The 56,603-nt window shown below is 70.6% G+C and carries 57 protein-coding genes and 1 riboswitch (1 of these 58 running past the window's edge); of the genes, 16 read left to right on the top strand and 41 right to left on the bottom strand.

Annotation, left to right across the window (positions count from 1 at the left end):
- The 7 genes from SREC43747_RS0102120 to SREC43747_RS0102090 all read right to left on the bottom strand — a co-directional run.
- A protein-coding gene (locus tag SREC43747_RS0102120; RefSeq protein WP_029719510.1) for an ABC transporter ATP-binding protein crosses the window boundary here: on the bottom strand, positions 1–1,138 show its 5' portion. The gene continues 29 nt to the left of window position 1, outside the view; the window shows 1,138 of its 1,167 coding nt (coding positions 1–1,138); the start codon lies at positions 1,136–1,138; the stop codon falls past the left edge of the window.
- A 3-nt stretch (positions 1,139–1,141) separates the two neighbouring features.
- Positions 1,142–1,987, bottom strand: coding sequence for a carbohydrate ABC transporter permease (locus SREC43747_RS0102115; protein WP_029719509.1), 846 nt, complete (start codon positions 1,985–1,987; stop codon positions 1,142–1,144).
- Complete coding sequence (locus tag SREC43747_RS0102110) at positions 1,987–2,913, bottom strand: carbohydrate ABC transporter permease (RefSeq protein WP_029719508.1); 927 nt, start codon at positions 2,911–2,913, stop codon at positions 1,987–1,989. Before SREC43747_RS0102110 ends, SREC43747_RS0102115 begins: the two co-directional genes overlap by 1 nt.
- Complete coding sequence (locus SREC43747_RS0102105) at positions 2,913–4,193, bottom strand: ABC transporter substrate-binding protein (RefSeq protein ID WP_162832376.1); 1,281 nt, start codon at positions 4,191–4,193, stop codon at positions 2,913–2,915. Before SREC43747_RS0102105 ends, SREC43747_RS0102110 begins: the two co-directional genes overlap by 1 nt.
- Before the next feature lie 194 nt (positions 4,194–4,387).
- Positions 4,388–4,912 (bottom strand): general stress protein, encoded by a 525-nt coding sequence (locus SREC43747_RS0102100; protein ID WP_029719506.1) that lies wholly within the window; start codon positions 4,910–4,912, stop codon positions 4,388–4,390.
- 87 nt (positions 4,913–4,999) lie between these two features.
- The gene (locus SREC43747_RS0102095) at positions 5,000–8,392 is read right to left on the bottom strand and encodes a patatin-like protein (protein WP_037331180.1); all 3,393 of its coding nucleotides are present in this window, start codon (positions 8,390–8,392) and stop codon (positions 5,000–5,002) included.
- A gap of 159 nt (positions 8,393–8,551) precedes the next feature.
- Entirely contained in the window at positions 8,552–9,508 is a 957-nt protein-coding gene (locus SREC43747_RS0102090) for an HpcH/HpaI aldolase/citrate lyase family protein (RefSeq protein WP_408005226.1), read from the bottom strand.
- 132 nt (positions 9,509–9,640) lie between these two features.
- Here SREC43747_RS0102090 and SREC43747_RS0102085 point away from each other — a divergent pair, with 132 nt between their 5' ends.
- Positions 9,641–10,906: a magnesium transporter MgtE N-terminal domain-containing protein gene (locus SREC43747_RS0102085; protein WP_029719503.1), complete on the top strand. Its 1,266-nt coding sequence runs from the start codon at positions 9,641–9,643 to the stop codon at positions 10,904–10,906.
- Positions 10,907–10,924: 18 nt separating this feature from the next.
- Positions 10,925–11,434 (top strand): DUF1003 domain-containing protein, encoded by a 510-nt coding sequence (locus tag SREC43747_RS0102080; RefSeq protein ID WP_029719502.1) that lies wholly within the window; start codon positions 10,925–10,927, stop codon positions 11,432–11,434.
- Positions 11,435–11,500: 66 nt separating this feature from the next.
- On the opposite strand, the gene SREC43747_RS0102075 is transcribed toward SREC43747_RS0102080, so the two are convergent.
- Positions 11,501–11,917 (bottom strand): MarR family winged helix-turn-helix transcriptional regulator, encoded by a 417-nt coding sequence (locus SREC43747_RS0102075; protein ID WP_236622980.1) that lies wholly within the window; start codon positions 11,915–11,917, stop codon positions 11,501–11,503.
- A 235-nt stretch (positions 11,918–12,152) separates the two neighbouring features.
- Here SREC43747_RS0102075 and SREC43747_RS0102070 point away from each other — a divergent pair, with 235 nt between their 5' ends.
- A complete protein-coding gene (locus tag SREC43747_RS0102070; RefSeq protein WP_029719500.1) occupies positions 12,153–13,292 on the top strand; it encodes an Mrp/NBP35 family ATP-binding protein in 1,140 nt (379 codons plus the stop codon).
- A gap of 18 nt (positions 13,293–13,310) precedes the next feature.
- On the opposite strand, the gene SREC43747_RS0102065 is transcribed toward SREC43747_RS0102070, so the two are convergent.
- Positions 13,311–13,814, bottom strand: a complete 504-nt coding sequence (locus SREC43747_RS0102065; protein ID WP_236622979.1) for an O-methyltransferase — start codon at positions 13,812–13,814, stop codon at positions 13,311–13,313.
- Between the two features lie 337 nt (positions 13,815–14,151).
- Here SREC43747_RS0102065 and sigE point away from each other — a divergent pair, with 337 nt between their 5' ends.
- The 4 genes from sigE to SREC43747_RS0102045 all read left to right on the top strand — a co-directional run bounded on the left by sigE (position 14,152) and on the right by SREC43747_RS0102045 (position 17,692).
- Positions 14,152–14,748 carry an RNA polymerase sigma factor SigE gene (gene sigE / locus SREC43747_RS0102060; protein WP_029719498.1) on the top strand — a complete coding sequence of 199 codons (597 nt, stop codon included), beginning with the start codon at positions 14,152–14,154 and terminating at the stop codon, positions 14,746–14,748.
- Entirely contained in the window at positions 14,745–15,449 is a 705-nt protein-coding gene (locus SREC43747_RS0102055; protein ID WP_029719497.1) for a zf-HC2 domain-containing protein, read from the top strand. The genes sigE and SREC43747_RS0102055 overlap by 4 nt, the downstream gene beginning before the upstream one ends.
- Before the next feature lie 139 nt (positions 15,450–15,588).
- Positions 15,589–17,211 carry a trypsin-like peptidase domain-containing protein gene (locus tag SREC43747_RS0102050; protein ID WP_037331176.1) on the top strand — a complete coding sequence of 541 codons (1,623 nt, stop codon included), beginning with the start codon at positions 15,589–15,591 and terminating at the stop codon, positions 17,209–17,211.
- Positions 17,212–17,329: 118 nt separating this feature from the next.
- Positions 17,330–17,692, top strand: a complete 363-nt coding sequence (locus SREC43747_RS0102045; protein ID WP_029719495.1) for a sec-independent translocase — start codon at positions 17,330–17,332, stop codon at positions 17,690–17,692.
- Here SREC43747_RS0102045 and SREC43747_RS0102040 read toward each other — a convergent pair.
- From SREC43747_RS0102040 to SREC43747_RS20450, 3 genes are all read right to left on the bottom strand, one after another.
- Entirely contained in the window at positions 17,671–18,894 is a 1,224-nt protein-coding gene (locus SREC43747_RS0102040) for an MFS transporter (protein ID WP_029719494.1), read from the bottom strand. The genes SREC43747_RS0102045 and SREC43747_RS0102040 overlap by 22 nt on opposite strands.
- 98 nt (positions 18,895–18,992) lie before the next feature.
- Positions 18,993–20,486, bottom strand: coding sequence for a leucyl aminopeptidase family protein (locus SREC43747_RS0102035; protein ID WP_152528288.1), 1,494 nt, complete (start codon positions 20,484–20,486; stop codon positions 18,993–18,995).
- A 270-nt stretch (positions 20,487–20,756) separates the two neighbouring features.
- The gene (locus SREC43747_RS20450) at positions 20,757–20,924 is read right to left on the bottom strand and encodes a DUF3117 domain-containing protein (RefSeq protein ID WP_081722382.1); all 168 of its coding nucleotides are present in this window, start codon (positions 20,922–20,924) and stop codon (positions 20,757–20,759) included.
- A gap of 377 nt (positions 20,925–21,301) precedes the next feature.
- On the opposite strand from SREC43747_RS20450, the gene SREC43747_RS0102025 reads away from it, so the two are divergent.
- Positions 21,302–22,090: an enoyl-CoA hydratase gene (locus SREC43747_RS0102025; protein ID WP_029719492.1), complete on the top strand. Its 789-nt coding sequence runs from the start codon at positions 21,302–21,304 to the stop codon at positions 22,088–22,090.
- A 12-nt stretch (positions 22,091–22,102) separates the two neighbouring features.
- On the opposite strand, the gene SREC43747_RS0102020 is transcribed toward SREC43747_RS0102025, so the two are convergent.
- The 4 genes from SREC43747_RS0102020 to SREC43747_RS0102005 are packed head-to-tail and all read right to left on the bottom strand — an operon-like array spanning position 22,103 to position 23,873.
- Entirely contained in the window at positions 22,103–22,684 is a 582-nt protein-coding gene (locus tag SREC43747_RS0102020) for a DNA-3-methyladenine glycosylase I (RefSeq protein WP_029719491.1), read from the bottom strand.
- On the bottom strand, positions 22,677–23,126 hold the full coding sequence (locus SREC43747_RS0102015; protein ID WP_029719490.1) for an SRPBCC family protein: 450 nt from the start codon (positions 23,124–23,126) through the stop codon (positions 22,677–22,679). The genes SREC43747_RS0102020 and SREC43747_RS0102015 overlap by 8 nt, the downstream gene beginning before the upstream one ends.
- Position 23,127: 1 nt before the next feature.
- Positions 23,128–23,481, bottom strand: a complete 354-nt coding sequence (locus tag SREC43747_RS0102010; protein ID WP_029719489.1) for a DivIVA domain-containing protein — start codon at positions 23,479–23,481, stop codon at positions 23,128–23,130.
- Between the two features lie 59 nt (positions 23,482–23,540).
- Positions 23,541–23,873 (bottom strand): PadR family transcriptional regulator, encoded by a 333-nt coding sequence (locus tag SREC43747_RS0102005; RefSeq protein WP_029719488.1) that lies wholly within the window; start codon positions 23,871–23,873, stop codon positions 23,541–23,543.
- A gap of 217 nt (positions 23,874–24,090) precedes the next feature.
- Here SREC43747_RS0102005 and SREC43747_RS19540 point away from each other — a divergent pair, with 217 nt between their 5' ends.
- Positions 24,091–24,477 (top strand): hypothetical protein, encoded by a 387-nt coding sequence (locus SREC43747_RS19540; protein WP_051387585.1) that lies wholly within the window; start codon positions 24,091–24,093, stop codon positions 24,475–24,477.
- Between the two features lie 81 nt (positions 24,478–24,558).
- On the opposite strand, the gene folP is transcribed toward SREC43747_RS19540, so the two are convergent.
- From folP to SREC43747_RS0101985, 3 genes are all read right to left on the bottom strand, one after another.
- The gene (gene folP / locus SREC43747_RS0101995; protein ID WP_051387598.1) at positions 24,559–25,374 is read right to left on the bottom strand and encodes a dihydropteroate synthase; all 816 of its coding nucleotides are present in this window, start codon (positions 25,372–25,374) and stop codon (positions 24,559–24,561) included.
- A 77-nt stretch (positions 25,375–25,451) separates the two neighbouring features.
- Complete coding sequence (locus tag SREC43747_RS0101990; RefSeq protein ID WP_029719485.1) at positions 25,452–26,009, bottom strand: LOG family protein; 558 nt, start codon at positions 26,007–26,009, stop codon at positions 25,452–25,454.
- Positions 26,006–26,788 carry an LOG family protein gene (locus SREC43747_RS0101985; protein WP_029719484.1) on the bottom strand — a complete coding sequence of 261 codons (783 nt, stop codon included), beginning with the start codon at positions 26,786–26,788 and terminating at the stop codon, positions 26,006–26,008. Before SREC43747_RS0101985 ends, SREC43747_RS0101990 begins: the two co-directional genes overlap by 4 nt.
- Positions 26,789–27,003: 215 nt before the next feature.
- On the opposite strand from SREC43747_RS0101985, the gene SREC43747_RS0101980 reads away from it, so the two are divergent.
- On the top strand, positions 27,004–27,921 hold the full coding sequence (locus SREC43747_RS0101980) for a slipin family protein (protein ID WP_051387583.1): 918 nt from the start codon (positions 27,004–27,006) through the stop codon (positions 27,919–27,921).
- Here SREC43747_RS0101980 and dapE read toward each other — a convergent pair whose 3' ends face one another.
- Complete coding sequence (dapE, locus tag SREC43747_RS0101975; protein ID WP_029719482.1) at positions 27,922–29,001, bottom strand: succinyl-diaminopimelate desuccinylase; 1,080 nt, start codon at positions 28,999–29,001, stop codon at positions 27,922–27,924.
- A gap of 118 nt (positions 29,002–29,119) precedes the next feature.
- Between dapE and dapD the strand changes: the two genes are divergently transcribed.
- Both dapD and SREC43747_RS0101965 read left to right on the top strand, forming a co-directional pair.
- Entirely contained in the window at positions 29,120–30,109 is a 990-nt protein-coding gene (dapD, locus tag SREC43747_RS0101970; RefSeq protein ID WP_029719481.1) for a 2,3,4,5-tetrahydropyridine-2,6-dicarboxylate N-succinyltransferase, read from the top strand.
- 99 nt (positions 30,110–30,208) lie between these two features.
- Positions 30,209–31,114 (top strand): CHAD domain-containing protein, encoded by a 906-nt coding sequence (locus SREC43747_RS0101965; RefSeq protein ID WP_051387581.1) that lies wholly within the window; start codon positions 30,209–30,211, stop codon positions 31,112–31,114.
- 66 nt (positions 31,115–31,180) lie between these two features.
- Here the strand turns inward: SREC43747_RS0101965 and dapC are convergent, their stop codons facing one another.
- The 7 genes from dapC to typA form a co-directional block, all read right to left on the bottom strand.
- Positions 31,181–32,308, bottom strand: a complete 1,128-nt coding sequence (dapC, locus tag SREC43747_RS0101960; protein ID WP_051387580.1) for a succinyldiaminopimelate transaminase — start codon at positions 32,306–32,308, stop codon at positions 31,181–31,183.
- Positions 32,305–32,625, bottom strand: a complete 321-nt coding sequence (gene fdxA / locus SREC43747_RS0101955; protein WP_029719478.1) for a ferredoxin — start codon at positions 32,623–32,625, stop codon at positions 32,305–32,307. The genes dapC and fdxA overlap by 4 nt, the downstream gene beginning before the upstream one ends.
- A gap of 291 nt (positions 32,626–32,916) precedes the next feature.
- Positions 32,917–33,141, bottom strand: a complete 225-nt coding sequence (locus SREC43747_RS0101950; RefSeq protein WP_029719477.1) for a hypothetical protein — start codon at positions 33,139–33,141, stop codon at positions 32,917–32,919.
- A gap of 153 nt (positions 33,142–33,294) precedes the next feature.
- Complete coding sequence (locus tag SREC43747_RS0101945; RefSeq protein ID WP_408005225.1) at positions 33,295–33,654, bottom strand: hypothetical protein; 360 nt, start codon at positions 33,652–33,654, stop codon at positions 33,295–33,297.
- Entirely contained in the window at positions 33,651–34,559 is a 909-nt protein-coding gene (gene mshB, locus SREC43747_RS0101940; RefSeq protein ID WP_029719475.1) for an N-acetyl-1-D-myo-inositol-2-amino-2-deoxy-alpha-D-glucopyranoside deacetylase, read from the bottom strand. Before mshB ends, SREC43747_RS0101945 begins: the two co-directional genes overlap by 4 nt.
- 103 nt (positions 34,560–34,662) lie before the next feature.
- Positions 34,663–36,411 carry an ABC transporter family substrate-binding protein gene (locus SREC43747_RS0101935; RefSeq protein ID WP_029719474.1) on the bottom strand — a complete coding sequence of 583 codons (1,749 nt, stop codon included), beginning with the start codon at positions 36,409–36,411 and terminating at the stop codon, positions 34,663–34,665.
- A 197-nt stretch (positions 36,412–36,608) separates the two neighbouring features.
- Positions 36,609–38,525, bottom strand: a complete 1,917-nt coding sequence (typA, locus tag SREC43747_RS0101930) for a translational GTPase TypA (RefSeq protein WP_029719473.1) — start codon at positions 38,523–38,525, stop codon at positions 36,609–36,611.
- Positions 38,526–38,911: 386 nt separating this feature from the next.
- Here typA and SREC43747_RS19535 point away from each other — a divergent pair, with 386 nt between their 5' ends.
- Positions 38,912–39,091, top strand: coding sequence for a hypothetical protein (locus SREC43747_RS19535; protein ID WP_037331172.1), 180 nt, complete (start codon positions 38,912–38,914; stop codon positions 39,089–39,091).
- A gap of 24 nt (positions 39,092–39,115) precedes the next feature.
- On the opposite strand, the gene SREC43747_RS0101920 is transcribed toward SREC43747_RS19535, so the two are convergent.
- The 5 genes from SREC43747_RS0101920 to SREC43747_RS0101900 form a co-directional block, all read right to left on the bottom strand.
- Complete coding sequence (locus SREC43747_RS0101920; RefSeq protein WP_029719472.1) at positions 39,116–39,421, bottom strand: YciI family protein; 306 nt, start codon at positions 39,419–39,421, stop codon at positions 39,116–39,118.
- A gap of 202 nt (positions 39,422–39,623) precedes the next feature.
- On the bottom strand, positions 39,624–40,475 hold the full coding sequence (locus tag SREC43747_RS0101915; protein ID WP_236622978.1) for an NUDIX domain-containing protein: 852 nt from the start codon (positions 40,473–40,475) through the stop codon (positions 39,624–39,626).
- 58 nt (positions 40,476–40,533) lie between these two features.
- The gene (locus SREC43747_RS0101910) at positions 40,534–41,568 is read right to left on the bottom strand and encodes an ABC transporter ATP-binding protein (protein WP_029719470.1); all 1,035 of its coding nucleotides are present in this window, start codon (positions 41,566–41,568) and stop codon (positions 40,534–40,536) included.
- Positions 41,568–43,166: an ABC transporter permease gene (locus SREC43747_RS0101905; protein WP_152528287.1), complete on the bottom strand. Its 1,599-nt coding sequence runs from the start codon at positions 43,164–43,166 to the stop codon at positions 41,568–41,570. Before SREC43747_RS0101905 ends, SREC43747_RS0101910 begins: the two co-directional genes overlap by 1 nt.
- Entirely contained in the window at positions 43,166–44,209 is a 1,044-nt protein-coding gene (locus SREC43747_RS0101900) for a thiamine ABC transporter substrate-binding protein (RefSeq protein WP_029719468.1), read from the bottom strand. Before SREC43747_RS0101900 ends, SREC43747_RS0101905 begins: the two co-directional genes overlap by 1 nt.
- Before the next feature lie 26 nt (positions 44,210–44,235).
- A riboswitch (TPP riboswitch) is annotated at positions 44,236–44,346 on the bottom strand.
- Positions 44,347–44,562: 216 nt separating this feature from the next.
- On the opposite strand from SREC43747_RS0101900, the gene SREC43747_RS0101895 reads away from it, so the two are divergent.
- Positions 44,563–44,859, top strand: a complete 297-nt coding sequence (locus SREC43747_RS0101895; protein WP_029719467.1) for a 4a-hydroxytetrahydrobiopterin dehydratase — start codon at positions 44,563–44,565, stop codon at positions 44,857–44,859.
- Between the two features lie 9 nt (positions 44,860–44,868).
- On the opposite strand, the gene SREC43747_RS0101890 is transcribed toward SREC43747_RS0101895, so the two are convergent.
- The 7 genes from SREC43747_RS0101890 to SREC43747_RS0101860 form a co-directional block, all read right to left on the bottom strand.
- On the bottom strand, positions 44,869–45,828 hold the full coding sequence (locus SREC43747_RS0101890) for an FAD-dependent oxidoreductase (protein WP_029719466.1): 960 nt from the start codon (positions 45,826–45,828) through the stop codon (positions 44,869–44,871).
- A gap of 83 nt (positions 45,829–45,911) precedes the next feature.
- Complete coding sequence (locus tag SREC43747_RS0101885) at positions 45,912–47,135, bottom strand: sensor domain-containing diguanylate cyclase (RefSeq protein ID WP_236622977.1); 1,224 nt, start codon at positions 47,133–47,135, stop codon at positions 45,912–45,914.
- Positions 47,136–47,564: 429 nt separating this feature from the next.
- A complete protein-coding gene (locus SREC43747_RS0101880) occupies positions 47,565–48,026 on the bottom strand; it encodes an NUDIX domain-containing protein (RefSeq protein ID WP_029719463.1) in 462 nt (153 codons plus the stop codon).
- Between the two features lie 87 nt (positions 48,027–48,113).
- Entirely contained in the window at positions 48,114–48,431 is a 318-nt protein-coding gene (gene cutA, locus SREC43747_RS0101875; protein WP_029719461.1) for a divalent-cation tolerance protein CutA, read from the bottom strand.
- Positions 48,432–48,537: 106 nt separating this feature from the next.
- Positions 48,538–49,101 carry a DUF1648 domain-containing protein gene (locus SREC43747_RS0101870; RefSeq protein WP_081722380.1) on the bottom strand — a complete coding sequence of 188 codons (564 nt, stop codon included), beginning with the start codon at positions 49,099–49,101 and terminating at the stop codon, positions 48,538–48,540.
- A 169-nt stretch (positions 49,102–49,270) separates the two neighbouring features.
- Positions 49,271–50,350, bottom strand: a complete 1,080-nt coding sequence (gene ychF, locus SREC43747_RS0101865) for a redox-regulated ATPase YchF (RefSeq protein WP_029719459.1) — start codon at positions 50,348–50,350, stop codon at positions 49,271–49,273.
- A gap of 84 nt (positions 50,351–50,434) precedes the next feature.
- Complete coding sequence (locus SREC43747_RS0101860) at positions 50,435–50,635, bottom strand: hypothetical protein (protein ID WP_037343233.1); 201 nt, start codon at positions 50,633–50,635, stop codon at positions 50,435–50,437.
- A gap of 229 nt (positions 50,636–50,864) precedes the next feature.
- Between SREC43747_RS0101860 and SREC43747_RS0101855 the strand changes: the two genes are divergently transcribed.
- Positions 50,865–51,362, top strand: a complete 498-nt coding sequence (locus tag SREC43747_RS0101855; RefSeq protein ID WP_029719457.1) for a methylated-DNA--[protein]-cysteine S-methyltransferase — start codon at positions 50,865–50,867, stop codon at positions 51,360–51,362.
- Here the strand turns inward: SREC43747_RS0101855 and SREC43747_RS0101850 are convergent.
- The gene (locus SREC43747_RS0101850; RefSeq protein ID WP_029719456.1) at positions 51,359–54,310 is read right to left on the bottom strand and encodes an AAA family ATPase; all 2,952 of its coding nucleotides are present in this window, start codon (positions 54,308–54,310) and stop codon (positions 51,359–51,361) included. The genes SREC43747_RS0101855 and SREC43747_RS0101850 overlap by 4 nt on opposite strands.
- Positions 54,307–55,485, bottom strand: coding sequence for an exonuclease SbcCD subunit D (locus SREC43747_RS0101845; RefSeq protein WP_029719455.1), 1,179 nt, complete (start codon positions 55,483–55,485; stop codon positions 54,307–54,309). The genes SREC43747_RS0101850 and SREC43747_RS0101845 overlap by 4 nt, the downstream gene beginning before the upstream one ends.
- A 193-nt stretch (positions 55,486–55,678) precedes the next feature.
- On the opposite strand from SREC43747_RS0101845, the gene rmuC reads away from it, so the two are divergent.
- A partial coding sequence (rmuC, locus tag SREC43747_RS0101840) for a DNA recombination protein RmuC (RefSeq protein ID WP_029719454.1) occupies positions 55,679–56,603 on the top strand: 925 nt, incomplete at its 3' end.

Genomic DNA, 56,603 nt, shown 5'->3' with positions numbered 1-56,603 from the left:
CGAACAGGTGTATCCGGTTCGGGTCGAACCAGACGGTCAGGTTCTCGCCGCTGCGCACCGCTGAATCAGCGGCCAGCCGCGCCACCACCTGGCCCTCGTCCGTCGGGACTTCCGATTTGCCGCTGTCGGCGGCCAACTCCGCCAGGTCCTCGCTGCCCACCTGGGTGGGCTGGATGGTGAAGTAGGCGTACTTGTCCGAGCCCATTTCTTCGACCACGTCGACCTTCTCCGTGAAGGTCACGCCGGAGCCGGGGTCGGCGACGACCTGGGCGTCCTCGAAGTGCTCGGGACGGATCCCCATCAGCAGGGTCCGCGGCGCGTCCGCAGCCTCCAGCGCTCGACGGATCCGGTCGTTGAGCGGAACCTCGCCGAGCCCGGTGAGCAGCTTCCCGTCAGCGGCCTCGGCGGGGATGAAGTTCATCGCCGGGGAGCCGATGAAACCGGCGACGAACAGGTTCACCGGGTGCTCGTACAACTCCTTGGGGGTGCCGACCTGCTGCACCACCCCGCCGCGCATCACCACGATCCGGTCTCCGAGCGTCATCGCCTCGGTCTGGTCGTGGGTGACGTAGATGGTGGTGGTCCCCAACCGGCGCTGCAGCTTGGCCACCGAGGTGCGCATCTGCACCCGCAGCTTTGCATCCAAATTGGACAGCGGTTCGTCCATCAGGAACGCCTTGGGGCTGCGGACGATGGCCCGCCCCATGGCGACCCGCTGGCGCTGCCCACCGGACAACTGCGCGGGCTTGCGCTCCAGGTGCTGGGAGAGGTCGAGCATCTTCGCCGCTTCGGTGACCTTGCTCCGTATCGCGTCGGAGTCCATTTTGGCCAGACGAAGCGGGAACGCCATGTTCTCGAACACCGTCATGTGCGGGTAGAGCGCGTAGGACTGGAACACCATCGCGATGTCCCGGTCCTTGGGTTGGCGCTCGTTCATCCGCTCGCCACCGATGCGCAGTTCCCCGGAGGAGATGTCCTCCAGACCAGCGATCATGTTCAGCGTGGTGGACTTCCCGCACCCGGAAGGACCGACCAGGATGAGGAATTCGCCGTCCGCGATTTCCAGGTTCAGCTCGTCGACCGCGACCACCCCGCCCGGGTAGCGCTTGGTCACCTTGTCCAGGACGATGTCGGCCACGTCTTACCCCTTCACTGCGCCGGAAGTCAGTCCGGCCACGATCCGCCGCTGAAAGAACAGCACGAACAAGATGATCGGCACGGTGATCACCACCGCAGCCGCGGAAATCGTCCCGGTCGGGTCCTCGAACTGCGAGTCACCGGTGAAGAACTGCAGCGCGACCGGGACCGTGCGCGAAGCCTCCGTGGAGGTCAGCGAAATGGCGAACAGGAAGTCGTTCCAGCAGAAGATGAACACCAGGATCGCGGTGGTGAACATGCCCGGTGCGGCCAGCGGGGCGATCACCTTCCAGAACGCCTGGAACGGCGTGGCCCCGTCCATCTTCGCCGCCTTCTCCAACTCCCACGGTATTTCCCGGAAGAAAGCGGACAAGGTGTAGATCGCCAAGGGCAGGGAGAAGGTGATGTACGGCAGGATCAACCCCGGCCAGGTGTCGAACAGCCCGAGCACGCGTTCTATCTCGAACAGCGGCGACACCAAGGACACCTGGGGGAACATCGCGATCAGCAGGGAAGCTCCCACCAGCAGCCGCTTGCCGGGGAAGTCCAGGCGAGCGATCGCGTAGGCGGCCATCGCGCCCAGGACCACCGCGATCAGCGTGGCGATCAGGGCGATCCCGATCGAGTTCACCAGCGCGCGGGTGAACTCGGTGGTGGAGAAGATCGCCCGGTAGTTCTCCAGCGTCCACTCCCGGGGGATCAAGTGGCCGTCGGAGATCGTCCGCGACGTCTTAAACGACAGCGACAGGATCCACAGCACCGGAGTCAGCGCGTAGGCGACGACGATGATGTTCAGCAGCGTCCACTTCGCCTTCCGCGTGGGGGTAACGACCGCGCTCGCGTCGGCCATCAACGCCTCCCCTCGTTGTCACTGCCCGGCGCAGCGGTGCCGAAGAGCTTGATGAACACCCAGGCGATGACCGCAACGGCCAGGAAGATCAGCACCGACATCGTCGAGCCGATGCCCAAGTTGAGCCCCTTGATGAGGTTGTTGTAGGCCAGCACCGAAACGGACGAGGTGTCCTGCGCCCCCGAGGTGAGCACGACGATGCTGTCGAAGACGCGGAACGCGTCGAGGGTGCGGAACAGCAGCGCGACCAGGATCGCCGGCTTCATCACCGGCAACATCACCTTCACGAAGCGCTGCCACGCGTTGGCCCCGTCCATGGCCGCCGCCTTGAGCAGGTCGTCGGGCACCTGGGCCAGGCCGGCCATCAGCAGCAGCGCCATGAACGGCGTGGTCTTCCACACCTCGGCCAGGATGACGATCGCCAGCGCGCTGGCCCGCTCGGTGAGCGGCGCGCCCTCCGGGGTGACCAGGTTGGCCAGGTAGCCGGTGTCCGGGGTCCAGGCGTAGCGCCAGCTGAACGCCGCCACCACGGTGACGATCCCGTACGGGATGAGCGAAACCGTGCGGACCAGACCGCGACCGACGACGGCCCGGTGCATGATCAACGCCAGTCCCATGCCCAGGACGAACTCGATCACCACCGAGATCACCGTGATCAGCGCGGTGACCCAGAAAGCGGACCACCAGTACTCGTTGGTGAGCACGGTGATGTAGTTGTCCAGCCCGACGAACTCCCGCTCGTCGGGGTACTTCAGGTCGAAGCGCTGGAAGGACAGCCACACGGCGTACCCGATCGGGTAGCCGGTGACCAGCAGCATGACCAGCGCCGCGGGAGCGCACAGCAGCCACCCGAGCCGGCGCTCGGCCTTCTTGGCCTCGCTGAGCGCTCCTTCCGACCGCTCCGCAGCGCGCTGGACCACGGCCATCACGGCATCACCCCTTTGGAATCGAGCGCGTCCTGCAGCTCCTGGCGCAGGTGCTCAGCCGTGCGCTGCGGGTCGATGGCGCTGACCGGGGACAGCGCGTTGGACAACACGGTGGAAACGTTCTGCGCCGCCGGAGTCACCGGTCGCACGCCGGGGTCCTTGAGGGCTTCCAGGATCGTTTCCTTCATCGGGTATTCCGCGTCCATGTCCGGATCGGAATACACGGATTCGATCGTCGGCGGCACCCCGTCGTTGATCGCGGAGAACTTCTGGTTCTCCGGGCTGCGGATGCACAGCGCCGCCTCGAACGCCAGCTCCGGCTTGGTCGAGTACTCGCTGATCGCCAGGTTGTAGCCGCCGATCGTGGACTTGCTGGGCTCGCCGGGAACGACCGAGGGCAGTCGCGCCCAGCGCACCTTGGCGGCCAGCTCGGGGTTGTTCTCCTGCATGGACGGATAGACGAAGGGCCAGTTCAGCTGGAAAGCCGCCTGTCCGGACTGGAACTCCAGTCGGGCGTCGTCCTCTTTGGCGTTGTTCATCGCCGGACTGGTCACCCCGGCGTTGCCGAAGTCCCGCAGCACCTCCAGCGCCCGGACCGCTCCTTCGTCCACCACCGCGCGGCGGCCGTCCTCGGAGAGGATCCGCCCGCCGGCGGATTCGACGAGGGTGTTGTAGTGCACGTACAGGCCTTCGTACTGGGCGCCGGTGAACGAGATCCAGTGCGGCTTGCCCTCCCGCTTGAGCCGCTGGGCCTCGGAGATCATCTCCTCCCAGGTCTGCGGCGGTTCGCTCACCAGGTCGGCGCGGTACCACAGCAGCTGCACGTTGGTGTTCTTCGGCGCCGCGTAGAGCTTGCCATCCCAGGTGGCCGTCTCCAGCGGCCCGCGCAACGTGCCCCGCTCGGCCTCGGCCTTGTGCTCGCCGGTCCACTCCCGGATCCAACCCGCCTCGGCGAACTCACCGGTCCAGGTCACGTCCAGGCCCAGGACGTCCATCCCCGTGTCCCCCGCGGCCAGCCGGCGGACCATCTGCTCCCGCTGGCCGTCGGCGTCCCGGGGGAGCTTGTGGTAGACGATGCGATAACGCCCATCGGCTTGTTCGTTGCAGCGGTCGATCACCTGCTGCAGGTTCTCTTCCGGGGCGTAGTAAAAGTTCACGGTCTTCGCGTCCGCGGCGGGCGCGCACGCGGTCAGCGCGGACGCGCACACCAGTGATGCGCACAGCGCTGCTAATCGAGTGCGGTGAACTCCCACGGTCTGTCCCTCCCGTCCCGGCAGCATGCGATGACCGGGTCGGAGGCCCGTGCGCCATCGCACGCCACCACCGGCGTCGAGCCGGTGTTCGAAAACTAAGCCGCCGGATTCGGGCGGGGCAAGGTCAGTGTGCTGCTTGTTGCAGACCCGTGAAACAGCGTCAAACCGCGCAAAAAGATCACCGCCCGGCGGAACACCGGGCGGCGGTCAGCAGAACGAGCTCACGAATCCGCCGACGGCGGCCGCATGGCCAGTTTGGCCAGCAGATCACGTCCTTGTTCGGCGTAGCGCGGATTGGCCAGCACGTCGTAGCGGCCGGCCACCAACTGGCTGGCCGAGGAGAAGTCCCGCCGGCCGCGCGTCGAGGCGTAGCCCACGGCGGCGAACACGAGGCCGAACACCACACCGGTGCCCAAACCGACCAGCACCGGACCGAACCACGTGCCCTCCGTGGTGAACATGGCCATGATCAGGCCCACGAAAAGACCGAACCACGCACCGGATGCAGCGCCACCGCCCAGCACCCGCCCCCAGGTCAACCGCCCGGTCACCCGCTCCACCAACATCAGATCGACTCCGACGATGGTCACTTCTTGGACCGGGAAGTCCTGTTCGGTCAGGTAGTCGACAGCCCGCTGTGCCTCTTCGTAGGTGCTGTAGGAGCCAATCGGCCAGCCGCTCGGCGGCGTGGGAAGGCTGGGTGTGCCCGGCGTCGGCCGGCCAGAACCCGGGAACGGACTGGACACCGTAGACACCTCCGTCTGCGCTCTTGCCTGGGCCGGGACCGGACGACCAGCGGCGAGCTTGTCGTATTGTCCCCCTTCGTCCCAAGGCTACCCCGTCGCGCTTCCGACGAGATCAACTCCGCTCTCCCCCTCCGGGGCCCGTTCGGTCGGTTCTCCGGCGGTGCCGCGTGGCCGCGGGGCGAAGGGGTCGATCGAGCTCAACCAGAGCGCCTGGCCGCAAGCAGCCACCACCGTTCCGGCGAGGACCCAGCTCCCGCTGTCCGTGCCGAACCTGGACAGCCACAGGCATACCCCGAACGCCAGCAGCGTCACCAGCACTCCGCCGACCCGTGCGAGCGGCCGGAACGCGGCCAGCGCGGGCCAGGTGAGCGCTCCCGCGACCAGCACCAGCCCGAGCGGCCCCAACCGCGGTTCGGTGCTCTGGAGGGCCCAGTGCCCGCCACCGAGGACGAGCACCGCCACCGCAACGGCGGGGAACCACTTGGCCGCCCCGCGCTCGGACGCGCTGCCGAGCTGGACGCCCAACCACATCGCGCACGCCGCGGCCACCAGCAGCGCGATCCAGGCACCGCCGAAGGCGCTCCCGGACCGGTCGAGCACGGCGAACGCCCCCTCCGGCGCACCTGTGCCGGGCAAGACGCCCGAGGCGGAATCCGCGGGCAGCAGCGCGATTCCGGGCTCACCCACCACTCCCGGGCCGGTGAACGCCACCGCGCCAGCGCCCAACCAGCCCAGCAGCGCAGCCCGTTTCGGGGCGGCCAGCACGAAGAGCACCAGCAGCCACAGCGGTTTGAGCGCGGTGATGGCGAACCGCGCCGCCCAGCCGGCCACCCCGCCGCCTTCCGGTCGCACCACGCGATGCGCGAGCACACCCAATCGAGTGATCGCGGACAGGCGTCGGCGCTCCGGCAACGACCTCAGCCGCTGCCGGCCCACGTCGTACTCCTCCACCGACTCGGTCAGCCGGTCCGGCCCCATCGGCTCCGGTGCCCCACCGCCCGTCGGATCCGCCCCGGCCGCCACGGTGGCGATGAACGGGATCTCCTCCGCGGCGATCAACCACTGCACCCGCTCGGTCAACATCCGGCGGGTCCCGGTCAGGGGGTGGTGCCCGTCGGGATCGGCGAACAGGGCCGCCAACTCCTCGCGGACCTCCCCGGCGTGCCGGGACCACAGCTCCGACAGGAAAGCCCGCCACTGCGCGGAATCCCCGCCCAACCAGGTCAGCTCCTCCTGCCCCGGGGTGCGGACCAGCTGCTCGAGCGCGTCGCTCAACTGCTCGGCACTGCGGTGGCGGCGGGCCCAGCGAACCGGGTCGGTGAGCAGTTCGACGAGCCCGGCCGCCGCGTCCAGCCGACCCCACATCCAGTCGTTGGCCCGCCACTTGGCGGACAGGAAAGCCCCGAAGTGCCCCAGATCGGTGCCCCGCACCCGGTCGGCGACCCGCAGCGGCGCGTCCGCGCCCCGGCGCAGCGCGCGGAACGGGAGAGCGCACGGCTGATCGCTGACGATCCGCAAGAAGTTGATCCGGCTCGCCGGTTCCCGCACGCTGTTCAGCGGAGCGGTGATGGTCACCAGTTGCCGGAGCACCTCGCCCCGCCGCTCGCTGTCCTCCAGCACCGCGTAGCCGACCTGCAGCACGTCCGGCTCCCGCGTGCGCCGCGGCGCTGCCCCGGCCAACCGGTCGGCGATCCTCTCCAGCACCTGCCACGCGGCCGCCACCGCGTCCACCCCGGGAGCGGCCGGATCGGCGTCCGCCCCGCACGACTCCACGATGGACAGCAGTTCGCGGGAGAAGTCCGCCAGCTCCCGCTGGAAGTCCGTCCCGGTCTCCACGGCTTGCAACACCGCGCCGAGCAACGGCCCGACCGGGGACGGCAGGTGGTGCTGCAGCCGGCGGCGCCGGTGCAGCATCCGCTGGATCCAGCCGTCCAGCTCCCCGACGTCCACGATCGGCTCGGTCTGGGCGCCGGTCACCCAGTACCGGTCGGCGTGGCTCTCCAGCACCTCGGCCAGCACCCGCAGCCGGTACAGCGCGGCTTTGCAGCTGCCCAGCCCGGGATCCACAGCGGACCGCTCGATGTCCCAGACCCAGCCGAGGCATTCGTGCACCGCGGCGCGCAGCCCGTGGACGTCCCCGAACAGCTCCGGGTCGGCCGCCTCGGTCAGCACCCGGGCCAATCGTTCCGGCAGGCGCGACCGGGCCGCGGCGGACCAGCCGTGCAGCGGATCCCCAGCCACCGGTGGGAGGAGCGTGCCGTCCTCCGCCCCGGCCGGCTCGGTGAGCAGCCGGTGCACCGCCTGCGCGTCCAGCTCGGCGCGCACCCGGGAGTTCTCCACCGCGGCAGCGCGAGCCTGCTCGGCCAGCACCGCGGCCCGGTGACCGGGATCGGCGGAGTGCACCGGGGCGAAGATCGCCTGCCGGCGCAGCTGGGCGCGTTCGGCGGCCCGGTTGTGCTCGTCCAACGCCTTGATGTCGGTCAGCAGGGACTCCCGGCTGAACCGGGCCCGCACCGCGGCTGCGGCGACCGGGATCGACCACCCCGCTGGCCGTTGGCCGCGCGAAACGGCCGGGTCCGGGTTCAGGTACAGCAGCAAGCGATCGGTCGGGCGGTCGGCGGGGGCCTCCGCGATCGCTTTGACCGCGGCGGTCACCGGGATGTTGTCCAGCACCCCGCCGTCGACCACCCGGAACGGAACGGCTTGCGGCGAAGCCGAGGATTCGGAGAAGAAGCCGAGCATGTTCGGCTCGCCCGCGGGCGGCTTGCCCGGGGCCGAGTGCACCTGGGCGGGCTCGAAGGCGAACGGGTAGGACGACGTGGTGCGGGCGGCGTGCGCCAACCGCAGCACGCTCTCCTGGAACTGCTCCCCGGTCCCGAAGTCGGACAGCGGGTCTCCCGGGCGGCCGAGGTGCCGGAACCTGAACATGGCTCGACGGCGCCGCTCCAGCACCGGGTCGTCCCGGCCGTCGAAGTACCGCACCACCGCGGGATCCAGCAAGGTGGCGGTCAGCAGCAGGTCCACCCGACCGGGAGCGCCGCCGGGCCCGGATCCGCCCTCGGCCAGCACTTCGACCAGCTCCCGGCGGAAGTAGTCGTCGCCCTCCAGCAGCGAATCCGGCCGGGGCTGCCAGAACGCGGGGGTCTTGCGGGCCATGGCCTCGATGTCGGCCAGGCGCACCCACATCCGACGAGTGCGCTCGAACGACTGGCCGTAGACCAACGACGCCGTCAACAGGGCGGCGTTCAACCCGCCCGCAGAAGCACCGGCGAGCACGTCGATCGCGACCGAGTCGTAGCCGGCCAACCGCGCCAACCCGGCCCACACCGAGTCCTGGTCGGCCGTGCTGCCGGTCGCTCGCCGCAAGCGGTCCACTTCGCAGACCGCCCCACCGATCCACACCGCCATGCTCGCGCCGCCGCGCAGGGCCAGCGCCAGCCGCAGTTCCCGGGTGTCTTCCTGCTGCTCGGCGAAGGTCACCAGCCAGTCCGCCCCTCGTGGTCGCCTGCGTGATCCACCTCCGGAAGCTACCGCTTCGGAGGGGCGGGCGGGCCTGGAACCGGTGACGGAACACCGGCTGACCGGTCGGATCCACCGGTTCGCCGCAGTCCGGGGAGCCGCGCGGTCAGCCGGCGGCGCTCACTGCTGCGGGGGCGTCCAGCGGCTGGTGCGGGTCATGCCGGCAGCCCGCCCCTTGTTGGCGATCACCAGCGCCATTTTGCGGGAGGCCTCGTCGATCATCTCGTCCCCGAGCATCGCGGCGCCCCGCTTGCCGCCTTCGGCCGAGGTGTACCACTCGTAGGCGTCGAGGATGTTCTCGGCGTGGTCGTAGTCCTCCTGCCGGGGCGAGAACAGCTCGTTGACCGCGTCGATCTGCGCCGGGTGCAGCACCCACTTCCCGTCGAACCCCAGCGCGGCGGAGCGGCCGCCGACCTGCCGCAGCCCGTCCACGTCCTTGATCTGCAGGTACGGGCCGTCGATCGCCTGCACCCCGTGCGCCCGGGCGGCGATGAGGATCCGCATCAGCACGTAGTGGTAGGCGTCGCCGACGTCGTAGCCGGGCGGCTGGTGGCCCACCACGAGGGAACGCATGTTGATCGAGGCCATGAAATCGGCGGGGCCGTAGATCAGCGCCTCCACCCGGGGTGAGGCGCCGGCGATGGCGTCGACGTTCATCAACCCGCTGGCGTCTTCGATCTGGGGTTCGATGCCGATGCGGCCCACGTCCAACCCGTTGGCCCGTTCGACCTGGGTGAGGGTCAGGTCGAGCCAGCGCACGTGGTCGGGGCTGCTGACCTTCGGCAGGATGATCGTGTCCAGCTCCGCGCCGGCGCCTTCCACCACGGTGATCACGTCGCGGTAGGTCCACTCGGTGTCCAGCGAGTTCACCCGGACGGAACGAACCTTGCCGGACCAGCCCCCTTCGTCCAGGGCGGCCACCACCTGCTGCCGGGCCTCGTCCTTGGCCAGCGGGGACACCGCGTCCTCCAGGTCGAGGAAGAACTGGTCGGCCGGCAGGGTGCGGGCCTTGTCGATCATCTTCGCACTGGAACCAGGTACGGCTAGACAGCTGCGCCGGGCGCGTTGACCGTCCACAATCTCCTCCTCGAGCTCCGGTCCGTGGATGCGTGTGTACCACGAACGGTGGGTGCGGGAGCCGCCAAGTGCCCGGGCGCACACCCGGCCGCTCGAACGGCGGATTGGCCGGGAACTCCTTAGCCTGACCGCGTGGCAGCCACGACCAGGGTGTTCGTCGCCCGGCTCGCCGGCTTGACGGTTTTCGGCCCGGACGGCGAGTCGATCGGCCGGGTGCGGGACGTCGTCACCAGGCTCAGCATCGGCCGACAACCCCCGCGCGCCGTCGGCCTGGTCATGGAGCTGCCCACCAGGCGGCGGATCTTCGTGCCGATGCTGCGGGTGGCGCGGATCGAGCCGAGCGCGGTCACCCTGGCCACCGGGTCGCTCAACGTGCGCCAGTTCCAGCTGCGACCGAACGAACTGCTGCTGATCGGCCAGATGCTGGACGCCAAGGTGACCATCGCCAGCACCGGGACACCGGCCGTGATCGTGGACGTGGCCATCGAGCAAACCCGAACCCGGGACTGGCAGGTCACCAAGCTCGCGGTGCGGGAGCGCACCGGTCGGCTCGGCCGCAAAGGCCCCACCCAAGTGCTGGACTGGGACCAGTTGGAGGGCTTGGGGTTCGCCGAGCTGCGGAACCAACCCCAGGGGGTGAGCACCCTGCTCGCCCTGTTCGAGAGCATGCGACCGGCCGACGTGGCGAGCGCGCTGCACGAGCTTCCCAGCAAGCGCCGCTACGAGGTGGCCGAGGCGCTCGACAACGAACGGCTGGCCGATGTCGTCGAGGAGCTCCCCGGGGACGACCAGAAGGACCTGCTGTCGTACCTGGGCGAGGAGCGGGCGGCCGGACTGCTCGAGGCGATGAACCCCGACGACGCCGCCGACCTGCTCGCCGAGTTGTCCGAAGCGGACAAGGAAGTGCTGCTGGGGCTGATGGCCCCGGAGGAGTCCGCCCCGGTCAAGCGGCTCCTGGAGTACTCGTCGGACACCGCCGGGGGATTGATGACGCCCGAACCCGTGGTGTTGACCCCGGACACCACGATCGCCGAAGCCCTGGCCCACGTCCGCAAGCCCGATCTGCCGGTGGCGCTGTCCAGTCTGGTCTTCGTCTGCCGACCGCCGACTTCCACCCCGACCGGACACTACCTGGGCTGCGTCCACATCCAGCGGTTGCTCCGCGAGCCTCCGTCCACTTTGGTGGCCGCGGTGCTGGACACCGATCTGGCCAGCCTGTCCCCGGACGCCCCGCTGACCGAGGTGGCCCGGTACTTCGCCGCCTACAACCTGGTCTGCGGGCCGGTGCTCGACGAACAAGAGCACCTGATCGGCGCGGTGACCGTGGACGACGTGCTCGACCACCTGCTCCCGGAGAACTGGCGGGAGAGCGGACTGCCGGAGCCAGAGAAGCAGTAGCCAGAGGGGAGAGCAACGATGCCTGAACTGCTCACCAGTCGCCGCCTCGACCAACCGCAGCCGGGACGCGTCCGGCTGTCCTACGACCCCGAGCTGTTCGGCCAGATCTCCGAGCGGATCGCCCGCTTCTTGGGGACCGGCAAGTTCCTGTTCTGGATGACGGTGTTCGTCGCCTCCTGGATCACCATCAACCTGGTGGCGGCCAGCTACGCCTGGGACCCGTACCCGTTCATCCTGCTCAACCTCGCCTTCTCCACGCAGGCCTCCTACGCCGCCCCGCTGATCCTGCTGGCCCAGAACCGGCAGGACGACCGGGACCGAGTAGCGCTGCAAGAGGACCGGATGCGGGCTGAGCAGACCAAGGCCGACACCGACTACCTGGCGCGCGAGCTCGCCGCGCTGCGGCTGGCCATCGGCGAGGTGACCACCCGCGACTTCCTGCGCGCCGAACTCGACCGGCTGCGGGAAGAGGTGTCGGAGAAGACCGCTCCCCAGCACCGCAGGAACGCGGAAGAGCTGGCCGAGTAGCTGGGGAGGAACTCGCCCGCCGCACCCGAGCAGCGGAGCTCCCCTGCCGGCCGGCAGGAGCAACCGCTACTCGCCGCGGGCGGCCAGCCGCTGGCACGTCCGCATCAGCGAGTCGAGCTCCCCTTCGGCCGCCGAGAGGAAGTACCGGGCGACTCCGTTCCGGTGCGTGGCCGCCGCCATGTTGAGCCGTCGTTCACCGCTTTCGGTGAGCACCGCTTGCACACCGCGGCCGTCCGAGTCGTCCCGTTCCCGGCGCACCAGGCCCAATCGTTCCAGCCGCTCTATCAACCTGGTCATCCCCGAGCGGGACAGCAGCACGACCTCGGCCAGTTCGGCCATCCGCATCCGCTTGCCCGGCGCTTCCGAGAGCGCTTCCAGCACGTCGAACGCGGGCAAGGTCAATTTCTGCTTGGCTACCAGCTCCCCTTCCAGGCAGCGGGTGACGTGGGCATACGCGCGCAGGAAGCTCCGGTATGCCTGCAACTCACTCCGAGTCGGTAATCGGCCAGCGCCCGTCGCAGTCACGATCACGATTATTACGGAACGCAATCGACTGATTGCACAGAGCCCCTATGTCGTTGCGCACACCCATCTGGAGCAGTGGCGTCCCCGAGGTGTCGTAGTGGCGCACCAGCGGTCCCGCACCACGGGACGCCGGTTACCAGCCCGTAGCATGGGGATTGCAGCGCATCCGCAGAAAGGTCGGTGTCAGCTAGCCGTGACCAGTACGCAGTCCACGCCCACCGAAGAGGCGGTCCGCAAGGCGCTCAGCCAAGTCCAGGACCCCGAGATCCACAAACCGATCACCGAACTGGGCATGGTCAAGGACGTGTCCATCGGTGACAGCGGTGACGTATCGGTCGGGGTGTACCTCACCGTCCAGGGCTGCCCGATGCGGGAGACGATCACCCAACGGGTCAAGGCCGCGGTGGAGGCCGTCGACGGCGTCCGCTCGGTGGACGTCGAACTCGACGTGATGAGCGACGAGCAGCGCACTGAACTCCGCAAGAAGCTCCGCGGAGGCGCTGAGGAGCCGCGCATCCCGTTCGCCGAACCGGGCTCGATGACCCGGGTCTACTGCGTGGCCTCCGGCAAGGGCGGTGTCGGCAAGTCCAGCGTGACCGTCAACCTCGCCGCCGCGATGGCCAAGCGCGGCCTGTCGGTCGGCGTCGTCGACGCCGACATCTACGGCCACTCCGTGCCCAGGATGCTGGGTGCGCAGGGCAAGCCCACCCAGGTCGAGAAGATGATCATGCCGCCGCAGGCGCACGGGGTGAAGGTCATCTCCATCGGCATGTTCACCCCGGGCAACACCCCGGTGGTGTGGCGCGGTCCCATGCTGCACCGAGCCCTCCAGCAGTTCCTCGCCGACGTCTTCTGGGGCGACCTGGACGTCCTGCTCCTGGACCTGCCCCCGGGCACCGGTGACGTGGCCATCTCCACCGCGCAGCTGATCCCGAACGCCGAGATCCTGGTGGTCACCACGCCGCAGCAGGCGGCCGCCGAGGTCGCCGAGCGGGCCGGCGCCATCGCCATGCAGACCCGCCAGCGCCTGGCCGGCGTGGTGGAGAACATGTCCTGGATGGAACTGCCCGACGGCCAGCGGATGGAGGTCTTCGGCTCCGGCGGCGGGCAGCTCGTGGCCGAATCGCTGTCCAGGTCGATGGGCACCGAGGTGCCGCTGCTCGGCCAGGTCCCGCTCGACCCGCGGCTGCGGGAGTGCGGCGACCGCGGAGAGCCGCTGGTGCTGGAGGACCCGGAAGCACCGGCCGCAGCCGTGCTCAACGACATCGCCAAGAAGCTGTCCACCCGCGCTCGCGGGCTGGCCGGCAAGCTGCTGTCGGTCTCGCCGGCCTGACGAGGTGTTGCGCCCGGCCTATTCGGCTTCGCCCCGCTTGACGGCGGCGAGCAGGCCGGGCCCGACGGGCAGGTGCGCCGGGACCAGGTTCTCGTCCGCGGCCACCGCCCGGTGCACCTCCTGCAGCGCCGGGGTGAGGTGCGGTCCGCTCACCCCGGTGAAGACGATGACACCGCCGGGCCGCAGCAGCCGGAGCCCCGGCTCCAGGTACTGGGCGCAGTCCGCGGTCGCGGTCACCGACACCAGGTCGTAGCCGCCTTCGGTCAACCGCGGGAGGATCTCCGCGGCCACTCCGGTGATCAGCCGCGTCCGCGCGGGCGGTATCCCCGCCTGGGCGAACTGCTCCCGAGCGGCGCTCTGCACTGCCGGGTCCACGTCGATCGAGGTCAGCACCCCGTCCTCGGCCATTCCGGCCAACAGCCACCGAGCTGCTTCCCCGGTTCCGGTGCCGATCTCGACAACCGCTTTCGCCTGCGCGGCGGCTGCCAGGAAGCGGAGCGCGTGCAGCGGGGACGACCCCACGGGGGCTTCCCCGCCCGCAGCATCTGGCGTATCGTCCCGACCTACCGGGCCAGCACCCACCGATGTCTCAGGTATCACAGCGGAAAAGGCTAGTGGGGCCCGGCGAGGGCGGAAGCAGCAAGTCCACATCGTTAGAGGGCCGTTTCCCGCGCCCGCCAGCCGGGGGCCGCCGGATTCTCAGCTAGTTCTCAGCTGCATTTCATAACGGCCTCACGTCCGTGAGCGACATTGAAGGTGAAAACGAATAACGTCAGCGCGATCACCGGAAGCACCGGAACTCACGCGGCACCGCGGACGTTTCACCAGTGCAACCGACCAGGAGGTGCCTTTTCGCCCAATGGCAGACAAGCCAGCTAGTGTGGCGCCGAACACACAGCAGACCACCGCTCCGTCCCCCGAACACGTCGGCTGGACTCCGCCGACGTGGGACGAGGTGGTTCGACAGCACGCCGACCGGGTCTACCGGCTGGCGTACCGGTTGACCGGCAACCAGCACGACGCCGAGGACCTCACCCAGGAGACCTTCATCCGCGTCTTCCGGTCCTTGGCCTCCTACAAACCCGGAACGTTCGAGGGCTGGCTGCACCGCATCACCACGAACCTCTTCCTGGACATGGCACGCCGGCGGGCCCGGCTGCGGATGGAAGGCCTTCCCGAGGACACCGACCGGTTGCCGGGCGGAGGCCCGAGCCCCGAGCAGGTCTACCACGACACCCACTTGGACCCGGATCTGCAGGCAGCGCTGGACGAGCTGCCCCCGGAATTCCGGGCAGCGGTGGTGCTCTGCGACGTGGAGGGCCTGTCGTACGAAGAAATCGGTGCCACACTGGGGGTGAAGCTGGGCACTGTGCGCAGCCGAATTCACCGCGGTCGCCAGATGCTCAAGGCAGCGTTGGAAACGCGTCGGAAGCACGCCAGGAGGTTCAGCGAATGACGGTTCTGCGTGGGTGGCGGCTGCCTGAGCAGCACCTCGCGCTGGATGCGATCGTAGCTTTCGTCGACGGAGAGCTCAGTCCGAACGCGCACGATCGCGCAGCTGCTCATCTTGCCCGTTGCCCCGCGTGCGCGGCGGACGCCGCCGCGCAGCGCCAGGCCCGGGCCGCGGTCCGGGCGGCGGAAACCCCGTCCATCTCGCCTCGCCTGCTGCAAGCCCTGCAGGCGATTCCGACCACCGCTGAACTGCCCGGCCAGCCCGACGGCCTGGCCTTCACCGAAGACGGCCAACTGGTGACGATCAACCGCACCGACCGCCCGGTCTTCGGCAGCGGTCCGACGCTGGGGTCGAGCACCCCGCTGGGGGGCGGCCAGCAGCCGCTTGGCAGCTCCGCCCCTTTTTCCGGTAGCCCCCGCCGGACGCAGCGGGGGTCCCGGCACTTCACCCGACGCACCAGGCAGGGTGCGGGTGTGGTGTTCTCCGGCCTGGTGCTGGGGGCGTTGGCGTTCATCAACCTGCCCGCCGGGGACAAGGACGACGCCCCGGTCGCCCCGCGTCCGGCCGGGCCGCCGAACAACACGGTGCTGCCCGCCTCGACCGGCACCTCCGCGCCGCCGGAAGCCACTCCCTCCACGGAGGCTCCGGTGACCGCGTCGAGCTCGCTGCCGGCCCCGGGAGCTCCGGTCCCGACAACCCCTTGATCGCAGCACGCGGTTCCCACACGGACTTCACCGGCCACCGGGCAGGATTGAGGGCAGCCGGACTCCACGCCGGTGACGCGAGCGCACCGGTCGTGTGATCCACTCAAGGTGACGAGTTCGACCGCTTGCCCGGGGAGCGATGAGCCAGGAACCAGAAGAGCCCGCACTGGGCCGCGAACCGAACGGACGCCGAGGACCGGCCGCGTCCGGTGATGACGTCGTGCATCCGTGGCAGCGTCAAGCGTCCGGCAAGGGCGTGCCGGCCGCTTCCCACGCCACCGACCAGGAGCCGCCCCGGCTGGCTCCGAAGCCGATCCAGCGGCCCGCGGTGGACCCGGCGCAAGAAGCGGTGTTCAGCCGCCCGAGCGGTGTGAGCGGCAGTTTCGCCCGCCCCGCCAACCACGTCCAACTCCCCCGCAACGCCGAGAGCGCCCCACCACCTCCCGAAGCGCTCGCGCAAGCCTTCAGCCGACCTCCCGGCAGCACCGAAACGCTGCAGCGAGCGCCCGGTGAACGCCCTCCCGAGAACAGCCCCGCCGCTGAGCCGGTCCTGCTGGACGGCGACGAAACCGACCCGTGGCGGGATCCGGCGGCACCAGCTGTGCTCGGCCCGCCGTTCTACTCCGAAGACCGGACCGAGGACGCCGAGCCCGCCGAGCGGGGTCCGTTGCTGAGCGCCCGGGAAGTGTTGTTCGGCCGGCGGGTTCACCCGCGGGCGCTGGCTGCCCTGGGCGCGGTCGCGCTGCTGATCGGCGCGGCGGGAGGGTTCCTCGGCCGGATCACCGCCGAGGAGGGCAACCCGCTGGTCAACCCCAATGTGACGTTGGCCGAGGTGGAGCCGAACCCGAACCGTCCGCAGACCAACGCGGCGGCGGTCGCGCAGCGCGTGGTGCCCGCCGTGGTGTCGGTGGAGGTCCGCATCGGCGCGCAGGGCGGCACCGGGTCGGGGGTGGTCATCGACGGCAACGGCTACGTGGTCACCAACAACCACGTGGTCTCCATGGCCGCCGACACCCCGAACGCGGAAGTCTTCACCGTCTTCCACGACGGAACCAGGGCACCTGCCCGCATCGTCGGGCGCGACCCGAAGACCGACCTGGCGGTGCTGAAGGTCGAGGTCGCCAACCCCACCGTGGCGCAGCTTGGGGACTCCGACAGCTTGTCGGTGGGCGACGAAGTGATCGCCATCGGTTCCCCGCTCGGCCTGGCCAGCACGGTCACCACCGGGATCGTCAGTTCCGTGCACCGGCCGGTGCGGCTGGCCGGGCAGGGCACCGACACCAACGCGGTCATCGACGCGATCCAGACCGACGCGGCGATCAACCCCGGCAACTCCGGTGGTGCCCTCGTGGACTCCACCGGCGCGGTGATCGGCATCAACAGCGCCATCCGCACCCTCGGAGCCGAGGGCGAGGGCGGTTCGATCGGCCTGGGGTTCGCGATCCCGATCGACGACGTGCGCCGGATAGCGGAAGAGCTCATCCGCACCGGTCAGGTGCGGCACGCGGACCTGGGGGTCAACGCCAAGTCGGTGACCGACGGGCTCTCCGACGGCGCCCAGGTGCAGAACGTGCGGGACGGCAGCGCGGCGGCGAAGGCCGGGATCGCGGAAGGCGACGTGATCATCAAGGTCGGCGACCGCCAGGTGCGCAGCGCCGACGAGCTGATCGTCGCCGTGGACCGGCACCGGGTGGGCGAGCGCGTCCCGGTCACGCTGGTGCGGCAAGGACGCGAACTGGTGCTGGACGTCACGCTCCAGTAGCCGCGGGAGCGGGCGGGACGGCGTGAGCTGTTCCCGCTCTGGTCCCGCTCACCCGGCCGGTACCCTGGTGGAGGCAGTCGGCCGCTGCCTCATTGCCGGCGAGGACTCGGAGGTCGAGGTGTTCGAAAACATCGGCTGGGCGGAGATACTCGTCCTCGCGGTCGTCGGCTTGTTCGTCCTCGGTCCGGAACGCCTGCCGGAGGGGGCCGCCTGGTTGGGCCGCACGATCCGGCAGATCAAGGAGTACGTGACCGGGGCTCGGGAACAGATCCGCTCCGAACTCGGCCCGGATTTCGAGGACCTGCGCAAGCCGCTGGAAGACCTGCAGGAGATCCGCAACTTCAACCCCCGCACCGCGGTCCGCAAGCACCTGTTGGAGGACGACTCCAGCAGTTCAGCCGCGCCCCAGCGGAGCAAGCCGCCGGAGCAGCGGCCGCTTGCCCCCGGCGAACGGCCTCCCTACGACCCGGACGCGACCTGAGCCTCCTCCGCCTCCGGTGACCGCTCGGCCGCGGCGTGCCGGGCCAGCCACACCCCGAACGCCGCCATCGCGAGCCAGCAGCACAGCAGCGCCGTCATGCCCGGCCAACCCCACGCGCCGAACGCCGCGCTGCCCACCAGCCCGCCGGCGCTGCTGCCGCCGTAGTAGGCGAACTGGTAGAGCGCGGTCGCCTGACCGCGGGAGGAGGCCGTGGCCCGCGCCCCGACCCAGCCGCTGGCCACCGAGTGGGCGGCGAAGAACCCGCCGGTGAACACCACCAGGCCGACGAGGATCGACACCAGGTCGTCCGGCAGCATCGCGCACAGCCCGACCGCGCTGATCGCGATTCCGGTGAGCAGCACCCGGGTGCGGCCCCAGCGGTCGGCGGCCCTCCCACCGATGGCCGAGGTGACGGTCCCGGCCGCGTAGGCGAGGAAGGCCAGCGCCGCCAACGCCGGCGGCACCAGCAGCGGCGGGGCGCTCAACCGGAAGCTCAGCACGTTGTACACGGTCACGAACGAGCCCATGCCCAGCGCCGCCACCAGGTAGGGGGCGTAGAGCACCGGGTCGCTGAGCGCGGTGCGCAGCCCGCCCAGCAGTGGCCGCCAGCTGAGCTCCTGGCGCTGGTGGTTGCGCTCCGCGGGCAGGAGGATCACGAACAGGGCCGTGCAGACCGCGCCGAGCAGGGACACCGCCTGCACTCCCCCGGTCCAGCCGAAGAAGTCCCCGGCGATGCCGCCCAGCAGCCGGCCGGTCATCCCGCCGATGGTGGTGCCGGCCACGTAGAGCCCCATGGTGGTCCCCATGTGCTCGCCCCCGGTCTCCTCGACCAGGTAAGCGCCTGCGACCGCGGCCACCCCGGCCACCGCCGCTCCTTGCAGGAGGCGAAGCCCCACCATCAGCGGGAAGTAGCCGACCCACGGCAGGACGAGGCCGAGGACTTCGGCGGCCAGCAGGGAAGTGACCATGACTCGGCGGCGGCCGACGGCTTGGGAGAGGGTGCCGAGCGGGATCGCGGACACGGCGAGCCCCAAGGTGGCGGCCGAGACCAGCAGCGCGGCGGTCGCGGGGCTGAGGGCGAAGCTGTCAGCAAGCTGCGGCAGCACCGGCTGCGGCGCGTACAGCAGCGCGAACAGGGCGAGCGCCCCTAGCAGCAGAGCGAGCCGGATCCTGCGGACGCGAGCTTTGCTGACCGGGTACACCAGCCAACCGTAAGCAAAGCTAAATACATCGCCAACGCGGTTGTGGCCCAGCAGGCATGTGACGCAGCACGCCGCCGGGTGCGGCGGGCCGCGAGTCCTCAGTCGACCAAACCGGCCGCCAGGGCCACCAGGCTGCGGGCGGCGAAGCCCGTGCCACCGGCGACGACTTCGGCGTAGTTCTTCTCCGCCCGGGCCGGACCGGCGATGTCCAGGTGCGCCCACGGCAGGCCACCGGTGAACTCCCGCAGGAACAGGGCGGCGGTCACGCCACCGGGGCCGGGCGGCGCCTGCTTGAGGTCGGCGAGTTCGCCCTTGACGTCCTCGACGTGGTCCTCCAGCAGCGGCATCCGCCACCACGCCTCGCCGACCTGCTCGCCCGCCCGGCACAGCCGGTCGGCCAGGTCGGACTCGGAGGCGAACACCCCGCCGGTGCGCAGTCCGAGGGCCACCTTCATCGCCCCGGTCAACGTGGCCACGTCGACGAGCACGTCGGGGTTGAACTCCTCCGCCGCGTAGGCCAGGGCGTCGGCCAGCACCATCCGCCCCTCGGCGTCGGTGTTGGCCACCTCGGTGGTCTTGCCGCCGTAGTGGCGGACCACGTCACCGGGACGGTACGCGCTGCCGGAGACGTGGTTCTCCGCGCACGGCACCAGACCGGTCACCCGGATCGGGAGTTCCAGCCGGGCGATCGACAGCAGAGCACCGATCACCGCGGCCCCACCGGACATGTCGGTGCGCATCAGGTGCATGCCGTCGGCCGGCTTCAGCGATATGCCGCCGGTGTCGAAGGTGATGCCCTTCCCGACCAGCACCAGGTGCGGGCCCTCGGCGTTCTCCGGCTGGTAGCTGAGCTCCAGCAGGGCAGGGGGCCGGGAAGACCCGCCACCGACCGCGAGGATCCCGCCGAACCCGTGCTCGGCCAACCACTTCTCGTTGCGCACCGTGGCCTTGAGCCCCGGAACGGAACCGGCCAGTTCCGCGGCGGTACCGGCCAACCAGGCCGGGTCCTTGACGTTCGACGGGGCGTTGGCCAGGTCGCGGGCGAGCGCGGTGGCGGCCGCCCACTCCCGGGAGAGGCGGACCTGCTCCCGCAACTCGTCCTCCGCCCCCTCCGAGGCGGGAACCAGCAGGACCTTCCGCAATCGGGGCGGGACCGGCTTGGCGGTCACCCGGAACCGGTAACCGCCAAGCGCCAGTCCTAGCGTCAGCGAGGAAACCAAACCTGAGCTCGCCTCAGCGGGCAGCTGGACCTGCAGGTAGTCCCATTCGGGAGCTTCCCCGAGGTCACCGAACTCGGTTTCACCGTCGTCGCTGTCACCGAGGCGTTCGTGGACCGCGCGAGCCAGGGCAGCACCAGCGGTTCGCCACTGGTCCGGCCTACCGGAACCAACACCCACGACCCAACCGAACCGGCCGTTCGGCAGTGGAACACCGCGGACCGCTCCGGGCGAAGCCGATGCTTCCACCGCCTCCAGCACCGGAATGTCCACACCGAACCGCTCCGCGGCAGCCGCCAGATCGGGCCCGGACTCGCCTTCGAAGACGGCGACAGCTCCGGGCACTCCGTCACGCCACTTCCCGACAACGTCCATTTCGGGCAGTGACGTTGGAATCACCGGCAGTGCCGGGTCCGTCCCGTGGGCTGAGCGGGCGGAACGGAACACAGAACCACTGGACACGAAACGACCTTCCTGCTGGGCTAGCGGGTCCCTGTCAGATCATGTACGCCGACAACGACCCCGACGTCGAAACGCCGGGGCCAGCCGCGCGGCAGCGGACATCCGTCCTCCAGTGCCGCTGGCCATGTCGAGTTGTCGCACTGGCACCGGTACGCCAGATACCCCGGTCACCGGTCAGCGGCCTCAGTCGGTGGCCGACTGCAGGGCGTCGCCCAGGTTCTTAGCCTCCTCGACCGACATTTCCACGACGAGCCGCCCGCCGCCCTCGAGCGGGACACGCATCACAACGCCGCGTCCCTCCTTAGTCACCTCGAGGGGACCGTCACCGGTCCGGGGCTTCATGGCCGCCATAGCGTGCTCCCTCCGTGAACTCTTGCCCCACTGGTCGCCACAACCAGCTCGGGTCTACCCCCTATTGTCCCTCATCCCGTGGCCCTGACGAAACCGAACCGATCAACTCGTGTCGCTGTGCGCTGGTCGAATGCTGCCGAGTGCTGGCAGACTCCCCGACATGCGGACTGTTTCGGCGCAGCGCAGCACCCGGACCGGAACGGGCCGGGCGGAGGTCCCCTCACCCGGCGCGCTGACTGCGGCCGCACCCAGGGACAACGCCGCTACCAGCAACAACGTGTCTACTCGGGACCGCATGGCCACTGCGCCAGGGCGTCCACTGTGAGCGATCATCCGATCGCGCTACAGGCACCTGACTCCGAAGCGAGGAGCGACCAGTGACCGACGTATTACTCAGCGAAGACAACAACGGTGTGCGGCTGCTCACGCTGAACCGCCCGGACTCGTTCAACGCCCTCACCGTGGAGTTGAAGGAGCGGTTGCTCGAGGCCCTGCGCCAGGCCGCCGCGGACGATTCGGTCCGGGCAGTGGTGATCACCGGAGCGGGCAAGGCCTTCTGCGCCGGCCAAGACCTCAAAGAGCACGTGGCCATGCTGGAGGCGAACGACCCCACGCCGCTGAAGACGGTCGAGGAGCACTACAACCCGCTGATCAAGACCGTGACGAGCATGCCCAAGCCGGTGATCGCCGCGGTCAACGGCACGGCCGCCGGCGCCGGGGCGTCCCTGGCGTTCGCCTGCGATCTCCGGATCGCCTCGGACAACGCCAAGTTCCTGATGGCCTTCGCCAACGTGGCGCTGTCGGCCGACTCGGGTGCGTCGTGGACCCTGCCCCGGTTGATCGGGTACGGCCGGGCGATGGAGATGATGCTGCTCGCCGAGCCGGTGGACGCCCAGGAGGCGTTGCGCATCGGCATGGTCAACCGCGTGGTGCCCGCCGGGCAGGCGGTCGAGGCCGCCAGCGAACTGGCCTCCCGGATGGCCGTGGGACCGACCAGCGCCTACGCCCGGATCAAGGAGACCATGCTGGCCGCGGCCGCCGAAGGGCTCGCCGAAGCGCTCGCGGTCGAGGCGGGGGCCCAGGCCGAAGCCGGGCAGACCACCGACCACCGGGAAGCCGTGCAGGCCTTCGTCGAGAAGCGCACCCCGCGCTTCACCGGCCACTGAGCCACGACGTCGTCACCCGGTGGCCCGCCAGCAGTCGGCCAGGTGGTCGTCGACCATGCCGGTCGCCTGCATCAGCGCGTAGCACGTGGTCGGCCCGACGAACACGAAGCCGCGGCGCTTCAGCTCCTCGGCCATCGCAGTCGATTCCCGGGTGCTCGCCGGGATTTCGGCCGAGGTGCGGGGGCGCCGCGGACGGCTGTCCGGAGTGAACGACCACAGCAGGGCGTCGAGCGGCCGGTCGAGCTCCAGCACGGCGCGCGCGTTGCGGATCGCCGCGTCGATCTTGGCCCGGTTGCGCACGATCCCCCGGTCGGCGAGCAGTCGCTGCCGGTCGGCCTCGCCGAACGAGGCCACCCGCTCGGGATCGAAATCGCAGAAGGCGCGGCGGAAGGCCGGCCGCTTCCGCAAGATCGTCAACCAGGACAGTCCCGACTGGAAGGACTCCAGGACGATCCGCTCGTAGAGCTCCCGGTCGCCGTGCAGCGGCACGCCCCACTCGGCGTCGTGGTACTCGCGGTAGTCCGGTGGACCAGCGCCCCACGGGCAGCGACCCCGGCCGTCCGGGCCGATCACGGCTCCCCCGGGATCAGCCACGCCCTTCTTCCCTCCTGCACAGTTCGGCGAACGCGCGCAGCGATCGGCGCAACCCCCAGCTCAACGCCGGGCGGACAGCCGGCCACACCGCGGTCCCGCCGCGCGGCAGCCGGAACCGCTCCCACCAGACGAAGAGCGCGGCCGCGTTGCCGACCCGGACGATGTCGAAACCGCCCTCGCCGGACACCAGCTGCCCGGTGTGCCGGACGCGGACGGAGCGGGGCGGCTGGAACTCGGTGATCTCCATGGTGTCGACGAACCCGACCCCGCCCAGCCCGGTGAACGCGAGCAGCTGGGTCCCGAGCCCCCCACCGCCGCTGAGCACCCGCACCTCGGTGCCGAGCATCCACTCCCGCTGCCGGGGCCAGTCCGTGGCCACGGCCCACACCGTCTCCGGAGCAGCCGCGACCGGCACGCTCTCCCGCAACTCGACCGATGGCACGCTATTCCTCCGGGTGGTGCTCCGGGCCCTCGTCCCGGGCTTGGTCCAACGCCTGTCCCGCAGCCTCCAGCTGCCGCTCCAGGACCGCAATCCGGCCGCGCAGCTCGTCCAGCTCACCGGCGATCCGGTCGAGCGCCCAGTCCACCTCGGAGGCCTTGTAGCCGCGGAACACCTGCTGGAACTTCAGCGCCCGAACATCGGCCCCTTCGATCTCCGCCGCCGGCAGCCGGGTGGGGGTCTTCTCCGGCGGCAGCGGTTCCAGCTGTTCCCCGCGTCCGAAAACCACGGTGGCCAGCAGGAACACCACCGCGGCGACGGCGAGCACAACGAACAGGTAGATGAGCGCACTTGCCACGGTGGTCAATCGTGGCACGAACGGCGAACCGCCCATCGGCTGGCCGAGGCATCCACCCCTCAGGCCTGCGCCGGAGCCGCCTTCAACACCCCTTCGATGGCCGAGGTGAACTCCCGCCACGCGCGCCGCTGCACCTGCAACTCGCGCACCCCCGCCTGGGTCAGGCGGTAAGTGCGCCGCTGCCGCCCGCCAACGGTGTTCCACGAGCTCTGCACGAAACCAGCCCGCTCCAGCCTGCGCAGGGCCGGGTAGACCGTCCCGGTGGGCAGGTCGAGAGCTCCTCCGCTGCGCTTCTGCAGCGCTTCGATGATCGCGTAGCCGTGCAGGTCCCTGCCGTCGAGCGTGGCGAGCAGCAGAGCATCCAGGTGACCGCGTAGCGCATCAGCCTTCACACACGTGACTTTACGATCACTTGCGAGCACTGTCACCGCCTGCTGGCAACAGGACCAAAGTCCTTTTGTGCGCGGCGCGACCATGATGTTGGTCACTCGATCTCGATCAGTGCGCCGTTCGGGTGTATGCACTCCCGAATCGGATGATCACTTCGGCTCCGGAAGTCACACTGCCGACTCGACTACCGCGAAACTACGCCATCAGGAGCCGTTCGCAGTGCAAAACTTCTTCTTCAGCACCACAGCCCCGGAAGAAGCAGATTCGCCCGCAGACGACACCCTCTCCCCGGGAACGTCCCGCCTGGACGCGGCCACCACCTTCGCTCCCCGCCCCGACGCGCTCGAGCAGACCCGCACCCACGTCGACGAGCTGCTGGAAGCCGTCACCAACCACGACAACCCCGGCTGGGAGCACGACGAAGCGCGGTGGCGGCTGGAAGAACTGGCCGAGGAGCTCACCCGCGACCAGCCGAGCGCGCCCCGGGTGAAGGCCCGCTGGCTGCGCCTCGTCCCGGTGCTGCAAGAAGTCCTGCCGGACCTCCCGATCACCGAGATGACCCAGCTGATCAACCACGCGGTCGGCGGCCGGCAGCCAGCCAACTGACGCCGGGGCCCTCCACCCCGACATCGGGACCGGGGCGGTGGCGCGGCAGCCACGACCACCGCTCCGCGGCCGGGAGCGCGCTCACGCCAGCGCCCGCAGCACGTATTCGGGCGGGCGGGTGCCGGCGATGCTGGCCACCATGTCCACCACCCGGCGGGTCTGCAGCACGTGGTGCGCCCGGAACACCCGGACCCCCGCCCACGCGGCCACCGCGGTCGCCGCCAGCGTCCCCTCCAGCCGCTCGTCCACGGCCGCGCCCAGGGTCTCCCCGATGAAGTCCTTGTTGGACAGAGCCAGCAGCACCGGCCAACCGGTGTCCACCAGCCGGTCGACGTGCCGCAGCAGGGCCAGCCCGTGCCACGTGTTCTTCCCGAAGTCGTGGGTGGGGTCGATCAGCACGCCCTCCCGGGGGACGCCCAACCGCACCATCCGCTCGGCGCGCTCCACCAACTCCGCCACGACCTCACCGACCACGTCGGTGTAGCGCACCCGGAACGGGTCGGTGCGCGGCCCCAAGCCGCCGGTGTGCGAGCACACCACCCCGACCCCGTGCTCCGCCGCCACTTCGGCCAACCGCGGGTCCGCACCCGCCCAGGTGTCGTTGAGCAGGTCCGCCCCCGCCTCGCACACCTGCCGGGCCACCTCGTGCCGCCAGGTGTCCACACTGATCACCAGGTCCGGGTGCCGCTCCCGGATCGCCGCGACGAACGGCACCACCCGCCGGATCTCCTCGTCGGCATCGACCCGCTCCCCCTGGGCGCCGGCCCGCACCCCGCCGATGTCGACGATGTCAGCCCCTTCCGCGACGGCCTGGTCGACGGCCGCCACCGCGGCGTCGTCGGAGAACGTCCGCCCCCGGTCGAAGAACGAGTCCCGGGTGCGGTTGACGATGGCCATCACCAGCGGCCGGTCCGCCGCCAACTGCTTGTCGCGCAACCGCAGCGGCGCCCAGCCGCCGCGGGACACCGGGCCGCTCACGGCGCACAGGCGTCGAGCGCCGCGTCGACGTCGGTGACGAGCTGCAGCACGTCCAGCGAGTGCTGGCTGGCGAAACCGCTCTCCACCAGGCCCTCCAGCCAGGTGAACATCCCCTTGTAGTGGCCGTCGGGGTCCAGCACCACCACCGGTTTGTCGTGCATGCCGATGTAGCGGGAAGTCCAGACCTCGTAGAGCTCCTCGCACGTGCCGATGCCCCCGGGCAGCGCCAGGAACGCGGTGGCGTGCGCGTCCATCAGCCCCTTGCGCTCCCGCATGGTCTCCACGACCAGCAGCTCGTCCGCCTCGGTGTCAGCGACCTCCCGCTCCACCAGAGCGCGCGGGATGACACCGATCGTGCGCGCCCCGCCGGCCCGGGCCGCGCGGGCGACCTCGCCCATCATGGAAACCCGACCGCCGCCGGAAACCAAGGTCCAGCCGCGCTGGGCTATCGCCTTGCCGACCTCGGCGGCCAAGTCGAGGTACTGCTGCGGCACCGGCCGCGACGCGCAGTAGACGCATACCGAGACGTCCGCAGCGGATTCATCGGTGCTCAATGAGTGGCCTCCCAAGCCCGGTAAGCTTCCTGCACAACACTTACCGCATCGTCGATGTCATCGGTCAGGTGGAGCAGGTCGAGATCCGCCCGACTGACCTTTCCCGAGCCGAACATCGTATCCCTGACCCAGTTGTAGAGACCTTCCCAGTAATACCGGCCGAACAGCACCACCGGGAACTTGGTGAGCTTCTTGGTCTGCACCAGGGTCAGCGACTCGAACAGCTCGTCCATCGTGCCGAACCCGCCCGGCAACGCGATGAAGGCCTGCGAGTACTTGCTGAACATCGTCTTGCGGACGAAGAAGTACCGGAAGTTCACCCCCAGGTTGACCCACGGGTTGAGCCCCTGCTCGAACGGCAACTCGATCCCCAACCCGATCGACAACCCGCCGGCCTCGGCCGCGCCCCGGTTGACCGCCTCCATGGTGCCCGGGCCACCACCGGTGATGACCGCCCACCCGTTCTCCGCCAGCGCGCTGCCGAGCCGAACCCCGAGCTCGTACTCCGGGTGGTCCCGCGGGATGCGAGCGGAACCGAACACCGTCACCGCCCGCGGCACCTCCGCCAGCGCCCCGAACCCCTCCACGAACTCGGCCTGGATCCGCAGCACCCGCCACGGGTCCGTGTGCACCCAGTCCGCCGGGCCGCGGCTGTCCAGCAGCCGCTGGTCGGTGGTGGTCTCGGGATACCGAGAACCGCGCAGCACCATCGGGCCGCGCCGCTTCTCCTGCGGAGCCCCGTTCCCGTTCGGGCTCAGCTGGGAATCATCAACTGCCATGCACCGAGCCTACGCATCCGGCGGCCCTCCGCCGTCGTACACCCAGCCGGGTTACCAGGGGAAATACCTGGTCAGCGAGGATTCACCGAGCCGGGGAACGGCGTACGATACGAGGTGAAGATCGACGGCTCGCCGCTGGCAGTGCCGGCGCGGACCGCGAGCCCCACCGGCGCGAGGCGGGTCGCCGGGCAACGTCCTCCGCCCGGGAGCGAGCCATGCTGACCGCGCTGTTAATCCTCACCGCACTGATCGTCCTCGTCCTCGCCAGCAGCATCAAAGTCATCAAGCAGTACGAGCGGGGCGTGGTGTTCCGCTTCGGCCGGCTGCAACAAGCGGTGCGCGGCCCCGGCCTGACCATGATCATCCCCGTGGTGGACCACCTGCGGAAGGTCAACCTGCAGATCGTCACCATGCCGGTGCCCGCGCAGGAAGGCATCACCCGGGACAACGTGACCGTCCGGGTGGACGCGGTGGTCTACTTCAAGGTCGAAGACGCGGCGCGCGCCATCGTCAACGTCGAGGACTACCTGTTCGCCGTCGGCCAGGTCGCCCAGACCTCCCTGCGCTCCATCATCGGCAAGAGCGACCTCGACGACCTGCTGTCCAACCGGGAACGGCTCAACCAGGGGCTGGAGCTGATGATCGACAGCCCGGCCCTGGGCTGGGGCGTGCACATCGACCGCGTGGAGATCAAGGACGTCTCGCTGCCGGACGCGATGAAGCGGTCGATCGCCCGGCAGGCCGAAGCCGAACGCGAACGGCGCTCCCGCATCATCTCCGCCGACGGCGAGTACCAGGCCTCCCGCAAGCTCGCCCAAGCCGCCGAGGTCATGTCGGACACCCCGGCCGCGCTGCAGCTGCGGCTGCTGGAAACCGTGGTGGAAGTGGCCGCCGAGCGGAATTCCACCCTGGTGCTGCCCTTCCCGGTCGAGCTGCTGCGCTTCGTGGAGTCGACGTCCCAGGGCGCCGCGCAGAAAGCGGAAGAACGACCGGAACCCGAGCCCGCGGAGGCCCCGGAGGAACCGGCGACCGAGCCGGCGGAGGCACCTGCCCGGTTCGGACCGCCCGAGCAGCGGGCGCCGGAACCGGAAGAACTGCAGGCCCCCAGCACCAGCCCGCTCGGCCTCGCCTGATCACCCGGCCAAGAACCGCTTCAGCACCTCGCTGCAGCGGCGGATGTCCGCAGCGCTGACGTGCTCCTGCTTGGTGTGCGCCACGGTCGGTGAGCCGGGGCCGAAGTTGACCGCGGGCAGTCCGCGAGCGGCGAACCGGGCCACATCGGTCCACCCCAGCTTGGCCACCGGCTCGCCTTCGCTGGCCGCCACCAGTTCCCGCGCCGCCGGCTCGGTCAGCCCGGGCCGGGCGGCCGGGGCCGCGTCGACCACGGTGATGTCGAACCCGGAGAAGACCTCCCGCAGGTGGGCCTCCGCCTCGGCCAGGGTGCGGTCCGGGGCGAAGCGGTGGTTGACGGTGACCACGCACCGGTCGGGCACCACGTTGCCGGCCACCCCGCCGTCGATCCGCACCGCCTGCAGCCCCTCGTGGTACTGCAGGCCGTCGATGACCGGTTGCCGCGGCACGTAGTCCACCAGCCGCTGCAGCACCGGCTGGGCGGCGTGGATGGCGTTCTCCCCCATCCACGCCCGCGCGGTGTGCGCGCGAGTCCCGGTGAGCTCGATCTCGATGCGCATGGTGCCCTGGCAGCCGGCCTCGATCACGGCGTTCGACGGCTCGCAGACCACCGCCAGATCACCGTCCAGCCACTCCGGCAGCTCCCGCTCGATCCGGCCCAGTCCGTTGCGCTCGGCCTCCACTTCCTCGCAGTCGTAGAAGACGAAGGTGAGGTCGTACTTGGGGTCGGCCAGGGTGGCGGCGGCGTGCAGCATCACCGCGACCCCGCTCTTCATGTCGGCCGTTCCGCAGCCGTGCAGGACCTCCTCGTCCCCCGAGCCCGTGCGCCGCACCGGCAGGTTGTCGTTGACCGGCACGGTGTCGAGGTGGCCGGCCAGCACCACGCGGGACGCCCGCCCCAGGTCGGTGCGGGCCAGCACCGCCTGCTGGTTGCGCACCACCTCCAGGTGCGGCGCCTGCTCCCGCAGGGCCGACTCGACCGCCGTGGCGATGGCGTCCTCGCTGCCGGACACGCTCGGGATGTCGACCAGCTGGGCGGTCAGTTCGACGGGGTCCGAAGTCAGATCCAACGACGCAGTCACGCCTGGCAGGCTACCCGGTCACCGGTGCCGCCAACGGGAACCGCACCGGGGTGCGCCCGGTCCCACCACCGGCCACCCCGCGCTGAGCCGAGGACCGGAGCCGATTACGGTTTGCGGCATGAGCAGCGCACAGTCCCCCGACCCGCAGACCACTGGCGCCCACGGCGTGGGCCTGGCCACCGTGACCGACGACGGCACCGTGCTCGACACCTGGTTCCCGACCGTGAAGCTCACCGAACCGGGAGAGTCCGGGACCACCCGGCTGACCGCCGAGCAGGCCGCCGAAGCGCTCGGCGAAGCCAGCAGCGCCCTGCTGGGCCGGGACGAGGCCCGCGGTGTCGAGGTCGTCGCCGTGCGCACCGGGATCGGGCGGTTGTCGGACGAGCCGAAGGACGCCCACGACGTGTACCTGCGGCTGCACCTGCTGTCCAACCGCCTGGTCCGCCCGCACGGGCTGAACCTGGACGGCATCTTCGGCCTGCTGTCCAATGTGGTGTGGACCAACCACGGCCCCTGCCCGGTGGAGGGTTTCGAAGCGACCCGCATGCGGCTGCGCGCCCGCGGCCACGTGACCGTACACAGCATCGACAAGTTCCCGCGCATGGTGGACTACGTGGTCCCGTCCGGGGTGCGGATCGGCGACGCCGACCGGGTCCGGCTGGGCGCTCACCTGGCCAGCGGAACCACCGTGATGCACGAGGGCTTCGTCAACTTCAACGCCGGCACCCTCGGCGCCTCCATGGTGGAAGGTCGGATCTCCGCCGGCGTGGTCGTCGCGGACGGTTCCGACCTGGGCGGCGGGGCCTCGATCATGGGCACCCTCTCCGGTGGCGGCAAGGAGGTCATCTCCGTCGGGGAGCGCTGCCTGATCGGCGCCAACGCCGGCATCGGCATCTCCCTCGGCGACGACTGCGTCGTGGAAGCCGGCCTGTACGTCACCGCCGGCACCAAGGTGACGCTGCCCGACGGGACCATCACCAAGGCCCGGGAGCTGTCCGGCCAGAGCGGTCTGCTGTTCCGCCGCAACTCCACCACCGGGGCGGTCGAGGTCAGCCCCCGCACCGGCGGCAAGGTGGAGCTCAACGCGGCGCTGCACGCCAACGACTGAGCGCCCCCGCGTTCTCCCGCGCCCCCGCGGCTCGCCCGCGGGGGCGCGTCGCTCCTCCTGCGACGAGCGCGCCGCTGACCGGCGTTTTTACAATTCTTGGTGGCCTGCGACCAGAACTCCGGAGCCGCCGGTTCACCTCTGGGACCACTGCCCGCCACCACCCGCCTCCGCGCTTCGCTGGAGCACTGGCGGCACGCGCTGATCACCCACGAACCCGGCACCCGCCGGGGCGAAGACCCCGAGGAACTGCACCACATGCGGGTGGCGGTGCGCCGCATGCGCGCCCTGCTGAAAGCCGGCCGCTCGCTCCTCGACACGTCCTGGTCCGAGCCGCTGCGGGCAGAACTCGGCTGGTTGGGCCGCGCGCTGGGCGCGGTGCGGGACCTCGACGTGCTGCTCGAGCGGCTGCAGCAGAGCAGCACCGAACTGCCAGCGGCCGAGCGGGCCGCCGCTGACCAGTTGTTGACCGAGCTGCGGGCCGAACGCGACCGCGCCCGGGAACGACTGCTCACCACCTTGGACAGCGCCCGGTACCGGCGGTTGTTGCTCGCCACCGAGCAGGTCCGCACCGCCCCGCGCCCCCCGGAGCGCGGCGCGGCCGAACCGCTGCGGGAACTGGTCGACGCGCAGTTCGCCGAGCTGCGCGCAGCAGCCACCGGGTTGGGCACCGAACCCACCGACGCCGAGCTGCACCGGGTGCGGATCCGCACCAAGCAGTTGCGCTACACCGCCGAACTCGCCGACCAAGCCCCCGACGTGCAGCTGGGAGAACTGGTGCGGGCGGCCAAACAGCTGCAGACCGTGCTGGGCGACCACCAGGACGCCTGCGTGGCCCGGGACCGCGTGCGGCAGCTGCTCGCCGACGCCCCGGGAACGGACACCGCCTCCGCCGCCGAGCTGTTGGCCGGTGCGGAGGAACAGCGCCGCCGGCGATGCCGGGCGGCTTGGCCCGGCAAGTGGCGGGAGCTGCTGGCTGCCGCCCAGGAGTGCGGGATCAGCGGGTGAACCGCCGCGAAAACCGGTGGAGCGGGCCCGACCGCGAACCGGTCGGACCCGCTCCACGCGGAACGCTCAACTGACCAGGCGTTTGGCCGCGGCGGTGATCCGCTCGTCCGAAGCGGTCAGGGAAATCCGGACGTGCTGGGCGCCACCGGGCCCGTAGAACGTGCCGGGCGCCACCAGGATCCCCCGTTGGGCCAGCCAGTCCAGGGTCTGCCAGGCGTCCTCGCCGCGCGTGGCCCACAGGTACAGCCCGGCCTGGGAGTGCTCGATCCGGAAACCGGCGTCCTCCAGCGCGGGCCGCAGCACCGCCCGGCGCTGCGCGTACAGCTCGCGTTGGGCGCGGACGTGCTCGTCGTCCTCCAGCGCGGCGGTCATCGCCACCTGGACCGGGCGCGGCACGATCATGCCGGCGTGCTTGCGCAGCTCCAGCAGCCGCCGCACCAGCACCGGGTCGCCGGTGATGAAACCAGCGCGGTAGCCGGCCAAGTTCGACGACTTCGACAGCGAGTGCACCGCGAGGACCCCGGTGGGGTCATCGGTCACCGCGGGGTGCAGCACCGAAACCGGCTCGGCTTCCCAACCCAACGACAGGTAGCACTCGTCCGAAGCGACGATCGCGCCGACTTCCCGGGCCGCCTGCACGCTCTCCCGCAGCTGCTGGGCGTCCAGCACCCGCCCGGTGGGGTTCGACGGCGAGTTGAGCCACACCAGCGCGGTTCCCGCCGGCGGCGCCTGGCCGGGGGCCAGCCGGACGACTTCCGCGCCCACCAGCTTCGCCCCCACCTCGTAGGTGGGGTACGCCAGCTCGGGGATGGCCACGACCTCGCCCGGTCGCACCCCGAGCAGTGTGGGCAGCCAGGCGACCAGCTCCTTCGAGCCGATGGTCGGCAGCACCGCGTCCGGCTGCACACCGGTCACGCCGTAGCGCCGCTCCAGCGCTGCGACCGCTGCCGCCCGCAGCTCCGGAGTGCCGTGCGTGGCCGGGTAGCCGGGGGCTTCAGCGGCTGCGCTCAGCGCTTCCTGCAACGTCGCCGGCACCGGGTCGACCGGGGTGCCCACCGACAGGTCGACGACCCCGTCCGGGTGCTCCTTGGCGACAGCGGTGTGCTTCGCCAGCGAATCCCACGGGAAAGCGGGCAGCTGCGGGCCTCGGGCGTCGGACGGGTCCGCGCCCGGGCCGGTCGTCACCTGGCTCATTCGCCCTGCGGGGGAAGGCTCGTGATGGGCTCGACGTCCTTGTTGACCTTGCCCACCTTGGCCGCACCGCCCGGAGAGCCCAGGTCCTCGAAGAAGTCCGCGTTCGCCTTGATGTAGGCGGTCCACTCCTCCGGCACGTCGTCCTCGTAGTAGATGGCCTCCACCGGGCAAACCGGCTCGCAGGCACCGCAGTCAACGCACTCATCGGGGTGGATGTAGAGCATCCGCCCGCCCTCGTAGATGCAGTCGACAGGGCATTCCTCGATGCATGCCTTGTCGAGAACGTCGACGCAGGGCTCGGCGATCACGTAGGTCACGGTTGCTCTCCTGCTAGAAGCTTGTTCCAAGCGCCCAGGAATCTCCTGACGCGATTGCTGACAGTATCTCTCCACCCACCCCGAAGCCGTAACAGGTCCCAGAACGCGGGAGCCGGTCGATCCCACGCCGCCGCGGTGAACGGCGCGAACCAGTGCCAACGCCTGCGCAACCAGCGAGAACCCGCTTCGGCGACTTCCCCCAGCGGGGAGCGTTCTCCCAGGTAACCGCCGACCACCGGGAGGTTGCCCAGCACCTGGTGGGTGGACCGCCCCTGCAGACGTTTGTCCAGTTCAGCATGGATTTCCCAGAGAAGTCGTGCAATTCGCCACACCGCGGCGGTGCTCGGACTCGTCCAGCCCCTCGGCGAGCCCCACCGCGGTTTCCGCGGACAGCCGCCGGCCCAGCAGCACCTCGCCGATCAGCTGCCCCCGAACGGCCGGGGCTTCGACCCCGCGCCCCAGGGCGTTGCGCACCGGTGGCCGCGGGGTGACCGCACCGCCGAACCGGGGGCGCACCGGCGAGGACCACCAGGAACCGGCCGACCCGAGCGCAGCCCCCGGGCGCCCCGTTCATCGGTCAGCACTCCAGCACGTCCAGTCCCGCCTCCCACCTCGGCACGACGTCGGGTCCTCGTCAGCTGGCCCGGGCCCAAGGTCCCGGTGCTGCCCTCACCGCTTGGCCTGCTTGCCCAGCACGATGCCCATCATCGCGGCGCTGGGCAGCGCTCCTCCGCCGATCAGCAGCAGGGTCCGCCAGTCGGTCGGCAGCAGCACCATGTCACCGCCGGGGCCGAGCACGCCGAACACGAAGACGGTGGCGAACCACACCACCAGCGGCGCCGCCGCCACCCGCCGCCGGGGCGAGATCCGGGCGGCCTCGGCGACCAGCAGCGGCGTGGTCACCGCCGCGATCGCAGCGGTCACCGGGAACTGCACCGTGCCGATGTAGGACGGCAGGAACATCAGCTCGATGATCGCCAGCAGGAAGGCGTCCAGCACCAGCAAGCCGAGAACGATGCGATCGATCACCGGTTCCCCACCGATTCGCCGATCGGGCCGAGACCGCCGAACAGGTCGTTGGCGCAGCCGTCCGGATCCCCGCTCGCCAGCACGAAGTGCTCGGTGTCCACGACCGGCTGGGCGATCCCGTTGGACAGGGCGTACGCGGCGATGCCGTCCCCGTTGTTCCACCGGTCGAGCCACACCTTGATCTGCGTGCCGTGCGCGCGCATCGCGCTGATCTTGGCGGGCAGCTGCCCGGAGATGTCGATCTCGGTGGTGATCGAGTCGTCGTCGACGCTGGCGACCTCGTCCGGGCTCGGCAGGTCGAACGGGAGCTCTTCCACCTCGGCCAGGCGGGCCAGGCCAGCCGTCACCGCCGCCCGGGACTGCACCGCGTAGAACAGCCGCTGCACCTCCGGGACCCGCTCGACCGCGGCCACGGTGATCTCGTGGGCGCGCACGTGGTCCGGGTGCCCGTAGCCGCCGTCCTCCGCGTAGGTCACCACCACCTGCGGTTTCACTTCCCGCAGCACGTCTTCCAGCGCGCTGGTCTGCTGCTCGCGGTCACCCACCGCGAACGCCCGCGGATGCGCGTCCGGACGGGCCCCGGCCGTCCCGGGGCGTTCCCACAGCATCCCGGAATCCCGCCAGCGCCCGATGCCGCCGAGGAACCGCTGATCGGTGACCCGAAGCGCGGTGCAGGCCGCCCGCAGCTCACCGACCCGGTAGCCGCCGAGCTGGTCGGCTTCGTCCACGGCCAGGCCGCGCAAGCTCTCCGGGATGACTTCGCCTTCTTCGCCGAGCGTGCAGGTCACCACCACGACCTGAACGCCCCGCTCGGCGTACCGGGCGATCGTTCCGCCAGTCCAAAGCGTCTCGTCGTCGGGGTGTGCGTGTACCAGCAACAACCGCGGTGGAGCCGTCAGCGTCACCAGTCCAGCCTAATCCGCGAGCTCCGCGCGCTCGCGCACGGTAGCCGGATTGCTCGACGGAGCCCTCGAGAGGTGGTTCCTCCCGGTGCTCCCGGCCTCGGGATCACCACCCGTCGCGATCGGCGGGGGTGCCCAGCCAGCGCGCCGCGGTGGAGAACGGTCCGGCGAACCCGCTGCCGCGGTCGACCCCCTGCACGTCCTGCCCCACCACGTAGACCGGCGCCTGCTGGTACAGGGGCAGGGCGATGGCCTGCTCCCACAGCTGGGCCTCGACCTGCTCGGCGGCCTCGTCGAACGGGATCTTGCCGCTGACCGCGGCGTCGATGGTGGGTTGCACGAGCTCGTCGCAGAAACCAGCCGCCCGGTGCGGGAAGGGCTGCTCGGTGTCCTGCACCGCCCCCGGGCACCCGTACAAGCTGGCCATGGTGACCGCCGGATCACCGGTGGCGGGGCGAGGTGCCACCGCCAAGTCCACCGAACCGGTACTGCCGGAGTCCGGCGAGCGCGGAGAGGTCGCCAGCATCTCCCCGAACAGCTGATCGCCGGTCGGGGTGATCACGGTGGCTTGGATGCCCTGTTCCCGCAGCTGCCGCGCCGCGGCCTCGGCGATCCTGATGTAGGCCCCGTTCTCGAACGGAGCGGCGATCACCAGGTTCAGCGGATGGCCGTCCCGCATCCAGGCCCCGGCTTCGTGCCGGTAGCCGGCTTCCTCCAGCAGGCGCTGCACCGCCTCGGGGTCCGGCTCCTTCGGCACCGCCCCGGGCGGTTCGGTCGAGGTGTAGCCGGGTTCGGAGGGGGCCAGCACCTGGGCGTGGGCGGGCATGTCGCTGCCCGGCCCGCCACCGGTGCCCGCCTCGACCAGGGCGTCGCGGTCCAGGGCCGCCAGCACGGCTCGGCGGACCGCGGTCTCCGACAGCGACCGGCTGTCCGGGCGCAGCAGCAGTTGCGTGGTCACCGGCCGCGGAACGGTCATCAACTGCGCGGTGTCGCCCAGCTGGCGGAGCATGTTCATGGTGTCCTCGTCGGCGTTCAGCACCGCCACGTGCGTGTCGCCGCTGCGCAACGCGTTGACCTGGTGGGACTTGTCGACCTTCCGCAGCACCAGCAGGTCCGAGCGGGCTGGTTCGCCCCAGTAGCGGTCGTTGCGCTCCAGCATGATCTCCCCGCGGTCCAGGTCCACGTGCCGGATCGCGAACGGGCCGCCCGAGGCCGGGTACCCGCGGTCGAGCGCGTTCGCCCAGTCCCGCGGCGCGTCCCGCAGCAGGTGGGCCGGCAGCAGGTCGTTGAACAGGGTCCGCCAGGCGGGGAACGGCTCGGCGAAGGTCACCTCGACGGTCTTGCCGCCCTGCCGGGAGGCGACGTCCTCGATCAACTGGTAGCCGGCCGGGGCGACCACACCGGGTTGGGAGCGCAGCTGCTGCCACAGGTACACGAAGTCCTCGGCCGCGATCGGGGCCCCGTCGGACCAGTTGGCCTCCCGGCGGATCCGGTAGCGGACGGTGAACTTCTCCGCGTCCGGGACCACCTCCGCGGACTCCATGAGGGTGGTGTCCAGTTGCAGCGTTCCGTCCTCGGCCGGCCGGAACACCGACGGCAGCATCAGGTCGGCCAGCGCCGAGGTCGCCGGGGAGAGGTCGGCCAGGCTGTGCGGGTTGAACCCGCTGTCCAGCTCGTCAACGCCCACCACCACTTCGATGGGCATCTGCCTGTCCGGCGGCTCGCTCGGCGAAGTCTGCGGCGGCTTCTCCTCCACGACCGGCGGCGGGGGTGCGTTCGTGCACGCCGCTGCCAGGCTGGCAAGCACCGCCAGCAGGGAGATCCCGGCCAACGGGCCACGCCGCCCCTGGGACACGCCGATTCCTCCCCTCTCGAGTCACCGCGCCCCCCGCAGCGCGACACGCCAGGTACCGGACCACCCATGATTCCCGCCCCGGCGTCGCGATCAATACCGGGGTGCGCGGTGCTCATTGTTCCCGCCAGCGCCCCCGCGGGTCCGGAGTTCGCCGCAATTTCTTCCCGGCGAACGAACCGGTGACCGAAAACCGCAGGTCAGTTGTTGTTGTTCCGAGCCTTGGCCCGGGCCCGCTCCCGCGCCCGGGTCGCGCTGTCCAGGATCACCTTCCGCACCCGGAGCGCGTCCGGACCGACCTCGACGCACTCGTCGGCCGAGCAGAACTCCAGCGCCTCCTCCAGCGCCAGTTTGCGGGGGCGGGCCAGCCGCTCCAGCTCTTCGGCGGTCGAGGAGCGCATGTTGGTGAGCTTCTTCTCCTTGGTGATGTTGATGTCGAGGTCTTCGGCGCGGGGGTTCTCCCCGACCACCATGCCCTCGTAGACGTCGTCACCCGGTTCCACGAAGAAGGTGCCCCGGTCGGCCAGCTGCAGCAGCGCGTAGGTGGTGGCGCTGCCGGCCCGGTCGGCGACCAGCGAACCGGTGTGCCGGGTGCGCAGCTCCCCGGCCCACGGGAAGTAGCCCTCGAAGACCTGGTGGGCGATGCCGGTGCCCCGGGTTTCGGTGAGGAACTCGGTGCGGAAGCCGATCAGCCCGCGCGCGGGCACCACGTACTCCAGCTTGATGCGGCCGGTGCCGTGCCCGTCCATGGTTTCCATCCGCCCCTTGCGGGCCGCCATCAGCTGGGTGACCGCCCCCAGGTGCTCTTCCGGGACGTCGATGGTGAGCCGCTCGAACGGCTCGCAGAGCTTGCCGTCGATGGTCTTCGTGACGACCTGCGGTTTTCCGACGGTGAGCTCGAAGCCCTCGCGGCGCATGGTTTCCACCAGCACCGCCAACGCCAGCTCGCCGCGGCCCTGGACCTCCCAGGCGTCGGGTTTGTCGGTGGGCAGCACCCGCATGCTCACGTTGCCCACCAGTTCCTGGTCCAGGCGGTTCTTGACCAGGCGCGCGGTGAGCTTGGTCCCGCCGTTGCGCCCGGTGAGCGGGGAGGTGTTGACCCCGATGGTCATGGAGATGGCCGGGTCGTCGACGGTGATCCGGGGCAGCGGCTTCGGGTCCTCGGGGTCGGCGAGCGTGTCGCCGATGGTGATGTCCGGGATGCCGGCGATGGCCACGAGGTCCCCGGCGCTCGCTTCGGCCACCGGAACCCGGTCGAGGTTCTCGGTCATCAGCAGCTCGGTGAGCCGCACCTTCTCCACGGTCCCGTCTGCGCGGCACCAGCCGACGGTCTGGCCCTTGCGCAAGGTGCCGGAGTGGATGCGGCACAGCGCGATCCGACCCAGGAAGGAGGAGGCGTCCAGGTTGGTGACCAGGGCCTGCAGGGGCGCCTGCGGGTCGCCGACCGGCGCGGGGACGTGCTTGAGCAGCACGTCGAACAGGGCGCTCAGGTCCTCTTCGGCGGGCAGTTCGCCGTCGGCGGGGCGGGCCAGGCTGGCGCGCCCGGCTCGAGCGGAGGCGTAGACCACCGGCAGGTCCAGGACGGCCTCGGTGTCCACGGAAGTTTCGGCGTCCAGTTCGGCGGCCAGCTCCAGCAGCAGGTCCTGGGTTTCGTCGACCACTTCGGCGCAGCGCGCGTCGGGCCGGTCCACCTTGTTGATGACCAGGATCACGGGCAGTTGGGCGGCCAGAGCTTTGCGGAGGACGAAGCGGGTCTGCGGCAGCGGGCCTTCGCTGGCGTCGACCAGCAGCAGCACCCCGTCGACCATGGAGAGGGCCCGCTCGACCTCACCGCCGAAGTCCGCGTGCCCGGGGGTGTCCACCACGTTGATGACCACCGGACCGTTGCTGGTCTCCCGCCGGATCGCGGTGTTCTTGGCCAGGATGGTGATGCCCTTTTCCCGCTCCAGGTCGTTGGAGTCCATCACCCGGTCGACCGGATCGGTGCGCTCGGAGAACGCCCCGGACTGCCGCAGCATGGCGTCCACCAGGGTGGTCTTGCCGTGGTCGACGTGCGCAACGATGGCGACGTTCCGCAGATCGTTCCGAGTGCTGTCGGTTGCGCTGGTAGCAGGCACGCGAGTACTCCTGGTTCGGTTCTGGATTTGCGCGACGGCTCGCCGGCCCGACCGCTGGCCGCTGCTCCGGTTCGGTTCACCAAGCGGGGGTCGCCTGCGGCGCGCAACTCGTTCAGCCTAGTGCAAGCCGGTGGCCTGCCAGCGGGCGTGCCGTCGGCGGAGCCGGTCCCAGCAGTTCAGCGCGCTGCGGGTGGAAGGCTCGGGCAGGACGGGGGCGGGGCCGCCAGCTTCGGCAACGAACCGGCCGGGAGCGGTGTTCCGCTCGCGACGGGATCGGCCTGGTTTGCGGCGCACATCACCGTTCGGGAGTTCGTCCACCCCTTGGCCGCGCAAGTTAGGTTCGCCTAGCCTAAGCGCAGGAGTTGCCGTCTGGTTGGGGACTGGCCGTGGGCAAGACCATCAAGGTCAAGAAGAAGTGCTGCCTGTCGAAACCGCCGTGCAAGAAATGCCCGATCGTGGTGCTGCGGGAAGCGCTGAAGGAAGCCAAAGCCGAAGAGATCAAAAAGGCGCGGAAAAAAGAGAAGAAGAAGGCCAAAAAGGCGAAGCAAGCCACCCCCACCGGCTAGTGGGGTGGTCCATAACATTCCCGATCAACTGGGAACGGTCAACGGATCGGCGTATTTGGCCAACTCCGGAATCGTGCGCAACGCTCGGAATTCGATCACCTCGTAGCGCGCGAGCCGGTGCAAGACGAACGGGTCGGTGGCCAATATCGCGTCCAACCGCAGGCGGGGCATGGCCCGGGCGATGATGACCGCGCCTTCTCGCGGATGCTGCTGGCCAGCGGCGATGAAATCGCCCGCGTCGTAGTGCCGGCTGATCCACTCGTAGTGGTCGACCAGCCGCATGTCGATCTCTGATTCCGGTGCTGTGTAATGCAGTAATACCACGAACATCTTCCCACCGTAGCTCCGCTTCTCCGCCCCGACCCAGCACCGAAAACGCTGAATTCGAACCGCGCGTTCCACCCGCTCCGCGAATGGGGCGAAGAGCCGCGCATTGCGAACTGCAGTTCTGATCAATTCCGAACGACCGCGGAAAACCGGTTGCGAAGGAGCGCGGCGCGGAGAACCGCATTCCACCGCGACCGGAGAACAGCTATTCCGCGCCCAGTTGGCGGAGCAGCGCCGGAACGAGCACCCGGTCCGCTGGCAACCAGTCCAGCTCCGCCACCTCCGCAGCACCGACCCAGCGCACCGCCCGGTGCTCGACCGCCCGCGGCACGGCTTCCGGGTCGGCCAGCTCGGCGGCGTAGGTGCGGAGCAGCTTCCCGCTCGGCAGCGGGACGTCGGGAGCGATCCGGCGACCGGGCCGGACCTGGATGTCGAGCTCCTCCTTGCACTCCCGGACCACCGCGTCGGTCTCCCGCTCGCCCGGCTCCACCCGACCGCCCGGCAGCTCCCACTTGCCGGCCACCTCGTCGGGGAACTCCCGCTGCTGCGCCAGCAGAAGCCCGTTGTGGACAACTGCGGTGGCCACGACCACCGGCCGGCTCGCCCAGGATTCGGCGGTCCGGCGCACCGCCGCCGCCCGAGCGGCGAGCACCCGCAGCACCAGCCCGCGCAGCAGCAGCACGTCCGCAGCCCGGCCGAGCGCCCCGAGCGGCAACCGCCACCGCACCGAGTCGGTCAACAGCGTCCGCGGCCCGGCTTCGGCCAGCACCGCCTCGTGCCGGAGCTCGGCGAGCGGCCCCGCCACCAGCTCGGACACCAGCTCCGCCGCGTCCACCCGCGCCACCCGGGTGGCCACCCGGACCGGAACGCCCACCGCCCGCAACCGGAAGACGAGCTCGTCGCCGGGCATCAGCAGGTCCAATCCACCGCTCCCCCCGACCCGGCCGGTGATCCCCAACCCGGCCAGGCCGGACTCCGCGGTGCGGACGTGCCGCAGCGCTCCGCTGACGGTGGTCAGCGGGGCTTCGATCAACGCTGTGCTCCGCAGGACTGCCACGGCCCACCATCATGCCGCACCCGGAACCGCCGCCCGGTCGCGCTCCGGCCGGGCGCCGTCACCCCGCGCCGACCACGGCGATGCCCTCCGGATCCAGGACCAGCTCCACCTTCTCCCCGACGGCGGGGGCCTCCGCCGTCGGGGCCACCGCTTCCACCTCGCCCAGCTGGGGCGCTGACGGCACGGTGACCACCAGGCGGACGTGGTCGTGCCGGTGCACCCGCTGCTGGACCAACCCGGTCACCCCGGAACCGGCGTCACCGCGCCGCGCCCGCACCCCGATCGCGCGCAGCCCCAGCCGGGCCTCGCCGTCCGGGACCCGCAGCGGAGCCTCCCCCAGCTCGCAGCTGGCCACTCCGCCGCTGACCCTGGCGGACAGGAAAGTGGTGCAGCCGAGGAACTCCGCCACCTGGTCGGACACCGGCCAGCGCCAGACCTGCTCCGCCGACCCGGTTTGCAGGATCCGCCCGGCCACCATCACCGCCACCCGGTCGGCCAGCGTGAACGCTTCGTCGTGGTCGTGGGTGACCACGACGGCCGTCGTCCCGGTCTTCTCCAGCAGTCGCGCCAGGTCCACCGCGAGCTGCTCGCGCAGCGAACGGTCCAATGCGGACAGCGGCTCGTCCAACAGCAACAGCTTCGGTTCCGCCGCCAGGGCGCGGGCCAGCGCCACCCGCTGGGCTTCACCGCCGGACAGCTCGCCGACCTGCCGGTCCTCGTACCCCTCGAGGCCCACCAGCTGCAGCAGTTCGCGCACCCGTGCGGTGCGCACCTGCCGGCCGGCACCCCGCATCCGCAAGGCGAATTCGATGTTCCCGGCCACGCTCCGGTGCGGGAACAACTGCCCGTCCTGGAAGACCATCCCGAAACCGCGCTGGTGCACCGGCACCCGGGAAAGATCTGCGCCGTCCCAGTGCACCGAGCCCGCGCTGGGCCGCTCCAAGCCGGCCACCGCCCGCAGCAGCGTGGACTTGCCGCAGCCGGATGGCCCCAGCAGGGCCACCACTTCGCCGTCCGCGACATCCAACTCCACTTCGGACAATGCTGTTGTCCGTCCATACCTGACGGTCAGATCGCGGAGCGCCAGCGCCATCAGAACTCCCCCACTGCCTCGGTGCGGATCCGCAAGCGCTCGATGAGCAGCACGGCCACCACCGTGACCAGCATCAGCAGCGCGCACGCGGCATACGCCATCTGCGTGTTCAACTCCCCCGGCCGGGAGATCAGCCGGCTGATCGCCACCGGCAAGGTCGGCGCCTCCGGGCGGGCCAGGAAGCTCGTGGCCCCGAACTCGCCGAGCGCCACCACGAAACCGAACCCGGCCGCGGCCACCACCGACCGCAGCACCAGCGGCACATCGATCTCCCAGCGGACCCGCCACGGGCCGGCCCCCAGCACGGCCGCCGCCTGCCGCAGCCGGTCGTCCACCGCCCGCAACACCGGCAGCACCATCCGGATCACCAGCGGCGTGACCACCAGCGCCTGCGCGAACGGCACCAGCAGCGGCGACGTGCGCAGATCACCGGGCAACGCGTCCAACGTGATCAGATACCCGAACCCGACGGTCACCGCGGAAACCCCCAGCGGCAGCATGACCGCGGCGTCCAGCACGTCGGCCACCGCCCGCCGCCGCACCACCACCAGCACCGCGGAAGCCAACAACCCCAGCAGCAGCGCAAGCCACGTCGCATCAGCCGCGGCCCGCACCGAGTTCAGCGCCGCCTCCAAACCGCTGACCTGCAAAGTCCCGGACTCACCGGTGCCCAGCAACGCCCGGTAGCCGGCCAGCGTCCACCCCGATCCGCCGCGGAGCGAACGCACCAGCAGCGCACCGATCGGCACCAGCAGCGCACAAGCCACCAGGCCGGCCAATCCGACCACGCCCCACTCGGCCCCCTGCGGTCGTCGAGCAGTGGCCGAGGCCTGCCGCAACCGCAACGCCGTTTCCCGACGGCGCCGCGCCACCGCGGCCACCACCAGGGCCGCGATCACCGCCCCGGCCTGCAGCACCGACAGCGCCGCCGCCCCCGGCAAGTCGAGCAGTTGCACGGTGCGCAGGTAGATCTCGGTCTCCAAGGTCCGGTAGGTGCCGCCGCCGAGCACCAGCACCACCCCGAAGCTCGTCGAGCAGAAGAGGAAGACCACCGCCACCGAGGAGCCCAGCGCCGGCATCAACGCGGGCAACGTCACCGAGAGGAAAGCGCGCAGCCTGCTGGCGCCCAGGGAACGGGCGGCGTCCTCCATGCGCGGGTCCAAGTGCTGCCACAGGCCGCTGACCGTGCGGGTCACCACCGCCACGTTGAAGAACGCATTGGCCAGCACGATCGCCAGCACGCTCGACTCGGCGCCCAGCAACGCCCGGAAAGCCATCCCGACCACGAGCGTCGGCAGCACGAACGGGACGGTCACCAGCGCGCGGAGCACCGCCTTGCCCGGGACGTCGAGCCGGGCGAGCACGTAGGCCAGCGGCATCCCGGCCAACAGCGCCACCGCGGTCGCCGCCGCCGCTTGCCCCACCGTGAACAGGACGAGCCGCCAGGTGGCCGGATCCGCCAGCATCGCGGTGAACCCGTCCCCCAGGCCGAGCCGCACGATCGCGCCCACCGGCCAGAGGAAGAACAGCGCCAGGAAACCGAGCACCACCGTCGCGGCGGCAGCGGTGGCGGTGCGGCGTCCGACAGCGGCGGTCATCAGCCGCGGACCACGGCGCGCCACTGCTCGACCCAGCGGTCGCGGTTGCGCTCGACCTGCTCGCTCGGCAGTTCCGCGGAGTTCTCCGGCAGCGGGGCGCTGGTCTCCCACCCCGGCGGGAGCTGCACGCCCTCCACCACCGGGTACACGTACATCAGCTCGGCCACCTTCTCCTGGAAGCGCTGGGAGAGCAGGAAGTCGAGGACCTCGCCGGCAGCTTCGGGATCGTCCGCCCCCCGCAGCACCCCCGCGTACTCGACCTGCCGGTAGCAGGTGTCCAGCAGCGCCTTCGTGGGGGATGTGCCGTCGGGGCCGGCCTCGGCCGCGGGCGAGGACGCGTACGACAGCACCACTGGCCGCGGCCCCTTCCCCGACGAACCGGAGAAGTCCTGGTTGTAGGCCTCTTCCCAACCGGAGGACAGCTTGACCCCGTTGGCCTCCAGCTGCCGCCAGTAGTCCTGCCAGCCCGGCTCGCCGAACTCGGCGACGGTGCGCAGCAGGAACGCCAGCCCCGGGGAGGACGTCGCCGGGTCGGGCACCGCGAACAGGTCCCGGTAACGGGGATCGGCCAAGTCCTGCAGCGTGCGGGGTTCGGGCAGCTGGTGCTCGGCGAACCACTCGGTGTCGATGTTGACGCACACATCGGCGACGTCGACCGCGGTCAACCGGTGCTCCCCGTCCAGCGCGTAGCGCTGGGGACCCCGATCGGCGTTGGGCACCCGGTGCGGTTGGAACACGTCGGCTTGCAGCGCCCGGGAAGCGAAGGTGGAGTCCACCCCGTACGCGACGTCCCCGATGGGATTCGCCTTGGAGAGCACCAGTTTGTTGGTCAGCTCACCGGCGTCCCCGCTGTGGCGGACCTCGACGTGGATGCCGGATTCGCGCTCGAACTCGGCCAGCGCCTGCTCGTCCACCGCGAACGAGTCGTGGGTCACCAGGGTGACGGTGCGCCCGGCGGATTCCTGCTGCGCGCCGATCAACGAGCACCCCGCGGCCAGCACCGCGGCCAGAACCGCCCCGGTGAGCTGCAATATGCGGTTCAACGATCCTCCCGATGTCGAAGTGCGGCATCGAGCTGATCACGCCTCCCTGCGCCGGAATTACCCGGTTCAGGTTCGGACGGTCGAGGGGCGCGGCCCCTCCTCTCAGCCCATCGCACTGGACTCCCGTGGCACGGTGCAGTGTACGCCATCGGAGTGAGCTCTCTTGGGGTTCAGCGTTCCGGCCCGCGGCGGGGAAGCGGCCTTCGAGCAGCCCTTGCGCAGGGAAGTTCCCTCGCTGCACAAGCCCGGACGCGCGCGGCGACCCGGCCGCGAAGCGCGAACCGCCCGCCACGACGGCAAGAACACCTGGTTGATCGTTCGCGCCGGGCGCGGGGAACGACCACCATGGGGCCATGGCAGAACTGCTCACCGACAGCCAAGTGGCCGAGGCGCTCCAACAGCTCCCGGAGTGGTCGCAGGACGGCTCGAAGATCAAGCGCACCGTCGAGTTCCCGAGCTTCCCGACCGCGATCCAGGCGGTGGACCGGATAGCCGAGATCGCCGAGAACAAGAACCACCACCCGGACATGGACATCCGGTGGCGCAAGGTCACCTTCTACTGCACCACGCACTCCGAAGGCGGGCTCACTTCCAAGGACACCGAGCTGGCCCAGGAGATCGACGGCGTGGTCGCCCAGCTCAGCGGTTGAGCCCCGCGGTCAGGCCGTGAGCATGTCGGCGACTTCGAAGGCGCAGCCCCAGGACAGGGAAACCCCGCAGCCCCCGTGCCCGTAGTTGTGCACGATGGTGGCGCCCTCGTAGTGCTCGATCTCCACCCGGACCGCCTCGCGGCCTGGCCGCAGCCCGTTCAACTCGCCCAGCACCCGAGCCCCGAAGAGCCGGGGCTCCGCTTTTCCGCAGCGGCGCAGGATGCCCGCGGTGATCTCCGGATCGGGCACCAGTCCCCAGTCCTGCTCCAGGGCCACCCCGCCGAGCAGCACCCGGTCCCCGTGCGGCATCCAGGACACGAACTCGGACGCCGCGGTGATCTCGATGAAGTACTCCTGGATCCCCGGGTTGGCAACCACCACCTGCTGCCCCCGCACCGGGTAGACGCCGGGGTCGCCGACCAGTTCGTGCGCCCCGACCCCGCTGCAGTTGACCACCAGCTCGGACTCCTGCGCCGCGTCCAGCAAGGTGGGCACCGGGCTGTGCTGGATCTCCCCGCCGGCGGCGCGGAACCGGTCCACCAGATAGCTCAGGTAGCGGGGCATGTCGAGCAGCGGCACCGTGCCGAAGTAGCCGCTGACGAACCCGTCGGGCAGCTCTTCGGGCGAGCACTTCCGCAGGTCGGGCACCAGGGTGAGCTCGCTGGGCACCTGGTCGCCGAGCTCGAACCGGGCCGCCATCCGCCCGGGCGCGAGGTGCACGCCGGTGCGCGGGTCGTTGGCCAGCGAGGTGAATTCGGCGTGCGACCGGGTGCCCCAGTAGGGAACGCGGTCGGCGGGCGGCAGCAGCGCAGGCCCCCACATCGCCCCGGCCACCGCCGAAGTGGTCTGCTCGGGCAGTTCGGCGGTGCGGATCCGCACCGGCCTACCGGTTTCGGCGAGCACCACCCCGGTGGTCAGGCCGAGAACGCCCGCACCGATGACCAGAACGGGTTCCCGGGAAGTGGTCACCGCCCCACGCTAACAGCAAACACCGGTTTCGCACCGTTCGCGAAGTTCTCCCCGGTCCGTCGGTCCGCCCGGAGCACCGGAGATCAGCGCTTCCGGCCCTTCTTGTGCCGGTACATGTTGCGGTCCGCGCGGCGCAGCAGCGCTTCCGCGGACTGCCGCGCGTTGCGCGTGGCGGCCAGACCGACGCTGGCGCGCAACTCCATGACCTCACCGTCCACCTGGACCTTCGTGTGCAGGGCCTGCACGATCCGCTCGCGCAGCGCTTCGGCGTCGGCGAAATCCTCCACCCGCGCGAGCACGACGAACTCGTCCCCGCCGAGACGGGCCACGGTGTCCCCGGCGCGCACCGTGCTGAGCAGCTCGTCCGCGGCAGTGGTCAGCAGGCGATCGCCCGCGGAGTGACCGTAGGTGTCGTTGACCGGCTTGAGGTCGTCCAAGTCGATCATGAGGAGCGCCAGCACGTGCCGCTGGTCGAACAACTCCGCGAGGCCCCGCTCGAGCCGGTCGGTGAGCAGCGCGCGGTTCGCCAACCCGGTCAGCGGATCGTGCAACGCCATGTGCGCCAGGTGGGTGTTGCGCATCTGGCCGTCGCCGATGGCTTCGTAATGGCTGACCAGGTAGGCGGGCCGGTCGTCCGGGCCCGGCACCACGCTGCTGCGGATGAGCATCCAGAAGGGGTGGCCGTCCTTGTGCCGGTAGCGCTTCTCCAAGGTCACCACGTCCTGCGCCCCGCTCAGCAACCCCTGGAGCGCTTCCATCCCCTCCACGCAGTCGGCGGGGTAGGTCAAGTCGAGGAAGTGCCGCCCCAGCAGCTCCTCCCGCTGGTAGCCGACCATTTCGCACAACCGGTCGTTGACCTCGGTCCAGCGGCCTTCCAAATCCAGCAGGGCCACGCCGTTCGGCGCGTGGTCCACCGTGCGCCGCCAGCGCAAACCGGCCTCCTTGCGCTCGGTGATGTCGTGGATCTGGGACAGCAGGAACACCGGCTCGTCCTCACCGCCCTGGATGATCGAGCTGGTGACGAGGGCCCAGATGACGCTGCCGTCGGCGCGCACGAAGCGCTTCTCCACCTCGATGCTGTTCTTCGGGCTGGCCAGCAGCCGCGCGATGGACTCCTTGTCGGGCCTGGGGTCTTCCGGGTGGGTGAACTGCCCCGGGGGGCGGTGCAGCAGGTCTTCAGCTTCGCAACCGAGCATTCGGCACAGCGCCGGGTTGACGTAGACGAAGCGCCCCTCCTGGTTGGTGATGGCCACCGGTCCCGCGGCCTGGTGCAGCACCGTCCGCCACGGAATCTGGCTGGTCGACATTGGTTCGCCCATCAATACCCATAGCCCGGAGTGTGTGATTGCTTACAGATAGTCAACGTAACGCACCTGCGAGGGCAGCACTCCCGATGCGGAAGCCACCCCACCGCACCCGGGCGCGCGGACAGCAAGGCTGACGCCCTGGGAATCGCCTCTCGCGACCCTCCGAGCAAGGCTTCGAGCCAGCGGGAGCGGCGCGATCCCCACGCGTCCGAGGACCTGCCCACCGCTGCGGAACCGGGCCTCCGGCCGCAGACAGCTCTCCCGGGCTTGCTCACTTCAACGGGTGCTTGCCCAACAATGTTCCGCACACCGGCGGAAACGTCCAGCGTTCCACCGGGAGGTGACCACCACACCGCCCGGGACTCGCGGGCGCGGCCCGCAGCGCCTCGCCGAGCTGCGATCTTCCGGTGGCGGGCGTTCCCGCGCGGATCACGCCCCGCCGGGTGCCGGGCGTGGTCCACCCCAGCCCAGCAGCGACATCCCGCGAAGCCCACGACGGTACGCGTCGATCCCGGCCGCCGGGTACTCGATGATGTTCGCGGGCAGCTCGCGAAGATCGAACCAGCCCAGTCCGCGGCACTTCTCGGGTTCCCGGTTCGCGGGTTCGCCGATCCATCGCGTCGTGGCGAAGAAATGCCCGATCCGGGGTTCGGGACCGGAACCCGCGACGTGGATGCTGTGAACGTGTTCGAGATCGGCCGGGTCGATCAGCACCCCGACCTCTTCCGCAGCCTCGCGGGCAGCTGCGCTGAACACGTCCTCGCCCGCGTCGAGCTTGCCGGACGGCAGGTGCCACATCCGGTCCCACGGGCCGCCCCGCCGCTCGGTGAGGAGCAGTTCGGTGTCGCGGACCAGGAGCACGTGGACATCGACGATGTGGCGATCGGGCACGGCGGTCGATCCTCGTGTTCGTGGTTTTCGGCCACGTGCCGGGGGCGCGGCAACCGGCGGCGCCCCCGGCCAGTGGGTCCTACGGACTCAGCCGCGGGTCTCGTCGACCACCCACGACAGGTACTCGGCCGAACCGCCCTGGATCGGGGTGACGACGATCTCCGGCACGTCGTAGGTGTGGATCTTCTTCAGGTGGTCGGTCAGATCGGCCACCCGGTCCGCAGCCGTCTTGATCTCGACACGCCATTCCGGGTCCGTCTCGACCTTGCCCTCCCAGCGGTAGACGCTGGTGATGGGAACGATCTGCGCGCAGGCCCCGAGCTTCGCGTTGATCACGCTCGACGCCAGCTCGCGCGCCCTGTCCTCGCTGTCCGTCGTGGTCACCACGATCGCGTGTTCGGCCATGCGTCGAGCGTACCGAGCGACTCGATCACGCGGCCAGAACGAGACGACCGGCGCGCTGCAGCACCCGGGGCGCCAACGAGCTCCGTCGGATCCCCTTCCCGGCGGCTCAAGAACGATCCCGGGGCTGACCGTGCGGTTCTCGAGTCGCGCGCACCCGCTTCTCCACCCGGTCCCGCTGCGCGGCGACGAACAACGGAACCAGCGCGCCGAAGAAGCACACGAGCACGAGGGGGAGCAACCACCACGGCGTCTCGGGGCTCGGAGCGGTGCGCCACTGCACCGCGCACAGCGGCAGCAGCCCCACGCCCAGCCCGGCGGTGCACGCCAGGACCGCCTTGGCGAGCCGCGCGGCCGAGGCCCGAGTGGCGGGGCGCTTGATCGCGCTGGGCGGACGGTCGGAGGGGAGTTCCTCCTCCGGGGCGGTCCGCACGACGCCGAACGCGATGCCGGCGAACAGCACCGTGAGGCCCAGGTGGAGGAACACCGGGAGGAAGGCGGAACCGATGCTCTTGCTCGTCCACGCATCAACCCCGCCCAGCCCGATGTGCTGGGGGATCAACTCGGGCAGCTGCGGGTACCGCACCGCTCCCCACGCGCCCATGGCGACCAGGAGCACCAGGCTCGGCACCAACCACAGCCAGGGGAACCGCGGCGGAGGCTCGGTGGGCATTCGGGCATCACCCCACTGGACGGCTGATCTGTCGCCCGCAGCCTATCCGCCTCCCCCGCCCGGTCACCGGGCCTTCGGGCAAAATGCGCACGCACTTGCGTCTGGACGCCGCGCGCTCAGCGGAAACCGACCGGCGGAGGGGACTCGGGAGAGCGGGGCCGAGCTCCGATCAGACGTTGAAGCGGAACTCCACCACGTCCCCGTCGGCCATGACGTAGTCCTTGCCCTCCATGCGGACCTTGCCGGCGGCCTTGGCCGCGGCCATCGAACCGGCTTCCACCAGGTCGTCGTAGGAGACGACCTCGGCCTTGATGAAGCCGCGCTCGAAGTCGGTGTGGATGACGCCCGCCGCCTGCGGAGCCGTCCAGCCCTTGCGGATCGTCCAGGCCCGCGCCTCCTTCGGGCCCGCGGTCAGGAAGGTCTGCAGACCGAGGGTGTGGAAACCGGCCCGGGCCAGCGCGTGCAGCCCCGGCTCCGGCTGGCCGATCGTCTCCAGCAGCTCCCGCTGCGACTCCTCGTCCAGCTCCAGCAGCTCGGCCTCCACCTTGGCGTCCAAGAACACCGCGTCGGCCGGGGCGACCAGCTCCCGCAGCTCCTTCTTGCGCGCCTCGTCGGTGAGCACCGCCTCGTCGGCGTTGAACACGTAGAGGAACGGCTTGGTCGTCAGCAGGTTGAGCTCCCGCAGCTCCGGGACGTCGTTGCGCAGCCCGGCGGCGAACAGGGTCTTGCCGGAGTCCAGCACTTCCTTGGCCTGCTGCACGACCTCCAGCGCGGCGCGCTTGTCCTTGTGGGTGCGGGCCTCCTTCTCCAGCCGCGGCAGCGCCTTCTCCAAGGTCTGCAGGTCGGCGAGCACCAGCTCGGTGTTGATGGTCTCGATGTCGCTGCTCGGGTCCACGCGGCCGTCGACGTGCGCCACGTCCGGGTCGTCGAACACGCGGATGACCTGGCAGATGGCGTCCGCCTCGCGGATGTTGGCCAGGAACTTGTTGCCCAGCCCCTGCCCCTCGGAGGCGCCCTTGACCAGGCCCGCGATGTCGACGAACGACACGGTGGCCGGCACGGTGCGCGCGGACTCGAACATCTCGGCGAGCCGGTCGAGGCGCTCGTCCGGCAGCGGCACCACCCCGACGTTCGGCTCGATCGTGGCGAACGGGTAGTTCGCGGCGAGCACGTCGTTCTTGGTCAGCGCGTTGAACAGGGTGGACTTGCCCACGTTGGGCAGGCCGACGATTCCGAGGGTGAGGCTCACACGTTCAAGTCTAGGCGGTGACCCCACCGCTCTTCGGCCCCCGGTGGGAGGGAGCGGCATGAGCCACAGCACCCGCCGGGGAGCTCAGCCGTCGTCCTCGTCCTCCTGCTGGTGCTCGCCTTCGTGCCCACCGTGCCGGTAGCCGCCACGGCCGTCTTCCTGGTCCTGCTGGTCTTGCGGGGAGTAGCTGTCGTTGCACGCGGCGCCGCCGAGCAGGGCCAGCACGGCCGCGCCCGCCGCACCGGCCAGCCGCCAGCCCGCTGCGGGAAGGTCCGACCTGGTCATGCCGCGGACGATAGGCACCACGAGCGGTTCCCGCACCCGGTGCCACCCGCGGCCGCGAACCCCTGCCGGGTGCGCAGCAAGGGAACTCTTCTGCCACCAGCGAGCAGGAAGATTCCCTTCCTGCTTCGCCTGAGCTTGGGAAGGACCCGTTCAGGGCACCCGCGGGTGGTGGTCAGCTTGCATAATCGACCGACCACCAGATCGCCCGGCCCCAGCAGCGGAGGTAGCGATGCTCTCCTGGTCCACCACCCACACCCCGGTCGGACCGTTCACCGCGGTGGTCAACGACACCGGCGCCGTGCTGGCCACCGGTTGGACCACCGACCCGGACGAACTCGTCCCGTTGATCTCCCCCGGGCTGCGGCAACCCCTGCAGCACCGGCAGGACCTCGGTCCGGTCACCGAAGCCGTGCACCGCTACTTCGCCGGTGAGCTCGACGCCCTGGACGGGATCCAGGTGGAGCAGCGCGCCAGCGACTTCCTCGAGCACGCCTGGCGGGTGCTGCGGAAGGTGCCGCCGGGCGAACCGGTCAGCTACACCGAGTACGCCCACCTGGCCGGCCGCCCCAAGGCCGTGCGGGCCGCGGCCACCGCGTGCGCTCGCAACGCCGCTGCCCTGTTCGTCCCCTGCCACCGGGTGGTGCGCAGCGACGGCACGCTGGGCGGCTTCCGGTGGGGGCTGGAGGTCAAGCAGCAGCTGCTCGACCACGAACGCCGCGCCGCCTAGGTCTCCAACTCCAACGTCGACCCGCGGCGGGACTTGCGCACCCGCAGCCGGACCGAGATGCGCTGCCGCATCTCCTCGACGTGCGACACCAGGCCGACCACCCGCCCACCGGCCCGCAGATCGTCCAATGTGTCCATCACCAGGTCCAGGGTGGTGGCGTCCAGCGTGCCGAACCCCTCGTCGATGAACAGGGTGTCCAGCAGCGTGCCGCCGGATTCCGCGGCCACCACGTCGGCCAAGCCCAGGGCCAGGGACAGCGACGCCAAGAACGACTCGCCCCCGGAAAGGGTCTTCGCCGGCCGCACCTTGCCCGAGTAGTCGTCCAGCACGTCCAGCCCCAAGCCCCCGCGAGTGCCGCGGGCGCCCGCCGCGTCGGAGTGCACGAACGAGTACCGGCCGTCGCTCATGCGCTGCAGGCGGCGGGTCGCGGCCACCGCCACCTCCTCCAGCCGGGCCGCCAGCACGTAGGAGCGCAGCGACATGCGGCGCGCGTTCTGCCCCCGCCCGTTGACCACGTCGGCGAGCGCCGCCAGCTCGGCGTACCGGTGCTGCTTGGGCCCCAGCTCCGTCCACGCCCGGCGGAGTTGGGCGGCGAGCTCGGTCAGGTCCTGGTAGCGGCGCTGGGCGTGATCGGCGATCGCCACGGCGCGTTCGACCGCTTCCCGCGCCCGTTCGGCCTGCTGCTCCGCCGCGGCCACGTCCACTTCGGTGTCAGCGTCCACACCGAACAGTTCGGGGCTGCTCAGGGCCGCCCGGGCGGCCGCGGCCCGCTCGCCGGCCTGGGTGAGGGCTTCGGAGAGCTCGTCGAGCCGCTCGGGGTCGCGCTGCGCGGCCAAGGCGGACGCCACGTCGGGGAAACCGGCCTGGTCCGCCGCGTCGACCAGCGCTGCCCGCTGGTCGGCGAGGTGCTTCTCGGCGTCGTCGAGCGCGGTGCGGGCGCTGATCAACCGTTCGACGCGTTCCGCGGCTGCCAGCAGGCTGGCCCGCCGCTGTTCGATGCTGTCGAAGTCGCCGCGCGCTCGCTGCAGCCGTTGTTCGCGTTCCGCCACCGCGTTGCGCAGGGAGTCGTGCTCGCTGCGGTGGGCGGCGATCGTCGCCCGCAGGTCGGCGAGTTCGGCGGTCAGGCGTTGGCCGGTGCTCTCCAATTCGGTGAGCTGTTCGGTGCAGGCGGCCAGCTCGTCGGCGCTGGCGCGCAGCGACCGCTGCTGCTCGCCCAGTCGGGACAGCTCCGCGTCGAGGTCTTCCGCGGTGTGCTCGCCGAGCCGTTCGAGCAGGCCGTCCAGCTGTTGCCGGGCCTGCTGCTTGCTGGCCAGCGCCACTTCCCGCTGGGCGTGGGCCTGCTGCTCCTGCTGCTGGGCGCGTTCTTCGTCCGCTGCACCGACCTGGTCGGCCACCGGCTGCTGCGGGTCCGGGTGCTGGGCCGAGCCGCAGACCGGGCACGGTTGGCCTTCGGTCAGCTGGCCGGCCAGCTCGGCGGCCATGCCGGCCAACCTCCGGGCGCGGAGCTGCTGCAGCTGCTCGCGGGCTTGCTGGTGGGCGTCGATCGCGGCGCGGGCGTTCTCGTCGGCCTCGGCCAGCCGCTGCCGGGCGGCCGGGAGTTCAGCGGCCAGGGAGCGCAGTTCGGTCAGCTCGGTGATCCGGGAGGTGACCGATTCCAGTTGCACCTCGGCTTGTTTGGCGGCCTCGACCTGGTGGCGCGCGGTGCTGATCTGCTCCGGCAGCGCCGCGAGCTGCTCGTCCAGCGCTGCTCGCCGCTCCTCCGCAGCGGCGATGAGGTCGTCCAGTTCGGCGATGCGGGCGCGGTCGACCGACTGCTGCTGCGCCAGGGGGATCAGTTGGGCCAGGCCGCCGGCTTCTTCCCGGTGCGCGGCGGCCAGCGACCGCAGTTCGGGCAGCGGGGCGTCCGGGGCGGTGCCGCACTCCGCTGCGGCGGCGGCCACGTCGTGGCGGGCTTGCTGCACGGCGTTCTCGGCCCGGTCGACGGCTTGCCGGGCCGACAGCACCGGAACAGCTCGTTGGGCGGCGTCGAGTTCGGCTTGCCAGGAGTCCAGCCGCGGTTGTTGTTCGGCGAGTTCGTCGAGGACGGCTTTGGCTTGCCGGACCCGGCGCACCCGGTCGGCCAGTTCGCGGCATTCGGTCAGGTGCGCTTCGGCGGTTCGCCGCTGGCGGCTCAACTGCCCGAGGTCCGCTTGGGCCGCTTCCACGTCCCGCTGCGCGGTTTTCTCCAGGTCCTCCAACCAGCTCCGCTCGTCCTGGCCTTCTTCCGGTTCGCTGCCGGTGACTTGGGAGATGCGCGCCACCAGTTCCCGGACCCGCTGGCTGCGCTCCTCCACTTCGCGCCCGAGTTCGCGGCGGCGTTCGACAAACCACTTCTCCACCTCGGCGAACCGCTGGGTGCCGAAGAGCTTCTCCAGCAGTTGTTCCCGTTCAGCGGTCTCGGCGCGCAGGAATCGGGCGAACTCGCCCTGGGGCAGCATCACCACTTGGAAGAACTGGTCGACGCTCATCCCCAGCAACCGCTGCACCGTCCGGTTGACCTCGTCGATGCGGGTGAGCCCTTCCGGCGGGAAACCGGTGGGCGCGGTGCCGATCCAGGTGAGCGATGCTTTGGCGGGTTGGGTGGTGTAGCCGTCTCCGCGTTTCTTCGGCCGCTGGTACTCGGGGCTGCGCACCACGCGCAGCCGCTGGCCTTGGATGGTCAGCTCCAGCTCGACCCGGGTGGTGGTGTTCGGGTCGGCGGTGTCGCAGCGCAGCCTCTTGGCTTGGCCGCGGGCGCCGGGAACGGTGCCGTAGAGGGCGAACGCGACCGCGTCGAGCAGCGTGGTCTTGCCGGCCCCGGTGTCGCCGTGCAGCAGGAACAGCCCGTCCGCGCCGAGCGCGTCGAAGTCCACGGACTGGTGGTCGCGGTAGGGGCCGAAGGCGGTGAGTTCCAGCTGGTGCAGCCTCATCCGGCCACCTCCGCGGTGGTGACCGCGCGCAGCGCCCGGTCGAGCAGCGTTCGCTCGGATTCGGTGGGTTCGCTTCCTCGGCAGTCGGCCACGAAGTTCGCCGCCAGCTCGTGGTCGTTCTTGCTGCGGACCACTTCGGCGTAGCGCAGCGGTGCGGTGGCCCGCCCGTTGGCCGGCTGCCATTCCAGGTGCACCGCGTGCGGGAAGCGCTGCTGCAGCCGGCGCATGGCCTCCAGGGGGCGGACGTCGTCGGTGAGGGTGATGGACAGGTAGTGGTCTTCCAGTTCGCCGTAGCGGGGTTCGGTGAGCAGCTCTTCGAGCTGCCCCGACACGGTGGCCAGCGGCCGCGGAACCGGTAGTTCTCGGCGTTCCACCCCGGCGAGCCCGTTCGCGTCCAATTCGACCAGCCACACCGATTTCCGTTGCGCCGCTTCGGAGAACGAGTACGCCAGGGGGCTTCCGGAGTAGCGCAGGTGCGGTTTCAGCTCCTGCGGCCCGTGCAGGTGGCCCAGGGCGGTGTAGTCGACGCCGTGGAAGACGTCCGCCGGCACGTGCTCCACCCCGCCGACCGCGATCGTCCGTTCGGAATCGCTGCGGTCGGCGCCGCTGACGAAGGCGTGCGCCAACACCACCGAGCGGCAGCCGGCCCGCTCGGCCAGGTCGGCGCGGACGCGGTTCATGGCTTCGGTGAGCACGGCCTCGTGACCGCGCTGGGTCACCTGCGCGGCGCCGGGTACGTCGGCGCAGGCGTTGAGCGCGTGCCGCGCCGGATCGGGCTCCAGGTACGGGATCCCGTAGAAGGCCACCGGGCCGTGCTGGTCGGTGAGCACCACCGGCTGGTGCAGGCGGGAGATGCGGGTCCGCAGGTGCAGTCCGCCGGCGGCGGCGAAGTCGGCGAACGCCCCCACGCGGGCCGCGGAGTCGTGGTTGCCGGGGGTGATGACGATCTGGGCGCCGGCTTCGCGGATCCTCGACAGCGCCCGCACGCAGGTCTCCACCGCTTCCCCGGACGGCACGGCGCGGTCGTAGAGGTCGCCGGGGAGGACCACCACGTCGACCCGCTCGTCGGCCACCAGGTCGGCGATGCTGGCCAGCACCGCGTCCTGGTCGCCCAGCAGGTCCCGCCCGTGGAAGGTCCGCCCCACGTGCCAGTCGGAGGTGTGCAGGATCCGCATGGCACCAAAGCTATCGGCGGGACGGCGGGAGACCCGCGACACCCCGGACCGGGTCGGCGTGTCGCGATCCGCCCACCTGGCAGTGATCGTTCGACCACCACCTGTGATATTCCTTCCGGGTCGTCCACCGCCGCTGGCACCGCGGTGGTGCGCGATCATCGACCTGGAGCAACCACAACCCCGCGGAGCGCACGTGAGCACCGGAGTCCTGGTCACCGTCATCGTCGTCCTGCTGCTGCTGCTCGCCGCCGCGACCGGCTTGTTCTGGCGGCTGTACACCGACGGGAACCGGCGGGTCGAGATGGCGTTGAACATGCTGGAGGCCGAGCGGCGGCGCGCTGCCGAGCAGCAGGCGGCGTTGCGCCGCTACGAGGTGACGTTCGCTTCGATCACCGGGCGCGGCGAGCTGGGCGAGCAGGCGTTGGTGGAGACCGCGCGCGCCTTGGGCCTGCGGGAGGGGATCCACTTCACGCTGCAAACCGACCTGGCCGGTGGTGGCGCGGCACGCCCGGACATGGTGCTCCTGGTCGGCGGTGGGAGGCAGGTGCCGGTGGACGCGAAGACCAGTCTGGCGGTGTGGGCGGAAGCCGTGGAGACCGACGACCCGGAGGAGCGGGCCGAAGCGCTGCGGGTGCACGCGCGCAACATCCGTTCCCGGGCGGCGGAGTTGGCCGGCAAGGGCTACCAGAAGTGGGCGGACGCGATCTACGGGACCATCATGTTCGTGCCCTCCGACGCCGCGGTGGTCGCCGCTTTGGACACCGATCCGCAACTGCTCTCCTGGTTGCTCGGCAAGCGGGTCTTCCTCTGCGGGCCCACGGGTTTCGCGGTGTTGGCGGCGGCAGCCCTGTTCGCCGGCACCGAGCGGGTGATCGCCGAGGACATCGAGCAGATCAGGTCCCGGGCGGTGCGGGCGCAGCGGGCCGCCGCGGACGCGGTGACCGCGGTGAACCTGTCCAGCACCCACCTGCAGCGGTTCGTTTCCGCGCGGCGGCGGGAGCTCGACGCGCTGGAGGTGTTCCGCAACGCGGTGGAGCCGCTGGCCGAGGCGGCGGGCGCCGGCGATGTGGACGCGGTGCGCCGGGACGACGAAGGCCTGGTGACGGGGGCCGGCGAGG

The sequence above is a fragment of the Saccharopolyspora rectivirgula DSM 43747 genome (genome assembly GCF_000497205.1).
In the GTDB taxonomy this organism is placed as follows: domain Bacteria; phylum Actinomycetota; class Actinomycetes; order Mycobacteriales; family Pseudonocardiaceae; genus Saccharopolyspora; species Saccharopolyspora rectivirgula.
This window is presented reverse-complemented; position numbering and strand designations above follow the sequence as displayed.

Excerpts from the sequence above, each read along its gene's own strand:
- SREC43747_RS0101905 (WP_152528287.1), bottom strand. The coding sequence starts at position 43,166 with ATGACCGCCGCTGTCGGACGCCGCACCGCCACCGCTGCCGCCGCGACG.
- SREC43747_RS0102035 (WP_152528288.1), bottom strand. The coding sequence starts at position 20,486 with ATGGACGTTGTCGGGAAGTGGCGTGACGGAGTGCCCGGAGCTGTCGCC.
- SREC43747_RS0102105 (WP_162832376.1), bottom strand. The coding sequence starts at position 4,193 with ATGCTGCCGGGACGGGAGGGACAGACCGTGGGAGTTCACCGCACTCGA.
- SREC43747_RS0101870 (WP_081722380.1), bottom strand. The coding sequence starts at position 49,101 with ATGCCCACCGAGCCTCCGCCGCGGTTCCCCTGGCTGTGGTTGGTGCCG.
- SREC43747_RS0101980 (WP_051387583.1), top strand. The coding sequence starts at position 27,004 with ATGCTGACCGCGCTGTTAATCCTCACCGCACTGATCGTCCTCGTCCTC.
- folP (WP_051387598.1), bottom strand. The coding sequence starts at position 25,374 with ATGGCCATCGTCAACCGCACCCGGGACTCGTTCTTCGACCGGGGGCGG.
- SREC43747_RS0101920 (WP_029719472.1), bottom strand. The coding sequence starts at position 39,421 with ATGTTCGTGGTATTACTGCATTACACAGCACCGGAATCAGAGATCGAC.
- SREC43747_RS0102055 (WP_029719497.1), top strand. The coding sequence starts at position 14,745 with ATGACGGTTCTGCGTGGGTGGCGGCTGCCTGAGCAGCACCTCGCGCTG.
- SREC43747_RS0102110 (WP_029719508.1), bottom strand. The coding sequence starts at position 2,913 with ATGGCCGTGGTCCAGCGCGCTGCGGAGCGGTCGGAAGGAGCGCTCAGC.
- SREC43747_RS0102080 (WP_029719502.1), top strand. The coding sequence starts at position 10,925 with ATGCCTGAACTGCTCACCAGTCGCCGCCTCGACCAACCGCAGCCGGGA.
- SREC43747_RS0101845 (WP_029719455.1), bottom strand. The coding sequence starts at position 55,485 with ATGCGGATCCTGCACACCTCCGACTGGCACGTGGGGCGGACCTTCCAC.
- SREC43747_RS0101895 (WP_029719467.1), top strand. The coding sequence starts at position 44,563 with ATGGCAGAACTGCTCACCGACAGCCAAGTGGCCGAGGCGCTCCAACAG.
- SREC43747_RS0101860 (WP_037343233.1), bottom strand. The coding sequence starts at position 50,635 with ATGACCAGGTCGGACCTTCCCGCAGCGGGCTGGCGGCTGGCCGGTGCG.
- SREC43747_RS0101855 (WP_029719457.1), top strand. The coding sequence starts at position 50,865 with ATGCTCTCCTGGTCCACCACCCACACCCCGGTCGGACCGTTCACCGCG.
- SREC43747_RS0102115 (WP_029719509.1), bottom strand. The coding sequence starts at position 1,987 with ATGGCCGACGCGAGCGCGGTCGTTACCCCCACGCGGAAGGCGAAGTGG.
- cutA (WP_029719461.1), bottom strand. The coding sequence starts at position 48,431 with ATGGCCGAACACGCGATCGTGGTGACCACGACGGACAGCGAGGACAGG.
- SREC43747_RS0101885 (WP_236622977.1), bottom strand. The coding sequence starts at position 47,135 with ATGTCGACCAGCCAGATTCCGTGGCGGACGGTGCTGCACCAGGCCGCG.
- SREC43747_RS0101985 (WP_029719484.1), bottom strand. The coding sequence starts at position 26,788 with ATGGCAGTTGATGATTCCCAGCTGAGCCCGAACGGGAACGGGGCTCCG.
- dapD (WP_029719481.1), top strand. The coding sequence starts at position 29,120 with ATGAGCAGCGCACAGTCCCCCGACCCGCAGACCACTGGCGCCCACGGC.
- SREC43747_RS0101910 (WP_029719470.1), bottom strand. The coding sequence starts at position 41,568 with ATGGCGCTGGCGCTCCGCGATCTGACCGTCAGGTATGGACGGACAACA.
- SREC43747_RS0102050 (WP_037331176.1), top strand. The coding sequence starts at position 15,589 with ATGAGCCAGGAACCAGAAGAGCCCGCACTGGGCCGCGAACCGAACGGA.
- SREC43747_RS0101850 (WP_029719456.1), bottom strand. The coding sequence starts at position 54,310 with ATGAGGCTGCACCAGCTGGAACTCACCGCCTTCGGCCCCTACCGCGAC.
- sigE (WP_029719498.1), top strand. The coding sequence starts at position 14,152 with ATGGCAGACAAGCCAGCTAGTGTGGCGCCGAACACACAGCAGACCACC.
- dapC (WP_051387580.1), bottom strand. The coding sequence starts at position 32,308 with ATGAGCCAGGTGACGACCGGCCCGGGCGCGGACCCGTCCGACGCCCGA.
- SREC43747_RS20450 (WP_081722382.1), bottom strand. The coding sequence starts at position 20,924 with ATGGCGGCCATGAAGCCCCGGACCGGTGACGGTCCCCTCGAGGTGACT.